The sequence below is a fragment of the Gordoniibacillus kamchatkensis genome, from assembly GCF_000829455.1.
Classification (GTDB): domain Bacteria; phylum Bacillota; class Bacilli; order Paenibacillales; family NBRC-103111; genus Gordoniibacillus; species Gordoniibacillus kamchatkensis.
The window spans coordinates 114,564-162,260 of record NZ_JXAK01000005.1; the positions used below are offsets into that span (position 1 = coordinate 114,564).

Here is a 47,697-nt window from a genome sequence, read left to right on the forward strand (position 1 = left end):
GTTCCGAAGTATGTATATTTCGTTTCCCTTTATTTTTGTCAATATTAAGCTCTCAGAAATATGATGGTCGCGGTCTCGTATGTATTCATAGTCTGAATCGGTTGCAAAAACAATCCTCATTTAAGACCCTCCCCCCTCGTATACTATAATTTGGGCTACATTTAAGTAAGCAATGCCATTGGGTTGTTTGAGTAATTACCCGGGAAGCGGGTTAGCGACGTATACCAACAACGAATCTATTCGCTATTTTAAGACTTCCACGACGCTAATTGATGCGAATTTTTACAAAAAATCCGTGTAGCGCCCAGGAATTCCATGTCCAGCGTCAAAATTTCGTTATTTGCGCCTCCCGATGCGTTACCGGCGATATGCGCCTTCTGGGACCAAATTAGCGTCTCCGCCGTCTCTACATAAAGAACTTGGTCTTTAAACAGCCGACTCGCAAAGAGGTGGCGAGTTTAGAAGACAGAAACGGCAAAACCATAAGGTTTTCACAGTCAATCGAGGGATTGGATATCGACAAATTATCCGCTAACTCCGAAAATCATTGCTAGAAGCCCCATTACTCTATCAACTAGCTCTTCTTCAGCTCAAACAAACAAAAACGCTTATCCATCCAAATCCCTTCCACGGATTCATGATAGATAAGCGTTATCGTTACACCTAATTCTGCATCACAAAATCTTTGTCCACCTTGGCGCTCTCGTCGTCGAACACGCGCAAAATCTCGTACCGCGTGTTGCGCTGCGCGGGGATTTTGCCCGCCGCGCGGATGATGTCCAGCGTCGAGCCGATGTTGACCTTGTGCGTCGTTCCCGCCGCGGAGACGACGTTCTCCTCGATCATCGTCGAGCCGAAATCGTTGCAGCCGAAATGCAGCGATTTTTTGCCAACTTCGGGTCCCATCGTCACCCACGACGACTGGAAGTTCGGAATGTTGTCGAGGAACAGACGGCTGATGGCGACGTTTTTCAAATATTCGTCGGGGCCGAGCTTCTCCGCCTTCATGTTCGTGTTGTCCGGCTGGAACGTCCACGAAATGAACGCCTTAAACCCGGAGGTCGGCAGTTTCTCGCTCAAAACGATGTCCTGCTCGTCGCGGACGCGGAGCAGGTGCAAAGCGCGCTCTTCCATCGATTCTCCGAAGCCGATGACCATTGTCGCTGTGGTGTTCATCCCGATGCGGTGGGCCGTGTTCATAACGTCCATCCAGTCGCGCCACGAACCTTTGAGACGGCTGATTTTGCGGCGCGTCCGGTCGTCGAGAATTTCCCCGCCGCCGCCCGGCAGCGAGTCGAGACCCGCTTCGTGCAGCTGGCGGACGACTTCCTCCAGGCTGAGGCCGTTCGAGACGTCTTTCATTTTGCGGATTTCCGCCGGCGAGAACGAGTGCATCGTAATGTTCGGGAACCGTTTCTTAATTTCTCGCAATAAATTCGTATAATAGCTGAAAGGCAAGTCCGGGTTCGTACCGCCCTGCATCAAAATCTCGGTGCCGCCGACATCGATCGTCTCCTGGATTTTCCGGAAAATGACCTCGTCCGGCAGGACGTAGCCCTCCGCCGAACCCGGCGACCGGTAAAATGCGCAAAACCGGCAATACACGTCACAAATATTCGTATAGTTGATGTTACGGCCAATGACGAACGTCGTAATCGGCTCCGGATGCCATTTGAGCATGACCTGGTTGGCGGCATGCCCCATTTTCTCGATCTGGTCGGATTCGTACAGCGTGATGCACTCCTCCACGTCGAGGCGGCCGCCGGCTACGGCTTTATTGAGTATTCGGTCGATAGGACTCGAAGTCATAGGTTTTACACGCTCCTTTGTCATTCTCCTCTATCGTACCATAACCGGGCTCAGTCGGCGAGCGCCTGCTCCAAATCGTCAATAATGTCGCCGATATCTTCCAGGCCGACGGAGTAGCGCAGCAAGCCGTCGGTAATGCCCCGTTCGGCACGTACTTCTTTCGGCATCGAGGCATGCGACATGAGCGGCGGATAAGAGAGAATGCTCTCCACCGCACCGAGCGATACGGCGACAAGCGGAATCGTCACTTTGTTCATCAGCCGCTTCGCCCGTTCGCCGGAACCGACGTCGAACGAGACGACGGCGCCGTAACCGGCGGACTGGCGCTCATGAATAGCTCGTCCGGGATGGTTCGGAAGCCCGGGGTAATAGACGGCGGCGATGTCGGAGCGGCTCGCCAGCCAGTCCGCCAGCTTGCGGGCGCTTTGCTCGTGCGCGTCCATCCGCGCCTTCAGCGTCTTCATGCCGCGCATAAGCAGCCACGAATCCTGAATGCCGAGCACGTTGCCCATGCTGTTCTGGATATGCCCCAGCCGGCGCGCCAGCGATTCGTTCGCAGCGACGGCAAGGCCGGCTAACACGTCGCTGTGGCCGCCGAGAAATTTGGTCGCGCTGTGCAGCACGATATCGACGCCGAGCTCGATCGGGCGCTGGTGGTACGGCGTCATGAACGTGTTGTCGAGCAGCGTGAGCAGGCCGTGCTCTTTGGCCCACGCGGTAACGGCGGAAATATCGGTAATTTTGAGCGTCGGGTTGGACGGAGTTTCCATATATATCGCCTTCGTGTTCGGCTTCAACGCTTGCCGAACCCGATCCAAGTCGGTCATGTCGACGAACGTCGTCTCGACGTTCATCCGGTTCATGACGGTCGTCAGCAGACGATACGTGCCGCCGTACACGTCTTCGGTGCAAATGACGTGATCGCCCGCCGACAGCAGCATGAAGGCGCTCGAAATCGCCGCCATGCCGGAGGCGAAAGCGAAGCCGCGGACGCCGCCCTCTAGGGCGGCGATGTAATCTTCAAGCGGCTGCCGCGTCGGGTTGCCGGAGCGGGAATAGTCATACGTTTGCGGCTGTTCGATGTCCGCGTGATGAAACGTGGAAGCTTGGTACAGCGGCACACTGGAGGCGCCGGTCGCTTCGTCGATAGCCCCTTCAAAATGAATGAGCTTGGTTGCGAAGCTGCGCGGGCGGTCGCTGTGACGTTTTTTACGGGAAATACCGTTCGATTGTGGGCTTTTGCTGCCGCTCATCGTGATGCCCCTCCGTTCAATTCCGCTGCGGCCGCCTCGAACGCCTGCATCAGATCGGCGATCAGGTCGTCCACGTGCTCGATGCCGACGGAAAAACGCAGCAGCCGGTCGTCAACGCCGACAGCGCGCCGGATTTCTTCCGGAATATCGGCGTGCGTCTGCACGGCCGGGTACGTCATAAGCGACTCGACGCCGCCGAGGCTTTCGGCGAACGCGATCAGCTTGATGTGGCGCAAGATCGGCTCGATCGTGCGGGCATCTTTCATTTTAAAGGAGAATATGCCGGTGTTGCCTTTGGACTGTTTGTTCTGAATCGCGAATTGCGGATGGTTCTCCAGCGCCGGATAAAACACTTCCGCGATCATCGGATGCTGCTGCAAATGGCGCGCAATGCGGGTCGCGTTGTACTCGTGCCGCTCCATTCGGAGCGCCAGCGTCTTCATGCCGCGCATGAGCAGCCAGCTATCCTGCGGGCCGAGCACGGCGCCGATAGAGTTATGAAGGAAGGCGAGCTGCTGCGACAGCTCCTGCCCTTTCGACACGATCAAACCTGCCAGCACGTCGTTGTGGCCGCCGAGATATTTGGTCGCGCTGTGGATGACGATATCCGCCCCGAGCTCGATCGGACGCTGCAGGAACGGCGTCAGCAGCGTGTTGTCGACGATCGTCAGCAGCCCTTTCTTCTTCGCCCAAGAGGCGACGAGCTCGATGTCGGTCACCATCATGAGCGGGTTCGTCGGCGTTTCAATCAGCACCGCTTTCGTGTTCGTGCGCACCGTCGTCTCCAGCGCGTCCAGGTCGTTCGTGTCCACGTACGACGCCGTGATGCCGAAACGGCTCATGACTTTTTCCAGCAGCCGGTACGTACCGCCGTACAAGTCGAGCGAAACGATGAGGTGATCGCCTTGGCTGAACAGGGCAAAAATGACTTGAAGCGCAGCCATGCCGGACGAGCAGGCAAAGCCGGCATCGCCGGCTTCCAGTTCGGCGATGGCCTCTTCCAGCACGGTGCGCGTCGGGCTCTTCGTGCGGGCGTAATCGAAGCCTGTGCTCTGGCCCAGCTTAGGATGGCGGAACGCTGTCGCTTGATAGACCGGGAAGCTGACCGCTCCCGTGACCGGCTCTTCTTGCGAGCCGATTTGGGCGAGACGAGTTTCAATATTGTGCAAGGTTGCTCCTCCTTATCTGGTGTGCAGAGAACAGGGCTTTACTGCGGATTGGGATATGGGGTTCCGGCTTCGCCCAAAATCGCGTTTCCTTGATTAGAATGTAAGGTGGGGAACGCGATGTCAAAGGCGCTCGCTTTCGCTCTCCACCCCATATCCCATCCTCCGTTACGCCAATCTCCACACAATCGGTATAACTACAAATGCGCGCTGGTCAAGCTGCGGCCGCTGTTCAAATCGTACGGCGTTTCCTGGTAGACGTAATAGTTGAGCCAGTTGGAGAACAGCAGGTTGGCGTGCGCCCTCCAGGTGATGCGCGGCTCGCGGGTCGGGTCGTCGTTCGGATAATAGTTTTTCGGAATGGCGATGTCCATCCCTTTGTTCACGTCGCGGTCGTATTCCCACTTGAGCGTGCACGCGTCGTACTCGGAGTGGCCGGTGACGAAAATTTGCCTGCCGTCCTCGGAAGCGACGATATAGACGCCGGCTTCGTCCGACTCGGACAAAATGTCCAGCCCCGCCACCCGCTCGATGTCGGAGCGGCGCACTTCCGTGTGGCGCGACTGCGGCACGTAAAACCATTCGTCGAACCCGCGCAGCAGCTTGACGTTCTGCTTCGTAACCGAGTGCGGGAAAACGCCGAATATTTTCGCCTCGAGCGGGTACTTCGGTATGCCGTAATGGTGATACAGTCCCGCTTGCGCCGCCCAACAAATATGCAGCGTGGACGTCACGTTTTCCTTGCTCCAGTCCATAATTTGCTGCAGCTCCTGCCAATACGTCACTTCCTCGAACTCGAGCGTTTCCACCGGCGCGCCGGTTATGATCATTCCGTCGAAGCGCTCGTCTTTCACATCCTCGAACGTCTGATAGAACGCGGCGAGATGCTCGGCGGACGTATTTTTGGACGTATGCGTTCCCGGATGCAGCAGGACAAGCTCGACCTGCAGCGGCGTATTGCCGATGAGACGTAAAATCTGGGTTTCCGTCGTCTCTTTGGTCGGCATCAGATTGAGCAATGCGATGCGCAGCGGGCGAATGTCCTGGTGGTACGCCACACTCTCGTCCATCACGAAAATATTTTCGCGGTTAAGAATTTCTTTTGCAGGCAAGTGATCCGGAATTTTGATCGGCACCTGGGAACCCTCCTGTCATGATTAAATACGAAAAGGCCTTTCTCAGCAACGAGAAAGGCCATCGATCACGCATCCATGTCCTCTCTCATCTGTCAGAAGCTTGCGCTTCTGCAAGATTTAGCACCGTGCCGCCGCCGCCGAAGCGATGGTTAAGCCGGTTGCCGGGTTTCATCGGGCTAGTCCCTCCACCTACTCTTGATAAGAGCGTTACAGGTATTCAGTTAACTAATAATGTACTGGAAAACATAGCCCCGGTCAAGTGGAACTTGCAGTGAAATAGCTTCGCTCTTGCCCGCCGTGCCGGAACCATCCGAACCGCCTCCCCATACGATGCAGGAGCAAGGAAACCGGCTTGCCCCGTCCTTCGGGACATGCGTATTTACCGTAGCGGAATCAGCTAAGTATAGGCTCCGCTTACACTTCCCGAGACATCGAAAAAAAACATGCTGAGCCCCGCTCCAGCCGCTTGCTGACGGGCATCCGAAGGGGTATACTAGACAAGTGTTCGACACGGTTATTTGACTTACAAAGGGGGGAGAACGATGGACGGAGACCCAAGGAGTAGACGCGGAGCGATGACAACTACATATCATCACGAACGAAGCCTGCCGGGGTCCGTCTGTCGTTAACCCTGCATTCGGATCTGCCGGCCGCTTCCTGACAAGGGGTGGATCCAATGAAAATTCGCTTGGTACAAGACGGCGTCTTTAAGCTGATCGAAGATGCCGCGCTGACGCTGACCCCGCCGGAATACGGCTTCTATTGGATCGATGCGACCGTGGAGGATCTGGCGGAGCTCCAGCCTTTGTTCGGCTTGCACGATTTGGCGGTGGAAGACTGTTTGAGCGAGGAAGAACAGCGTCCGAAGATCGAATTTTACGACACGCATTATTTCATTGTCATTAACAGCATCCGGTTTGACGACGAGGAAATTTTTCTGAGAGCGCTCAACATTTTCCTCGGCAAGCACTACATCATAACGCTCACTCGCCAAAAAATTCACGAGCTGCGCTCGATCAAGCCGTTCCTGTGGGAAGAAGAAGTGAACGCGCCCGACCATTTCCTGTATCAGCTTATCGACCTCGTCGTCGATAACTATACGGCCGTCGGCGACCGGATCGAGGCGAAGATCGAGAAGCTCGAAGAAGATATTTTGATGCATACGAAGAAATCGCACCTGAGCGAGATCGTCGGGCTGCGCGGCGAAATTTTGTGGCTGAAAAAGGTGCTCGTGCCGCAGCGCGACGTGATCGCCACGCTCAACAAAAAAGATCTGAAGCTCATATCGTCGCAGTGGCAAAAATATTTCGGCGACGTCTACGAGAACGCCGTCAAAATTGTCGATACGTTCGATACGCTGCGCGATCTGATGGGCAACTTGCGCGAAGCGTACCAATCGTCCGTCGCCAATCGCGCGAACGAAATCATGCGCATCTTTACGGCGCTGACGACGATCTTCATGCCGCTGACGTTCATTACCGGGGTGTACGGGATGAACGTCGAGAACGTCCCGTTCCTGCATGACAGGTACGGCGGCGAAATCGTTCTCGGCTTTATGACCGTTCTCGGCTGCGGCATGTTTTACCTGTTCCGCAAGAAGGATTGGCTATGAGCAGCACCGACTATAACATGCAGCTTATTTCCCGGGAGGAGATAAGCTGCATGTTTTTGCGGGGGATATTCCGGATCAGTACGCCGATGAGATGGTTGGCGTCCGTTTGGAACGGAAACGAGTGTTGGAGAAAGCCAATTAGCCCTTGGGGATCATCAAATAATAGGTTATAAGTACCGGCCCAAATATGTCCTTGCGTCCTTTTCGTACAAGCAGCGTTTGGTATAATGAAGTCCAACACGCTTGCAGGCATCGATTCGCGAACTTCGGAGATATGCTGCATGACGAGCGAACAAGGAGAGATGAGCCTGACATGTTGTGGAGAAGCTGCTTCGGGGACAAGAAATTCGTTATGGCGGTAGCGCGGTGATACTGATGTGCTTACTGGCAAGCTTGCTCCCTTCTGCCCGTTCCCTGGCGGATGCGTTGCCGTCCAACAAGCCGAAAGCAACCTGGCTCTGGCATACGTCGCTCATCGGTACGAGCACGGGACGGAACGAAATTTTGCAATTTGCAAAAAAAACAGCAGGTCGGACGCATCTTCTTGCATGTTAGCGCGGGTGTTGCCAAGAGCGCCTACCAGAGCTTTATCAAATCGGCTGCGGCCGGCGGCATTCAGGTGTTCGCGCTGGACGGCGCACCCGACTGGGCGCTTCCGGAAAACCGGCAAAAAATAACGGATATGGTCGATTGGGTGAAAGCCTATAATGCTTCCGTGCTTGAAAACGAACGGTTTACGGGTATTCAGGTCGATATCGAGCCCTACCTGCTGCCGGAATGGACATCGGACCCCAATACGGTTGCCGAATATTGGCGGCAAGCGATCGCCGGCTTTCATGAATCGGTGAAGAAGGATTCCGCTCTGACGACGGCCGCAGCCGTACCGTTCTGGCTCGACAGCGTCAAGCTTTCGGACGGCAGCGGAACGCTCAGCGAAGCCATCATGGCCGAGTTGGACGAAACCGCCGTAATGTCTTATCGCGATAAAGCGATGGATGTCGTCGATTTGGCGGCGGCAGAACTGGCTGCGGGCGACCGTCTCGGGAAGAAGGTTTGGATCGGCGTGGAAACGAATCCTGCGCCGGATACCCCGTTCGTCACCTTCTACGAAGAGGGCAGGAAAGAAATGGAGCGCCAGCTGGCGCTCATCGACGGAACGGTGCAAATTCACCCGTCTTATGCGGGCATTTCCGTCCACGATTACGCCGGCTGGCGCGCTTTAAAGAACTAAGGTTTTGCTGCAGGAGCACCCGAAGAAGCCGCTTTCGGCAACTGCTTTCCGAGTGCGCCGAAGGCATCTTTCAAGATCGGGTAGCTTTGCTTGAGCCGCTCGTGCGAGGCCGGCTTGTTCCAGTTGTCCCACTTGTAAACGACAGGCTCCGCCGGGGCCGTCTCGCCGGCAAGATGCGGCTCGACGCGGACCGCCTTGCTTTCTTGCGACTTAAACTCCCCCGCATCATAAGGGTAACGCCAAACCTTATGCGTACTGGGATCGGTAAATCCGAGCAGCATCCAAGGGATGCGCACCTCCATCACAGACCCGGAAGCGAACCAATCGGACAAATTGTCGAATTGGCCGCTCTTCGGGTCTGTCGTGCCTTGGTGCAGCAATCCGATCTCGACATCCTCGAACGTCACTTGCTTCTTGCTTTGCGGCAGCACCAGCGGCTTGCTGACCGGGAGCCTCCACGGCAGGAAAAGACCGTTCCCCGCCTGCGACCAGGCTTCCTGCCAAGGCATCATTTTGTTCACGAAGCCGTACTGCCACGTATGGTAGTCGTAGGCGCTTTGCACGTAGATCGCCGAATCTTTCTCCCTGCCCAGCTTCATGACAAATTCCTGCCCACCGCTAAAGCTGATTCCGGGAGCTTTGTCCGCTTTCGCGCTCCCGCCGTCGATCGTGTCAAAGCCGATATAAAGCGGCTGTTCTCCCGGCTTCCAATCCCCGGACTTCTTATGAAGAAGAAGGTATACATATGCTTCGTCATGCGAAACCGTGAGTGTATATTCCGGATAATCCCGGCTCACTGCGTTTTTGCGGCGCTCCCAGTCATCCGTCCTCCCGTCGAGCACGATCGTATCGTCCCCGGATTTGCCGGGTTCGACCGCAAGCACGCCGAAATGCTCCTCGTTCGTCAGCATGTTGCGCCACATCGGACGGCGCGCCGCCGGCGAATCGAGCTGCATCGTGTTCCAGGTGATTTTGAACCATTCATCCTGCCAGGAGAACAGGACCGCTCCGTCATAATTCTCGTTGTAAATGCTGCGGTACAAATCCGCGTCGATGTTGCCCTGTTCCTGCTCCGTATGCATCCCTTGATTGCGGTTCAGAGGACCATAGTGGGCCATGCCCCTGGAACTCGGCACGCCAAATTCGGCAACGATCAGGGGGATGCCTTGGGTATGCTCACGCAAATCGCGGAGGTATCCGGCGTACGGATTGACGTTTCCGCCGCTGTCTTTGTAGGTTTGATACTTATCCTCATACCGCAGCAGATCCGGATAATACGGATAAATGTGGTACGAGGCGAAATACCCTGCCTTCCAGCCCGCTTGCGGACTTACATGCATCGGATCTACCGAGACCATGTCCTCCCGCTCGGAGGGCTCGTTCGGGTGCGTCAGCGGGTCGGTCGTCACCCAGTTCGTGAACGAAACCGGATGCTGCCAGCCGAATTTCATGTCCTCCTCCGCCAGCGTCTCCAACATCCGGGCGAGCCAGCTTTCAAACGGGGAAGCGCCGGCAGCCGCTTGAAAATATGTGCCTTGAAAAGGCTTCATGCCGGGATGCGCGTCGTTCGTCGCTTTCACGGTTTCAGGCTCCCATTCGGTACCGACCACGAAGCCAAGCACGTAAGGCGCTACGTCCGCATCGAATTTGCCGGAAGCGTGGCCGGGAACCGCCCTTCTTTTCAGCTGCCCGTGGATGGCTAGCACCGCATCCCGGATTTCGTTCTCGAACATGCCGGTCGCATCCTCCTGCAGGGCATCGCCGCCTTGGCCGCTCTCTCCCACGAGCTCGTCTTCGGGCGCCCAGACGCCTTGCAGGATGTAAAGCGGGTCCTTACTGCCTGCATTGAATTCCGCAAGCGCCTCATAAAAATACGGAGGCAAAATCGTATAAATCCGGACGACATCCGCATGCATAGCCTTGATTTGGCCGAACCAGCGCAAATAATCGTCCTTGCTCGGACTGAGCTCCCCGGGCGCATGTCCCGGAGTCGTAGCTCCCAAGTTCACGCCGGACCAAAACCGCGGCCTCCAGCTCTTCCCGTCGTAGACGGTCAGATGGCCGTCCTTGGCGGCGGATGACATTTTCACGCCTCCCTCTTCAAGCACCGGCAACGTCGAGGCAGGAATGTTCTTGCCCCCGCCGGCAATCAACGTTCCGGCCGGTTCTCCCGCGAGCCATAGCGCGCCGGAAATCGCCAATAAGGCGAGCAGGACGAAGATGCCCCACCTAAGCAAAGCTTTTCTTTTTACCGAAATGACGCGCATGATGCCCTCCTTGATCGTTACTGCGCTTTTGCCTGCATGCTCCGATTGTCTACGCAGAGGGTCGTGCCCGATTTAATCAGCGTCATCGTCTTGCCGCTGCAGGAAAGCGGCTTCTCCTCCTTAAAAGCGATCCCGTACGCTTTGAGCCGTTCGCGGTTGGACCAGCTGTACGTAAAATCGGCTTTCACCGGCTGGGGCACCGATTGCAGCTGCGCCAGCTGGTTGCGGAGCTGCTCGCTCCAAGCCCACTGCTTGGTCACGAAAATGCCGCTGACGAGCAGCGCGTTCACGGCAATGACGGCGGCCAGCGCGAAGCCGGCAGCGTGCACAACCCGAGAGCCGTTCAGGCAAAAGGCAAGCCATACGCCGACAAGCGGGATAACCCAAAACTGGGGAACATAACGCGCCCACCAAGCCGCCGGGTTAAGGAAGGCGGATACGGCCAGCACCGCAACAACCCCGACCGCAGCCAAGGTGATGCCGGGGCGCTTGCGGAAGGCCAGCGCAAATACGATCAAGGCGAGAACCAAAGCGCCGCTGAACAAAGGCCCGAATCCCGCTACCGCCACATCCGTTTCGGCAAAGGTCGGCAGCTCTTTGGCGGTAAAGGTGAACGGCCATTGAAATTGCGTCGGTTTTTTATCCGTACTGTTGCCCATCGGCACGCCGAAGTAGGAGGCTGCAACTTGCTCGAAGCGGTTCATTCGCTCCAGATTGCGCGGCGTAAAGTTTTTGACGACATCGATGGCATTTTCCCCGGCAAGAGGATAAAAAGGATGCCCGTCACGCAGCGTATTGGTTACGTACGGATTGTATCCGACGATCAGCACGCCGATAATTGCTCCAATGGCGGCAACGCGAAACAGCCGCTTCAGCGCGGCGAATTGCTCGCTCATGTAAAGGGCGATCAGCAGTCCTGCAGTCAGCACTCCCGCGTATCCGATCGCGGTGAATTTGATGTTCATCACCATGATCATCGCCAGCGTATATGCCGCAAGAAGCAGCCACCCCGGACGCATCACGATCAAAGTGCCGAGCGCCAGCAGGCAGAGCAGCAGCGAACCGAGCAGACCGTCGACATAAAAGGTAAACGACTGGTACACGGCGACCGGGTTCAGCGCGAGCAGGAAAGCGACCGCCCAGGCGGCGACCCGGCGCTCGGGCCGCAAGCTGAGCAGAGCCGCCAAGCTGAGCAAACCGGAAGCCGCCATCGCAAGCAAATTCATGACTTTGCTGTGTTCGAGCAGGCCGGTTGCCTTGTAGACGGTTGCCGCCGCTATTTCGGACGCTTTCGCATAATGGTTGATCCATATGCTTTGCCCCGTCGGCAGAGCAAGCTCTTTGTCGTAAACAGGGTTCCACCCCTCGGCCAAATGAATGATCGCTTCTTGGTGATAGGATTGACCGTCGTAGGACAAATCGTAAAAGTGCCCGCTCACAAGGAAACCGCATAAGAACAGCACGGCGCTAAGTCCTGCGGAAACGGCGAATACGGTCGTATGCCCCTGCTCCGCCAGCTTCCTCGAAGCGATAAAGCAGAACGAGACGGCTAGCGCCGCTGCGAGCCAAAAGTCCGCCTTCCCTATCGGCAGCCCGGCAACAAACAACAGCGCCGGTACGATAAAGGCGCCGGCGATGAGCGCCAGGAGCGTCATCCCGGTGACCAAACTAATGGATACGACTCGGTTTTCATCGCGCAACTCCCTGTCCGAATAAAATGAATCTCGCTAGCCGATCAGCCTCGAGGCGATCCAACCGAGCAGCGTGCCGACCGCAAGGCCGCCCAGCACTTCCAGCCGGGTGTGCCCCTGCCTTTCTCGCAGCCGGACCCCGCTTGCGGCGGCGGCTTCGAGAGCCAGCGCGTTGATCCGTTTGGCGTTCTCCCCCACGGCGCGGCGGATGCCCACCGCATCGATCATGACGATGTAGGTTACGGCGGCGGCGAGGCCGAACAGCGGCGTTCTCCACCCCTGATCGAAGCCGATCAGCATCGCTACCGAAGACACGACCGATGTGTGCGTGCTCGGGAAACCGCCGTTGCCGATCAGCTTCCGGGCATCGCTCCCGTGGCGCACCCGGTTCACCGTATATTTCAGCGATCCGGAAACGAGCCAGGCGATGAAAGGCAGAGCGGGATACAACAAGCCGGCGCCCATGTGCACATCCACTCCCCCTTTCCGTCATGCGCGCGCAATGAGCAGCACGCCGAAGGAGATGAAGGCGGCGCCGAACCATTTTTGCGGCGACAACGATTCATGAAACAAATAATAGCCGAGCACCATGACCACGATATATCCCGCGCTGACCATCGGATAAGCGGTGCTGAGCGGGAATTTGCGGAGCGCGATCAGCCAGAACACCGAGCTTAACCCGTAGCTGGCAAGCCCTGCCGCAATGGGCCAGGCCGCCGCCACGCCGGACCAGGACAGCCATCCGGCTTCCTCCGGTTTGGGCGAGCCGACGCCCCACTTCATCAGCACTTGTCCCGCAGCTCCAAGCAGTACGGAAACGATCAGCCATAAATATTGGATCACCGCCTTTTCCCCCTTGCTTTTTATTTAAAAAACAGCAAAATGCAGACGACGGAAAATCCGTATAACACCACCGTCATCAAAATGTGCTTGTCCTCGAGCAGCAGCTTTTCCGGCCGGCGCCCTTGCCTTCCATATGAATCAAATACAAGTAGCGAAACACGCCGTACAGCACGAAAATGAGCGTCCACATCAATTGGATCGTATGCCCCGAAGTAAAGGTGAACAGCGCGTAGCTCATGATCGTCGCCGTCGTCACGATCCCCGACATCTGGTTCAGCATCTCCATCGAATACGATTCGAGCACTTTGCGGTGCGAGCCTGAACCGTTCTGCATGAGAGCCAGCTCGTGCCTTCGTTTGCCGATCGCCAGAAACAAAGCCAGCAGCATCGTGCATAGCAGGAACCATGGCGTCAGCGGCACGCCGATCACAAGACCGCCGCCTACCGCGCGAAGCACGAACCCGGAAGCCACGATGAGCAGATCGACGATAACGACATGCTTGAGCCGATAAGAATACAGCACATTCATGCCAAAATAAACGGACAGCACGATGCCGAAAGCGAGCTGAAAGCGAAACGCCAGCATCAGACAGGACGTCAGCAGAACGAGGCCGAATAGGAGCGCCGTCTGCGGATGAATGGCGCCGGAGGCAAGCGGCCGGTGCTTTTTCTCGGGATGCAGCCGGTCCCGTTCGCGGTCTGCGTAATCGTTAAGCACATACACGCAGCTGGAGACGAGACAGAACAGGACGAAGCCGGAGAGCGCTTGTCCGAGCATGCCCATATCCGCCTGCCGCACGGAAAAGATCAGGGCGGCGAATACGAGCAAATTTTTCGTCCATTGCCGGGGCCGCATCAAGGCTAAGTAGCGGATGGGCACCGGCCGGCTCTCCCAGCCTTCCAGCTTGGCGTGCGCTTTGGTTTGGGACATAGCCAAACCTCCTTTATCGTAGTTTCAGAAAGGGTGCAGCCGCATCATTGCTTGACTTCATTCGATCCGCATTTCATTATAACGAACAATTGGTTCTTTATAAAGAACGATAATTGGTTATATTTTGGAGTAATTACGAGGATAGGCGCGTTTTTTGTTCGTTAAAACGAAATATTCCGACTTGTCCAATTTTCAATACGACGATTTTTGCGGTATACTTCAATTGGTTGTTCGTTATAAAGAACATATTTTCAACAAAGGACCGATGGATCATGTTGGGAAAGCGAGTGAGGGAGCTTCGCATGGAAAGGGGGTTAACTCTCTCCGAATTGGCGGAAGCCGCTGGCGTTGCCAAGTCTTACTTGAGCACCATCGAACGGGACATTCATTCGAACCCGTCCGTCCATTTGTTGGACAAAATTGCGGCTGCGCTGGACGTCTCCCTGAATCAGCTGGTGCGGCCGGATACGCCGGAGCCGGAGTCCGGTCCCCCGCCCGCGCAGGAGTGGTATGACTTGTTTCGAGACGCTCTGAACTCCGGCATCAGCCGGAAGGAATTGAAGCGCATGATCGAGTTTCGCAAATGGCAAGTCAGCCGAAATGAAAATGAGGAGGAGTAAGCATGTGCGGCATAATAGGCTGCATCGGCAGCGAGATTCGCAGAACAAGGCCGGGGACGGAGCCGCTTGCCGGATTCGCCGGCATCGCCCATCCCCCGCCGGGTTCGGTAACCGTCGGGTAGTCTAACCCAGACAAAGATAGGAGCAAGCAAGGAGGAGAAACCGTATGTGGATAGAGCCTTTAGACCAGGCCGCTTCCGTGCTGAACGCCTTGGGCTTGACCGCCGCCGGCGGCTTTGCCGCCCTGTTCCTGCTTCGGGCCAGGCGCAGCGCCATCGCCGAGCGGATGAAAATGAGCCTCGAGAAGCATCAAGATTACTTTACTTACCTCAGCGCCAATATTGACGATACGGATGCGCTGCTTCCGCCGCCCGGCCAATTGAGCTCTATCGAGCTAAGGGCCATTCAGTCTAAGCTGCTGGAGTGGATCGAGACGATCGGCGGCGAGTATCGAGGCAAGCTGACCGCCCTCTGCCGGGAACTGGGACTCGTTGAGCTGGAGCGTAAACGGCTTAGCAGCCCGCGGCAAGGGGTGCGCCTCGAAGCCGCTTATCATTTGGGCGTTATGCGGGCAACCGAATGCACCGGGGAATTATTGCAGTTCCTGGCGAAGGAAGGCCGGGAATCGACCGCTTTCGTCGTCGGACGAGCGGCCGCCAAATGTGCCGGGACGCTTGAGGAGCTGCACAGCCTTTTGCTGCTGCTTACCGAATATCACCCCGCAGCTCATCAGCTCATTGCCGATACGGTCGCCTCTTCTTCGCTAGATCCGGCTCCGCTCTTTGCCGAGCTGCTGCACAATGAAAATAACGAAGCGCTGCTCGCCGTAGCGCTCACCGGCCTCTCCGGCCGAAATTGTCCGGAAACGCTCGGCGCGCTTGACCGCTTGCTCATGTCCGGACTTAAAGAAATCCGGATCAAAGCGGCGAAAGTTTTACTGCAGCATTCCCACCTGCTGCCGCGTGAGCGAATTAGCGAACTGATCCGCCATCCGGACTGGGAAATTCGCGCGGCGGCGGCCAAAGCCGTCGGTGAACAGCAGCTTGGCGTTTATATGGAAGAGCTCGTCCGATGCATGGCCGATGAAGAGTGGTGGGTCCGCCATTACAGCGCTAAAAGCTTATCGCAGCTCGGGCCTGCCGGGTTTGAGGCGCTGTGCGAAGCAGCCTGCGGCGCCGAGAACGGCGAATCCCGCGAGACGGCCCGGGAGGCTGTGCTTGAAGAGCTCGACCGGTCGGAGGCTTCCGCTTCCCGGGAAGCCCAGCATATCCCTACCTACAATCAGCTAAATTTCATTTACCGGCGAATATTGGGCGAAACCGGCTCGGAACGGCTCGCCAGTACAACCCGGATCGGCTGTTAGAAAGGGGATCCGATGAGAGCGTTTTTGCTGAACTATGGAATCGTTGCCGCTTATTTGATCGTCGGCTCGAGCTTATTGTATCTCGTCATTTTGGCGCTATCGCATCAGAAGATGCTGTCCATTGTGAAAAGCACCGTGAACTCGCGCTTCCGGGAGCTCGCGGGCTCGGAATACGTACCTCCCGTCTCGATTCTGGTGCCTTCCTATAACGAAGAGCTGACCATCATCGAGAGCGTGAATTCGTTAATGACGCTGGAGTTTCCCGTATATGAAGTCGTCGTCATTAACGACGGTTCGACCGACCGGACGCTGCAAGTGCTGCTGGAGACGTTCGGCCTTAAGCCGTGCCGTCCGGCCGGCTTCCGTCCTTTGCTGCCGTCCCGGGCGATCCGCAGCGTGTACCGCAGCCCGCTCTATCCCCGGCTGGTCGTTATCGATAAAATAAACGGCGGCAAAGCGGATGCTTTGAATGCCGGCATCAATGCGGCCGCATATCCGCTCGTGGCCACCATCGATGCCGACAGCTTGCTTGAGAAAGACGCCTTGATCCGGTTGGTCAAAGTCTATATGGAAAATCCCGAGCAGCATATTGCCGTCGGGGGCAACGTGCGCATCGCGAACGGAAGCTCCATCGAGGACGGGCGCGTGCTGTCAGTCCGTTTGTCCAACAAGTGGCTTCCAGCCATGCAGTATGTCGAGTACGTAAAAGCGTTCCTCGGCGGCCGAATCGGCTGGAGCGCCATGAACGGGCTGCTGATCGTGTCGGGGGCGTTCGGCCTGTTCCGCAAAGATTACTTGGTCAAGGTGGGCGGCTACGAAGAGGGATGTCCCGGAGAGGACATGAACATCGTGATGAAGCTTCACAAATATATGTTGGACCGCCATTTGCCCTATCGCATCGTGTTTTGTCCCGACGCCGTCTGCTGGACGCAGGCCCCCGATACGCTTCGCGTCCTGGGCGCGCAACGCCGGCGCTGGATTCGCGGCAGCCTGTGGAACGTCAGCAAGTTCCGCGCGATGCTGTTCATTCCGAAGTACAGGGTGATTGGCTGGCTCGCCCTTCCCTACACGATTATGTACGAAATTTTAAGCCCTTTTGTCCGGCTCTCCGGGTTTGCGGCACTAGCCGGATACGTGTTGCTGGACATGACGCAAATCCGGGTCCTGCTCATGTTTCTGCTCGTCAACCTGCTCATCGGCATGGTGTTTACGTGCGGGTCGCTGCTGATCGAAGAAATGGCTTTCCGCAGCCCGATTCGCACGTACGATCTGCTGCGCATTATCGGCTTATCGGCGTTGATGGCGGCCGGTTACGATCAAATCAATGCGCTCTGGAAGCTGCTCGGGCAGTGGGATTACGTCCGCCGTAACCACGCATGGGGCAACATGGTCCGCCGCAGCTGGCAGGACGAAGCGGCCGAAGCGGGACAAGCCCGTTCCCGCAAAACGAAGACTACGAAAGCGCAGGCCGTCTGAATGGCGGCTGCAGGCTGCCCGAGAAAGGCGGAGCGGAGGATGGGAGTGTGGGTCGGAGAGCGCCTTTGAAATCGTGTTCCAACCCTTTATTAGAATACAATGGAACACGATTTCAACGAAGCCGGAGACCCACATTCTTAGGTCCGCAGTGTAGCCCTACTTTCTAGGGCAGCTTGACGGCCGCATCCTTACACTAAACGGAAATGGAGCGAAAAGCGATGAACAATACGTTACTGGCCGAATCCGGCTTGGCGCAACGACTTTACGAGCATGTAAACAACATGCTGCAAACCGTCGTCCCGGGAACCGAGTGCGGGGTGATCGCGGCGGCAGTGCACGGCTTCAGCCCGGCACATCTGCAGGAATTGGAGAATCGTCTCGGCATGGAAGGCGGCAATCTTGCCACGATGGCCGCTTACGAAGCGAAGGAAGGGGCTTTAATCATCCTGCTGCCGGGGCAATCGCTGGCTTTCACCCATTTTATAGCTCTGTCCGCCAAAGATTTCCTCAAGGAGGCGGAACTGCTCGCCGGAGGCATGGCGGTTGCCGCCTTTTCCGAGAGCGCTCCAGCTGCGGAGGAGGACATAGCCGGCTTCGTTTCTTCGTTGAATGCCGGAGAACGGACGGAGATCGCCGTTTACTCCGGATACCGTCCTGCCCCGGAAGCGCCGACGGTGGTCATGATCGATCCGAACGCCGACCTGCTCGATTTCCTGAACGTCCGGCTCGGCCTTCAGGGCTATGACGTCCGGCCTGCGCACGACGGCAAAGAGGGGCTCCGGCTCGTCGAATCGGTTCAGCCGGACCTTGTCATCACCGAGCTGGCGCTGCCTGCGCTCGACGGCTACCAGGTCATTCAGCGCGTCCGGAACTCCCGGAGCCGGACATGCAAAGTCGTCGTCCTGACCGACCTTACGGTCGAGCAGGACATTTGCAAATGCTTTGAGCTGGGTGCCGCCGATGTAATCAGAAAGCCTTTCTCTCCCAAGGAGCTTGAAGCGCGTCTCAAGCGGCTGCTCGCCTAACCTGCCTCGAGCATTGAAGGAGCTCATGCCCATGAAGTGGAAGAAGTCACCGGTCGCCTGGATACTGCGCATTGCCTTGCTGGCCGCCGCCGTTTTCCTGGCATGGCATTACTGGCCCGCTAAAAAAGTCGAAAGCATCCAGAGTGCAGATGGATCACAGATCAAATTCCGTACGCATGGCGATCGCATCGAGATTTACGAGAACCGGCAATGGACTCCGTTCTTCGTCAAAGGGGTCAATGTAGGTGCCGCGCTTCCGGGGCATGACCCGGGAGAGCTTCCGATCGGCAAGGAAACATATTTGGAATGGTTCAAGCAAATTCAGGAGCTCGGCGCCAATACGATTCGGGTATATACGATTTTATCGCCGTTATTTTATCAAGCGCTTGTAGAGTACAATGAGCGCCATGCGGATGCGCCGCTCTATTTCATCCAGGGCGTATGGACGCCGGAAGACGAGCTGAACGATAAAAAGGATGCCTACGAGGGCGGCATCTACAGCGAGTTTCAGACCGAGATCGCTTATGCCGTCGGAGCGGTGTACGGCACAGCCGATATTCCGGAGCGGTTCGGCAAGGCGAGCGGCGCCTACCGATACAACGCCGGGCCCTATTTGCTGGCATGGCATATCGGGACGGAATGGGACCCGAAGATGGTTCAGAACACGAATGAACGGCACAATGACAAGACCGGCTTCCAAGGCACCTACGTATCCGTCAAAATGAACGCCTCCCCTTTTGAAAACTGGCTCGCGGAAATGCTCGATCATTTGGCGGTGCTGGAATCGCAGAACGGGTGGAAGCATCCGCTCACTTTTACCAATTGGGTCACCACCGATCCGCTGAAGCATCCCGGCGAGGTGCTGGTTCAAGAAGATATGGCCAGCGTCGACGCGACTCATCTGGAAACGCACGGCTGGCCTGCCGGCTATTTTGCTTCGTTTCACGCTATCCCTACTATCCCGATTTTTTCCGGTTGGACCACACGCTGATGGACATGAAGGATAAGGACGGAACGCCCAATACGTACCTCAGCTATTTGACCAAACTGAAGGCTTACCATCAAGACATGCCCGTCATGATTACGGAGTTCGGCGTTCCTTCCTCGCTCGGAATCGGACATCTGGCGAATAAGGGCCGGAATCAAGGCGGCCACAACGAAACGGAGCAAGGCCGAATCGACGCCTCGCTCCTGCAGGATATTGCAAACAGCGGCATGGCGGGAGCCATTCTGTTTTCCTGGCAGGATGAATGGTTTAAGCGCACCTGGAATACGATGCACTTCGAAATTCCGCAAAGCCGCCGCAAGCTGTGGACCAACGTTTTGACGAACGAACAGCACTTCGGGCTGCTCGCCGAGCTGTCCGGAAAGGATGGGCCGCTCAAAATCGACGGGGACGCGAGCGATTGGCAATCGCTCAAAGAAGGCGACAAGCAAAAGCTCGAAGGCAACTACCCGGGATGGAAGTCGCTCTGGATGACCCATGACGAGGCATACGTTTACATTATGGGCGAGCTGGAAGAGCCGTTCGATCCGGAACGCGAGCTGCTTTACTTCGGCGTCGACACAACTCCCGGCGGCAACCGGCACGCGAAAGAGCTGGGAACCGTTAAGCTCGACGAAGGGCTGGAGACGCTCATCGAGCTCGGGAGAGACGGGGAAAGCCAGGTGAAGATCGCTTCCAATTATGATTTTCACACCCGGTTATACGGCAGTCAGTACGGCATGCTGAAGGTGGATCCTGAGGACATGAAAGACGATTCCGGCATCTTCGATCCGTGGAAGCTGGCCGTCGGCCTGGAGCAAATGCCGCCGGATTCCACCGTCTACAGTCCGTTTCAGGACGTACCGGCCGGCATGCTGAAGCGCGGGTCGACGGATCCGGCGTCGAACGATTTCGATTCTTTGGCGATGTGGCAAGCCAAGGGCAACGTCGTGGAGATGCGAATCCCGTGGATGCTGCTGGGGTTCACAGACCCGAGCTCGCTGCAGGTGATGAGCTACTGCCAGAAGAACGGGCAGCTGGTCGCCACGACGTCCAAGGGGATTCGATTGCTTCCCTGGATCGTTCGGCGCTCGGACGGCGGTATCCTCGGTTTGAACGGAGCCGCGGGCGTCTATCCCGTCTCCAAGCTGCCCTTATACACATGGCCTGCCTGGAACAAGGTCCGGAACGTCGAGCGGCTTAAGAAGAGCTACGACCTGATGAAGGACGCTTTCCACAAGATCGGATGAGCCAAAAAATCCCCTGTAGCCGAGCGCAAGCCGCCGGCGATAGGGGATTTCCTTTTATTAGGATTCGGAGCGTTTTTGTTTGTTGCGCCACTTGTTATACTCCAAAAATTCCGCAAACTGCTCTTTGCTTATGCCGGATTCCATAGCCTCCCGCACCAAACTGAGCCACTCTTCGTCCAGCTGCTCCTTAGGCTGCGGATTTTGATTATGAATGATCGTCTCCAGCTGAACGCCCAACACTGCACTGATCTTTTCAAGAAAATGAATCGACGGATTCGATTGGACCTCTCGTTCGATGGAGCTCAAATAAGATTTGGCCACTCCCGCTTTCTCCGCCAACTCAGTAAGGCTTAGCCCTTGCTCCAAGCGCAGTTGCTTGACTTTCTTGCCAATCATGGCACGACCCCTTCTGGCTACCGACAGTTTTACAAATACTATATTAGCAAAAAATGCCCGCAATGTGGACGGTTATTTTCCATTATAGAAATTGGAAGCGCTAACATAAAAGCTGAAAAAAATTATTATCGTTGCGAGTCGTCTTCGTTCTCTTTACATTCGCGAAAAAATTCCCGTACTTCCTCCGTGGAAATTCCCGAATCGCGTGCTACGATCATCAGGTTCACCCAGTGCTCTTCCAGTTTCTTGTTGGGTACAAGCGTTTGTTTTACGGACATAGCCCGATCCCTCCAAAGGTCTGGTTTTTTGGCGCGCATGATAGTATTCGAGACAAACTTCTCGTTTAAGCGGGTATTTTATTATTTTTTTTACATATTAACCATTTTAAAGAAAAAAAGGCTGCTCGTCGGCAGCCTATCCTGTACAATCGATCGTTACGAAACCGAGGCAACGTCATCGTTCAACACACCCATTTCCGAACGAATGACGTCGGCAATTCGCTGTGCATACTTCTCCAGCAGTGCGGCATCGGGACCCTCGACCATAACGCGAATGAACGGCTCCGTACCGGAAGGACGCACAAGCACGCGCCCCTCGTCCCCGAGATTCGCCCGGACGTCCTCGATCGCCCGCCGGATGCCGATATTGCTGTCCCAGCCTTGCTTGCCGGCGACCGGCACGTTCACAAGCAGCTGCGGGTAAGAACGCATAATGCTGCGCAGCTCGCCGAGCGGCTGTCCCGTATTCGCCATCACGCTTGCCAATTGAACGGCAGTCAGAATGCCGTCTCCGGTCGTGTTGTGATGCAGCATGATCATATGGCCCGACTGTTCGCCGCCCAGCACATAGCCGCCTTGGCGCATGGCCTCCATCACATTGCGGTCTCCAACGGCCGTCTGAACGACATTGATATTTAGGAGCTTCATTGCTTTAACGAAGCCCATATTCGACATTACGGTCGTTACTACCGTTCGGTGGTCAAGCTTTCCGGCGGCAAGCAAGCTTCGCGCCAAAATGGCGGCAATATAGTCGCCGTCGACAAGCTCCCCCGTCTCGTCCACCGCTATCAAGCGGTCCGCGTCGCCGTCAAAGGCGAGGCCCAGCTGCGCTCCTTCCCGCACGACTGCGTCTTGCAATGCGCTCGGGTGCGTCGAGCCACAATTCACATTGATATTGACCCCGTTCGGCGCTGCGGCCAGCGGAATGACGTTCGCTCCGAGCGCCCGCAGCACTTCAGGCGCAATCGCGGCCGCAGCGCCGTTCGCGCAGTCCATAACGATCTTCATCCCGTCCAGACGCTCGCGGGTCGTCCCTGCCAAATAGTTGACATACATGCCGCACGCATCCTGGCGCTCCAACACACGCCCAACTTCCGCTCCTACAGGCCGAGGTATCGCATCGTCCGTGTGGTCCAGCAAAGCTTCAATCTGTTGTTCCATCTCGTCAACCAGTTTAAAACCGTCGCTGCCAAAAAACTTGATTCCATTATCCGCTGCAGGGTTATGGGAAGCGGAAATCATCACGCCGGCATCCGCCGCCAGCGTACGAGTCAAGTAGGCCACGCCAGGAGTCGGAATCACGCCGGCGCGAATGGCATCCGCTCCTACCGACAAGATACCCGCAATGAGGGCGGACTCGAGCAAATCGCCCGAAATGCGGGTATCTTTGCCGACAACGACCGACGCCCGCGCTTTCCCCGCAGTCAGCAAATAAGCGCCCGCACGCCCAAGTCGGTATGCCAATTCCGGAGTCAGCTCCTGATTGGCCACGCCTCTTACGCCATCCGTACCAAAATAACGTCCCATCGATACGTTCCCCTCTCCGCTTATTTCACTTGCTTGCCTGAAGCAGCCGGTCCCGCAGCCTGCTTGCATAATCCGCTTTGGTGACTTGACGTTCGCGGGCAATCGCAAACGCGCCGTCCGGAACATCATCCGTTATCGTAGACCCGGTAGCTATGTAAGCTTCATTTCCGATCGTTACGGGCGCGATCAAATTCGTGTTGCTCCCCACGAAGCAGCGGTCTCCGACGATCGTTCGGCGTTTGCTCACGCATCGTAATTCACGGTAATGGCGCCGCAGCCGATGTTCGTGTTTTGGCCGATATCCGAATCGCCGACATAAGCCAGGTGCGGAATCTTGGTGCCCGCTCCGATATTGGAATTTTTTACCTCGACGAAATCTCCCACTTTCGCCCCTTCTCCTATGACGGAGTTAGGCCTGATAAAGGCAAAAGGGCCAATCGATGCGTCATCCGCAATAATCGACTCCCTAACGACGGAATGGTGCACGGCGACTCGTTCTCCCAAGGTGCTCGATTCAATCTCGGTACCGGCGCCTATGCGGCAACCTTTACCGATCGACGTTAATCCCGAGATGGTCACGCCGGGTCCGATCACCGTATCTTCACCGATGCGAACCGTAATATCGAGATAAGTCGTGTTCGGGTCTATGAGGGTAACGCCGTTTTTCATATGCAGCTCGTTGATCTGATTGCGAAGCACCCGATTTAATTGCGCGAGCTGAACCCGGTCGTTGATTCCCAATACTTCATGCGCATCGGCAACAAGTAGCGATTGGACGGAGAGCCCCATCTCCTTCACGATCCGGATGCAATCCGTCAAATAGTACTCCCGTTGGGAGTTCTTATTTTGCACTCGATCCAGCGCTTGAAATAGCACGGAGTTGGAAAAACAGTAAAGTCCCGGGTTGATTTCCTTGATTCGCTTTTCTTCCGCCGACGCATCCTTCTCCTCGACAATGCGCGCCACTTCACCCGCCTCGTCGCGGACAATGCGCCCGAATCCGGACGGATTGTCGACGGCTGCGGTCAGCATCGTCACCGCCGCGCCGGATTCGCGGTGCGCGTTCAATAACGATCGATACGTATGTGAAGTGACGAGCGGCGTATCTCCGTAACAGACAAGGGTATGTCCCTCCAGGCCGCCGATCGCCTCGCGGGCTTGCAGAACGGCATGCCCTGTACCGAGCTGGCGAGCCTGCCTAACGTATTCCGCTTCGGCGCCAAGCTCTTGCTCGATTTGCTCGGCGTAAGCGCCGACGACCACAAGCAAGCGCCCTACTCCGGCACCTCGGAGGGAATCGGTTACGTGACGAATCATCGGCTTGCCGCAAAGCGGATGCAGGACTTTATGAATGCTGGACTTCATTCGAGTTCCTAAACCGGCCGCAAGCACGATTGCGAATGTCTCGTTCACTGTATGTCTCTCCTTCTGCATGCAATTTGGGCCTACTCCCGTAAACGGGCCCAGCTTTCATAATCATGAATGGCAATGCCGGCGTATGAACCGCTGCTTTCGAGCATTTCGCTGACCGTGCCGAGCTCGCGCATCATTTGCGATCTCCCTTTACCGTAGAAGGTAATGAAGCCTTCGGAGCTCGGTACCGTCTCCACCGCAATGATGACGGGCTTGCCGTTTCGCTCCGCTTCCCCCAGCTCGGTCTTGATGCTGCTGACGATGTCCGATGCATTGTCCCGATAGGCCATCAGGGTAGTTTGATCCAGCTGGCGTATCATCCATTCGGACAGCGTTGTCCGTCCGCCCCGCCCGTCCGGGACGCTAAATTGCTCCAGCCAGACCGGCAAATCCGCACCGGCAATCAAATGGGGGGTTTCCGCTCTCATCTCCTCGACGAAGCCGCTCACCGTATCCCGCCAAAGCCCCAGCATCGCATCCGTATCGGCATACCAGGCACGCATGACGAACGGCTCGACGTCCAGATGGATTCCTTTAAACTGCTCCGCGGCTGCCACCGTACCGTTGTAAGTTTTCACCCAATCGATCAGCTTGTACATTTTGATCTGATTGGCGGAAAGTATCCAATCGGGAGCTCCCCCTAAAGCGTGAACCTCGATACCGCGAGCGGATGCCTCGCCGATAAAGCTGCTGTAGTCACTCGCAGGAACATCGGGATCGACTTGCAAAAATACGAGATTGACGCCGTTTTGCCGAAGAAATTGGAGCGAGCCCTCCTTGTTCTTCAGCGCCATGCCCGTATTCCATATCCAAGTAGCCGTATACGACCGCCCGCCGGCCGCTAAGGCGTACGCCCGATCGACGGTGCCGGCGGGCGGCGGAAGCGAGACAAGGGGTTGAGTAAAGGCCAGACAAAGCAAGGCGACTTTCCCGACAAATCGGAACCTGAAAAGCAGATGGTTTCCTTTCACTTGCATACTCCTCCGATTCATAGTTTGGGAGGGCGGCTCGGCAAAACACATGATCGATTATACCAAATTGTTCGTTATTACGAATGGTTCCTGCGTCATTATTTTTGTAAACTTTTTGTTTGAGATGTTCGTTTTTTGTAGAAAAACCTCGATAAATCTATGATATGTTCGGTGAGGAATTAGGAGTTTTCGCATTGTGCTTGGTTGGGCGAGCAAAAATTGTTCTTTATACAGAACGACCGATTGTTCGCTCAAACAGCCGAAGGCAAGAAAGAGGGGACAAACCGAACTGAAAAATGCAGCTTATATCCCGGGAGGAGATAAGCTGCATTTTTTTACCCTTTCACCGAACCGATCATGGCGCCTTTCACGAAGTATTTCTGAATGAACGGGTACACCATCAGAATCGGCAAGGTCGATACCAAAATAGTGGCATATTTCAACGATTCTTCGACGATCATTTCATCCCCGGAAGCGGAGACGACTTGCGCATCGCTGTATTGCCCCGCCATGACGATATTTCGCAAAATCACTTGCAGCGGGTACATGCTTTCGTCCCGTAAATACAACAAGGCGAGAAAGAAGTTGTTCCACAATCCTACGGCGTAAAATAAGCCGATCGTCGAGAGCGCCGGCTTGGACAGCGGCAGAACGATCCACGTGAACACACCGATATCCGTTAACCCGTCCATTTTCCCGGATTCTTCGAGTTCTTTCGGAATACCTTGGAAAAAAGTGCGCATGACGATTAAATTCCAAGTGGAAATGAGGCCAGGAATCGTCATCGCCCATATCGTGTTCATCAGCCCCAAGCTTTTGACGACCAGAAACGTCGGGATCATGCCTCCGCTGAAAAGCATCGTAAACACAATCATGAGCATAAACGTTTTGCCGAAAACAAGGTTTTTTCTGGCCAACGCATAAGCTCCCATCGCAGTAAACGAGAGCGATAACAAAGTCCCCAGCGCCACATAGACGATCGTGTTTTTATAGCCGAGCAAAATCCGCGGATCGTTCAAAACCAAGTGGTACATGTTGAAATTGAGCCCTTTGGGCCAATGGTGACTTCGTTCCTTATGACATAGTCCGAAGCGCTTAAGGAGACCGCGGCCATATACACGAAAGGATACAGGGTGGCAACGACCACACCGGATAAGAGGAGCGCGTTAACCACATCAAATAAATGAACTTTGCGTTTCACTGCCGGCGCTCCCCCTTACCATAGGCTCGTTTCCCCTAATCTGCGGCTCGCATAATTGGCGGAAAAGACGAAGATAAAGCTGATCACTCCCATAAACAAGTCAACGGCGGTACCGTAGCTGAAGTTCCCTTTCACAATCCCGGTTCGGTACACATAAGTCGATATGACATCCGCGGTTTCATAGGTTGCGGGATTGTACAGAAGAAACACTTTTTCAAATCCTATTTCCAGTATTTGTCCCGCATTCAAAACGAGAAGAATGACCATCGCCGGCGCAATTCCAGGCAAAGTGACGTGAAGCATCCGCTTCCACCGCCCCGCTCCGTCGATTTCGGCCGCCTCATACAGCTGGGGGTCGACCGTTGTCAGTGCGGCGAGATAGATGATCGAACCCCATCCGGCCTCCTGCCATATGCCCGAGGCTACATAAATCGTGCGAAACCATCCGGCTTCCATTAAAAAATTAATGGGCTGAAAGCCGAAAGCTTTGATCACATCGTTGATAAATCCTATAGTCGGAGAAAGAAACAGGGTAAGCATCCCGGCGACAACGACGACGGAAATAAAATGCGGAAGATAGCTTACCGTCTGTACGAAACGTTTGTAGATGGACCATCTGACTTCGTTCAACAGCAGCGCTAAAATGATTGGTGCCGGAAAACCGAACAGCAGTTTATAGGCACCGAGAAGAAAAGTGTTTCTAATGAGCTCGAACGCATCGGGGTTAGTAAAAAATTGGATATAATATTTCAACCCGACCCATTCGCTATCCCAAATGCCCTTAAACAAATTGTAATTTTTGAAGGAAATGACGATTCCGAACATCGGTACATATTTGAAGATGACGTAATAAATCAGAACGGGCGCCAGCAGAAGCAAGAAGTACTTATCCCGCATTACTTGTTTGATCATGATGGCCCGTGTCCTTTCCGTTTGGATACGGCGCGCTCGCTGCCCGGCCAATCGGCCAGAGAGGATAGCCGCCAAATTCCTCCTGGTTCTCCCAATGTGCGGTACAACGTTTCCGTCCAGCGAAACGTATCCGGCCTATTCCCTATAAAGACGATGTCGATGGGCCACAGGAGGCCTGCTGCTTGAGGCAAATCGAGGTGGCGCAAGCAATTGATGATTTCAAGCATCCCTTCGCGACCGTCGGCATCGGCTGCAACCTGGTGAGTGCCCGGCGGGTCGCGAACAATGACGGCGGACACACGGCCGTCCAACAAAGCCGCGTACAGGGCAACGACGGCCATCTCTCCTTGACCCGCTATGACGATGCGCTCCTCATCCACTTCCGGCATCGTTCTAACCGCTTCAATCCCGCGCAGTGCATCCCATACTCTCATAGAGGCAACGGTTCGTCCCATCAACGCCAAGGCTCTCCGTATGTGCCAATTCAGTTCGGAACCCCACGCCGTATCGCCGGTACCGCGGGTATCGAGTCTGACTTTCAGCCATTCCGATGTCAGCCCTTGCAACAGCTCCATACTTCGGATCCCTCGAACGTCCCCCGGCGGCCTTAAAGAAATCGCAGCCGGAGCCGGGGCTAGCGGGGCACCTGTCTCTCCCTTTATTTCCCCCCACAATCTCCATCCCGGCTCGGATTCGAAAGAAAACTGCCTGAGCCAAAAGCGATTCGTTTCAAGCTCTTGTTCCCAGACAAGTTCCACCGGAAGTTTCTGTTTGGGGAAAGCGGCGAAGCTTTCCTCCGAAAGCAGCTTGACCGCTCTCCTCCTTTCTTCCGCCAACTCAGCTTTGGAATTGATCTCGTTCAGACGGGCATGGGGAATAAACCAGTCTTGAACCGACGTCGATTCATCGTTCGCGGGAACGTTCCCGCGGAACACGAGCAGGTTGTCGTCGCTTTCCTTTATCCCGTCCACATCGGACATCTCTTCAGGCACCGCGTGCTCTTCCGTCAGGTGCGTGACAAACCAGGAAAAGATGGCTTTCCGCGATTCCGCGCTGTAGGAATGGGGACCGTGAAACTCCATAAACCCGGCATTGCGTTCATACCCCAAATGGGTGTAAAAAGCTTTCAGCCGCTCATAAACTTGCCTGACCGCATCAATCTTAAAGTGCATATCGCTGTCCGGAGATACGATCAATACCGGCCTGGGTGCGGCTATGGCATATGCCTCGATCAAAGACCAACCGTACGGATTGTTCGGGAAATTGCAATCGCAATGCGTATCCAACGTCCTTTCCCTCACATGGGAGGCGATCGTACCCGTGCCGCTAGATGTTGCCATCGCTTTCACGCGGTCATCCGCGCAAATGGTCCACCAGCTGATCGAACCGCCCCCCGAATGGCCGGTTACCCCCAGTCTGTCCGGATCGACTTCTTCCAATTTACTCAGCAGATCCAAGCCGCGTATGGCGTTCCAAACTTCCGGCGCGGCTGGCGTATATCCTTTGCTGATCCAATGAAACATCCCGTACGAGAACGTTCCATGGTGGATGCCGTGCACCTCTCCCAACTGAATCGTATCGAGCGCCAACGTCACGAAGCCAAGCTGGGCAAATTTTCGCGGATGGTCCTGATAATGAATTTTTTGTTTCGGCGCGTGGCCGCAAAGATACAATATGCCTGGGGCCGGACGGGACAGATTGCTCGGGATGTATAAATTTGCCGCTACATAAAGGCCCGGAACACTTTCAAAGTACAGGGCATGGATTTTGTGCGTTCCGCATTCGACCGTCCCCGTTATTGTTACGTTCAGCGGCGTCCTCGGCCGGTTCAAATAAACGTCGATGCCGAGCATCTGATGAAATTGCGCTTGTCTTTGCCGGCGCCATCGTTGAAAATCCGCTTCGGAAGCAAAGGAAGGAAGCGGTTTTTCCGTCATTTGCCGGGCGATTTGATTCAAATAATGTTTCATATGCATCGGTTCTTACCCCCGCGCCATTGTTACTTCTTCGCTTTTTGCCGGTCCCATCCAGTTTGATGGATAGCGATGATCTTTTGCACACCGAGCTTGTTGATCTCCTCGACGAATTTATCCCACTCGCTAAGGGGCCTGTCGCCCAATATAAATTTCGAGACGTTTTCTTCGTAATGCTTACGGATGTTGGTTTCCACGGTTTGAAACAGATCCAATTCATCGGGAGTAAAATTAGGCGTCAAAATTTGTACCGGGAAGGCGTATTTAGGCGCCTCATAGTAGACATACCGCTCTTTCTCGGCAATCATGGACAAGAACGATTTCGTGTCGAAGACGCCATAAGTTCCGGTCGTCATAATCCCGAGATTTTTCCGCAAATCCGTAAATTCCTTATATTCCGGTTTGAACTTCCTTTGTCCGCTTTCTACCGTATAGGTAACGCCTTCTTTCCCCCAGCTCAACAAATCGATTCCCTCTTTAGAGTATTGGAAGTCGATAAACTTCAAAGCGGCATCGAGATTTTTCGTTTTCGAGGAGACGGCCAGACCTCCTGTTTCAAAGTTGCCGTTCGGCAAATACGCTTTGCCGCCCGTTCCGGCGGGAGGAGCCATAAACTGCATGTTCGCTCCCTTCAATTGATTGTTGATAATTTCCATTTGCGCGATATATTGTACGGTGATAAACGATTTGTTCGTCGTTATAGCGTGGGTCCATGCTTTATAGTCCCATGAAAGCCAGTCCGGAGCGATCAACCCTTCTTTGTAAAACTTGTTGAGATACGTGATGAGGTCTTTGAAACTGTTTTCTATCGGCCCGTATTTTGCTTTTCCGGTTGCAGGATCAGGATAATAAGAGGGGTACGTACCGAAAGAAGGCGCAAGTACTTCCAAAGTCGTGAGCCCGTGCCGGAATGCGATCGGAAAGCTGTCAGGGTACAGCTTCTTTAGCTCTGTGGCGACTTGGTACAGATCGTCCCAGGTTTTCGGCTGCTGCAAATTGTGCTTTTTAAAAATGTCTTCGCGGTTGAACCAAATTCTCCAATTCGTAACTCCGGCACCCTCGTTGGTGATATAGTAAAGTTCTCCTCCGGGAGCCGTTATTCTCGCTTTTGTAGCGGGATTATCGGCGAAAAACTTTTGCACGTTCGGCATTTTGGCCAAATGCGGGGCAAGATTCGTAAGCGCTCCCTGTTGTCCGTATTTTAAATCGTCACCCTGATAAATATAGAGCAAATCCGGCAGGTCGCCCGAAGCGATAGTTAACGCGAGCGAATCTGCGGCATTGCCAGCCGGGATCTCCCCTTTAACGGCAATGTTCGTCTTTTCCTTCATCCAATTCCAGATCGCCCAGTCCGCTTTATATGGCCACGTTTGTTGGCTGGGCGTAAACATTCGCAACGTGACCGGCTTCTCCAAATAATGCGACGCGCCGGATGGTTCCTTTACGTCCCCCGATTGGCTATTTGCCGGTGTTGCATTCGGTTGGACCGGTTCATTCTTACTGCCGCTGCATCCTGCAAACGTAAAGAACGCGAGCGTAACGATCAGCAGCATGAATGAGAATCGCTTCATTCTTTCCATACATGTGCCCCTTTCCTCATTTTGTTCGTCTTGCGGAACGAACGGATTGGAAACTGCTCCTTACCGTGAATCATAAGGAGGGGACGCCTGGCGGTAAATAACCTCTTTTACGGATGCTTCACTTTTTCACTTCACCTGAAAAAACTACCAACAATCAATAAAAATCCCATCGGAAGTCCGTGTGCATATGAAGAGAAATCCGGATAACGGTTTGGGTGACAAATAGATGAGGAAAGCAGACGTTGGGGGTATTTGTACTTGAGGATGCAATGCAGTCCGCGAAGCAAAGAGGCGGATGGCAATGTGGAACCTTCTGCGTAAATGCCCTCGTCGGGCTATTCCTTTCAACAGGGCTTACGGTCATCGTACGATGCCAGCAGCTGTTTTTTGCGGAATTCGCTCGGAGTCAGTCCGGAAAATTTCTTAAACATGCGATTGAACGAATTGATATTCTGATAACCGACTTTCTTGGCCACATCCTGAATTTTGAAGCCCGGTTCGGCAAGCATGCGCTGAGCCTTCCTGACTCTTACCTCATTCACATAATCGACGAAATTCATGCCCGTCTTCTCCTTGAAGGAAGTGGATAAATAGCCGCCGCTAATATTTAATTTCTCGGCCAGTACATCCAAATAAATTTCCTCCGCGTAGTGATTTTCCACATAGTCGAAAACATAGGAAGTGATCGCGTCCTTGCTTTCCTTTTTTCCCTTGATAAGTTCCGATGCCTGGGTAACAATGCGCTCCAGGTACGATTCCAGTTCCAAAAACGTATAGCACCGTTCGATTTGTTCCGCCGGAGGAACGGGAGCGGACAACTGGTCAGTATCCACTTTTAGCGAAGCCAACGTACGCATCGCCTTGTCCGTGACAAGTCCGGCAAACCGCAGCGCCTGCACTGCGGAAACTTCTTTTTTGGTCATCCTCGCAAGCGTGTGCCGCACCAATCGAATAACGGCCGCAGCGTTTCCTTCCCGCAAATGAACGTCGAATTCCCGTTCCTCATCCGGCGAAAATCCTGCTTCCGCTCCGCTTCCCCTGCGTTGGCCGATGATTTGCGTCTCGTCGGTTAAACAGCGCTCCTGCAGCAGGTGCAACGTTTCTTCGTAAGCTTTGGTCAGCTCGGACGAATGCTTATATTGGGAACTGACCGTTATCGTTATAAACCCGAAGTTTTTGTCGCGGTCGAATATCGTCTTTAGCTGGTACAATACCTCCATGAGCTCCTGAACTTGTACGCGATCCAGAAAAACATAGCTGAGAATTTGCTTTTTCTCGATTTGAAACGTCAGCGTATCGCGAAAATGTTGCGACAGGTTGAAGTCGACGAACTCCCTGATATAGTAAGCCCAGTTGCTCTCGGTCTCCTGAGTTCGATCCGAACGGTCCCTGTAGGTGAGATCGAACAAAATAAAAACAAACGGCCGATTGGAGAAGAAATATTCCTTTGAATCGTGCAGTTGGCTGCGGATTTTCTTTAATCTGTCAATATAAGCGTAATTTTTCAACGAGGAATTTTTTTGATGCAAATGAAGGCCGATCATATCGAACTCTTTAATTTGACTGCGGACAGGCCCCGGTGCATTCAAATGTTGAATCGATTCAACCACTTTTTTCAAAGGATTGTTGACTCTCATCACAAAAAATACCGCCGTCCCCATACTGATCGCAATCGAAACGACCAGTAACGAGATGAGCGCGACACCCATCTTCATTTGCGAGGAAATGCTCTCCACCGGCACGATGTTCACATAGGTGAAGCCGGTAGAAGGACCCTTCATATAAAAATAATAATAGCCGTTTTGTACGATCAGGCTCTTACGGGAATCGGCAAAAACCGGAAGTTGTCCGAATCGGGTTACACTCGCATTGGCGAACAAGCTTTGTCCGCGGCCGTCCATAATCAGCAAATTTTCGTTGATGGAATTGTGAAATGCGTGAAGCATCTTGGAGGCGTCGAGCAGCGCGACGGTATAGGAATCGTTCTGCATGCCGGTTTTCAAGATTACCGGAAAGAGCACTCCTTTGGGAGCCGGCGCATTGGGGAAAGTCAGGTCGACAAACGATGAGGCCGGGTTGATCTTGAACGTATAAGACTCGTTAAATTGCTGGGTCCAAAATTGTTGCGTGTAATCATCGCTTTTATAAAAAGTCGAAAACATAACCTCCGCTGCAGCGCTAGTGCTTTTATCGATAATTTGCGAATCGCTTTTCATATGCAAGACGATATTATCGAGAAACAGCAGTTCGTTGGAAACGATCTTCTGAATTTCTTTTTGTACAGCCGGAAACTTGATGTACTTCGGATTTTTCAAGAACTGCTCGATATCGCTATTGAAAGTAAAAGCAAGCATTACCTTTTTGATTAATTCAAAATGCTTTTCGTAGCTTTCCATCGTATTTTTGAGGTTCAGGTTATTATACTTTACGATCTCCTCCCGGACGTTGTCCCTGGATACGGACATGGAAAAGAAATTGAAGGATACAAGAAGCACGATGATGCACAGAAATCCGGATATCAAGCGAATAAAAAACGAATTCGTCTTGTTTTTAACAAAAACAAGAGGTTGGAGCGCTTTCATCGATAAGCCTCCTCGATGCGATGCAATGGGTAATTCTGTAAAGGGTTATCTTGATCGTAGCATGTTTTGGGTGAAAACAAAATATGAGCTCCAGGTAAAAAACTCAGCTAGAATGCAAGCCCGCTCCAAGCCAGCAGCGGTGAAGCAGGCTTGCAAAGGAATCTTTGCGCGGCGCTCCTCGCAGGGCAAAGAAACAGTGTCAGGCCGCGAGCTTCGCTTTGCGGTATTGGAGCCGCAGCAAGCGCAGCCACTCGTACACCCGATCAAGATCGAGCGCCCGCAGCTCCTGCTCGCTGTACATCCGGTGCAGCACCGGCTTCAAATAACGGACGCCCTCCAGCTCGAAAGCGCGCCACGCCTTCCTCCGCTCGTCCTCGGCGACGTGCTCGAGCTCGGCTTGCAGCAGCGGTTCTACGTCGTATCCTTCCTCGTCCAGCGTTTCGATCCGCTGCACGAGTTCCCGCCTCGTCAGCCCAAGCTCCTGCGCCAGCGCCTCCAGCCCGCAGCCGCGCGCCACGCCCTCCAGCACCTTCCGCTTCAGCTCCTCCTGCGACTGCTCGGCGCGCAGCCGCAGCTGCCGCTGTTCGCGCAGCCACGCGTCGAATGCCGCCTCGCCGAGCGCCTCCGGCACCCAGTCAAGCGGAAATGCCGTGACGCGCTCGAATGACGCGGCAATGCCAGTCAGTTCGTCCGCGTACTGCTTCACCTTCTGCTCCCCGAGCCACGGAATTTGCGCCAGCTCCTCCACCGTTTGCGGCAGAAAGGCGGCAAGCAGCCGTAGCACCCGATTCGTCGCGATCAAATACGCAGCCTTGCCCTCTTTGTTCGCCTGGTCCCGCCGCCATTCGCGCAGCTTCTGAAACGCATCGGCGTTCGCATGCTTGTCGCTGTAGCATTGCAGCATGGCGTTGAACCGGCTTTTGCCGGTAAGCTCCGTGCGCCCTTCGATGATGGCTTCGACAAGCGGCGCATAGCCTTGCAGCCATTTTTGCTGAAGCCCTTGCCGGAACGACTGCAGCATCGCCTCCCACGACGTCCCTTCGAACCACCGCTCCTGCGCCGTCTTGCCGCCCTCCAGCCGCTCGTTCCAAACGACGCTCCAGACGCCGTGCTGCTCCCCGATCGTCACCTGCGCGTCGAGCGAAGCCCCTTCCGCCGTCTCCTTCTCGAAACTGCTCAAAAACACCAAATTCATCGTTCTTCCTCCCTGTCTTCGAAATTGGCTTCAAAAAACAAAAGCACCTCTCCTACGGCCTAAGCTCGTAAGAGAGGTGCTTCCCCTCTGCTTTTTGAATTATCCAGATAATACCACAAGGCGCAGGCGGGCGCAAGAGCGCAATTGTTTTTGCTGCGGGATATTTTACGATATAATCGGACTATGCATTTATCAACGGGAGGTCCATACATGACTGAATTTGAATATTTGTACGACTCTACGGAGCAGACGTCGACGCGCTTCGTATGCTTTTTCGGCGAGTCGATGCGGCGCTTCGATTTGGCGATCATGACGACGAACCGCTACTACGGCAAAAAAATGGTCATCGACCTTCAGTCCGGGCGAAGCGCCATAATCGGTCCCGACGATTTGAAGGAAGAAGCTATCTCGAATACGCCTACAAGCTGACGGAGGAAGAAGCGGCCGAGCTGCACGCGTTCCTTGAGCAAATTGTTGGCTCGATCAATTTTACGGATATTTGACGAGCGGCCGGGCACCATAACGAGGAAACGCTATCCAGCAAAGGAGGAGCTTCCCCGTGCAGAACGGCTTCAAAAAAGAATACCGGGACGAAGGCACCGACCTCGCTACGGTCGAATCGCAGCGCAACGATCTGATCCCGGAGGAATTTCCGGAAGGCCCATACGGCACGCCGCTCGAGGTGGAGTCGCTCGGCAAAAGCTCGCCGTGGCGGCGGGACCAGCGTTCGCCGGATCCGTACGGCTACGAGAACCGCGAGCTGCACGAAGGCATGCAGCGCAATTATCCCGGCGACCACGAAACGCACGACGAATCCATATAAGTTCAAATAACGGACCGGCTTGCAAAGGTTAACCGGCTCAAGCCATCTTTACGAGACGTGCGCGTTTCCCGGCGTTAAGCTGACTGCTAGACGTTAGGCACGTTGCTCGTCATTACAACTCCAGCTTAACGACTAGTAGCGGAATTCGGTCCAATTGCAGGCGCAGCTTAATACTTTCCGATGTCGCGAAAAAGCAGTGCATCCGCACTGCTTTTTTCTGTACAATAGGCAGTAGTGCAAAATTGAACCGATATGGGAGGTAATGGAGTTATGTTAAAAGGCTTACACGAGCGGGGCTCGGCAACGCCGGGCCGCTGGCCGATTTCATCCGCCTCGCGGCCGAATACGGCTTCGACGCCGTCGACGCAGGCGGAGGCGAGCTGAAGGAACTGGTCTCCGCCCATGGCGAACAAGGCGCCCGCGCCTGGCTGCAGGAAACGGGCCAAGGCAAGGTGCGGATCGGCTCGATCGGCCTGTCCGTCGAATGGCGCGGCGACGAAGCCAAGTTCCGCCAAGGCCTCGCCGGCTTGGCGGCGGAAGCGCAGGCGGCCGCAGCTCTCGGCTGCACGGCTTCGTGCACGTACATACTGCCTTCGACCGACTTGCCGGCGGCGCATTTCGCCGTGCTGGCCACGCGCCGGCTGCGCACTTGCGCGCAGGTGCTCGGGGCTTACGGCATCCGGCTTGGCCTGGAATTCGTCGGCCCGCACCATTTGCGCACGAGGTGGGCCAATCCGTTCCTGTGGACGCCGCAGGAGACGCTCGACTGGATCGACGCGATCGGCGAGCCGAACGTCGGGCTGCTGTACGACGCGTACCACTGGTACACGAACGAGCTGACGGCAGACGATATCCGCAAGCTGCGGCCGGAGCAAATTGTCCACGTGCACATCAACGACGCTCCCGACGTGCCGGTGGCGGAAGCGCTCGACAACGGGCGGCTGTACCCCAGCGAAGGCGTCATCGACCTGGCCGGGTTCCTGCGCGCGCTGCACGACATCGGCTATCAAGGCGTCGTCGCTCAGGAAATTTTGACGCAAGCGCCGCCTCAGGAGTCGCCGGAAGCGTTGGCGCAGCGCTCGCAAGCGGCGTTCGAGCGGGTGTACGCAGCGGCGGGCCTGTAACAGGCGCGCTAATCGGCAAAGGGCGGTCCCGGCGAGCGCTGTTGCCGCTGCGCAGCCAACCGGGAATGAGTGCGGTGAAGCCTTCCCGGCGCAATAAGCACAAGCGCAGCCTTTCCTTACCGATGATCCGGGAGAAAACCGGAATGCCTTCCTTGCGGTGCATCCTCGCCGGGGGAGGCTGGTTCCGGTACTCGGGGCGGATGGATAGCTCTGAATGTGGATATATAGCCCTGATTTCGCTAATAGCGACTTGACGGACGCTGATCCTCAATCAAAATAAACAGAACCGGTTTTCAGCGCCTCGAAGGTCGCTCCATGCGAAATTTCGTCGCTATACATGGAACAATCGGTCCTTACACCATCATTTCGTCATATCGTCGCTAAATAACGCCCCGCAAGACGATGCAGAGCGAACCGGTTCTTTATTTCCTGCCTGAGCCTGACAATGATGGCATGTCTTTTCACGGTTTGCCCCATCATTTCGGGTCGTCAAAAATGGCTCCTTCCCCAAGCACACCGCCGGGGAGGGAGCCATTTTCGCTCAGCCTAAATATTTATGGTACAAGCTGCGCGCTTCGGCGACGTCCTTCGTGCCGTGCACGAGCGCGCGCCCGTCGGCGAAAACGACGAGCCGGTGCGAACCGGCCGTGAACGAGACGAGGAACTCGTTCGCCTGCACGTCGGCGCCAAGGCGGCGCAAAGCGCGCGCCAGCTCCGCCAAGTCCCGCCGCACCGCACCGGCCGGAGGCCGCAGCTGCACCGTATCGCGGCCGCACAGCACCGCGGTCCTCGTTTGCTGCTCCGGCTGCAGATGCGGGTAGGTCGGGTGCTCGCCGCATGTCGGACAGCCGGGCCTTTTCATGCGCGAGACGTCGATAGCCGTATGCTGGTTCGACCACAAATCGAAGGAGATCAGCTTGCGGTTCAACGCCTCGCTGTCGCCGACGAGAAGCTTGAGCGCTGCGGCGCCTTGATAGGCGACAACCATCTGCACGACGGGCGCGATGACGCCGACGGTGTCGCAAGTCGCTCCGCCGAGCGGCACCGACTCCAACAGGCAGCTGAGGCAAGGCGTCTCGCCGGGAATGATCGTAAGCGTCGTGCCGTAGCTGCCGACACAGGCGCCGTACACCCACGGCAGGCGCTGCCGCACGGCAAAGTCGTTGAGCAGCAGCCGGGCGTCGAAATTGTCTGTGGCGTCAATCAGCACGTCGGCGCCCGAGGCAAGCTCTTCCAGCTCCGCAGGACCGACGTCGGCGACGACGCCACGCACGTCGACGTCCCCGTTCAAGCGCTGAAGCCGGCGTTGCGCGGCCGCCGCTTTCGGCAGCCTGTCCCGGGCATCGGCTTCCTCATACAGCTGCTGCCGCTGCAAGTTGCTCCACTCCACGTAATCCCTGTCGACGATCGTGAGCCGCCCTACCCCGGCGCGGACAAGCAGTTCCGCATTGCCGGTGCCGAGCGCTCCGGCGCCGAGCACGAACGCGTGCTTCCCGCGCAGCCGGCGCTGGCCCTCCGGCCCGATGCGCGCAAACAGCTCCTGTCTCGAATAGCGGTCGCTGCCTACGGCACTTCCGCCCGTCTGATCTTTCCCCGGCTCTCCCATTCCCAGCCCTCCCCTTCCTCTTGCGTCAAAAAAATGAACCAGCAGCCTTCTTCACTGCTTATCATGTTACAGGCGCAATGCGCCGATTGCAACCGGCCGCGAAACTTCGCAATATGGCTACACATCTGCGCAATTCACAGCAATCCGCCGGTGCTATACTTGGGACGAATGGAGCACATCTCGACCTAGGAGGAGGAGCATACAAATGAACTGGGAACAAGTATGGGAACGCGCCGTAGCGAAAGTGGCGCTCATGGCGGGCCGCATCGGCGAACGCTCGCCGCATGCGGCGAAGGACGGGCGGTACGACGACCGGGAGCACGACTGGTGGACGTCCGGCTTCTGGCCGGGCATGCTGTGGCTTATGTACGACCGCACGGGGGACGATAAATTCCACGCCGCCGCATGGAGCTGGGACGAGAAGCTGGAGCGATGCTTTCTCCGCGAAAACCGCCTGCACCATGACGTCGGCTTTCAATTTCTGCCTGCCGCAGTCGCCAAATATTTGTTGACCGGCGATGCCGACGGCAAGCGGCGCGGCCTCGCCGCAGCGAATTTTCTCGCCGGCCGCTACAATCCGGCGGGCCGCTTCATTCGCGCCTGGAACGGCGACATGATCGGCTGGGCGATCGTCGACTGCACGATGAATTTGTCCTTGCTGCTATGGGCCGCGGAGCAGTCCGGCGACCCGCGCTTCCGCCATGTCGCTCTAGCGCATGCGGATACCGTGCTGGAGCATTTCCTCCGCGCCGACGGCTCGGCCCGCCACATCGTCTGCTTCGATCCGGAAACCGGCGCTTACTCCGAAACGAGAGGCGGACAAGGCTACAGCCCGGATTCGGCCTGGAGCCGGGGGCAAGCGTGGGCGCTGCACGGCCTTGCGGTCGTCTACCGCTACAGCCGTCAAGACCGCTATTTGCAAGGAGCGAAACGGGTCGCCCACTATTTTCTTGCGGCCCTCGGGGGCGATGCCGTTCCGGCCTGGGACTTCCGCGCACCGAACCAAGGCCTTTCCGGCGAGCCGAAAGATACGTCCGCAGGTTCGATCGCCGCATCCGGATTGCTGGAGCTCGCGCAGCTCGTCGGTCCGGCGGAAGCAGGGCTGTACCGCGAAAGCGCGGAGCGCATCATGACAGCGCTCACCGAGCGCTACGCCTCTTTCGGGGACGACCGCGACAATATCCTCAGCGAAGGCACAGGCAACAAACCGAAGAATGAGAACGTGAACGTCGGGCTCATATACGGCGACTATTACTACGTCGAAGCGCTGGCCAAACTGTGCGGCTGGCAGAAGCGCTTTTTCTAACGGCGGCAAACGAAAATCAGGCGTTCCGGTCGACTCGGAACGCTGATTTTATTGCGGGAGAAAGCTATTTCATCTCGGCAATCGATACGTCAAAAAGCAGCAGCAGCCCGATAGTGATCAAGGCGGAGAGGACATAGGTCAACAGCGGCTTCACGAAATGAAGGCGAAGCATCGCAAAGAGAACAAAATCGAAAACTATCGACCATGTCAGGTTCCATCCGTTATGATACGAAAATTGCCCGACCTTGAACGATACCCATTCGAGGAACGTCCACAGGAGCGCCCAGAAGCATATCCATAGAATCCGCTTGATTCGCCCGGCCGGGTATTTGCCCAAAAAAACGAGCGTTACGCTTGGATAAGCGACAAACATGGCAATCAGGCTCATCATCGTATGATTCGGATAAACGAGCGTCGGTTCGTATTCCCACAAAGGATGGTTGTAGGTCAAAAAATTGTACAGCAAATCGCATGAAATAAAATATAAAATGGTCGATTGATACTTCGTCCAGTTGCGCCAATCGCCCCAGCGCCACGCCAAAAATATGTCCATCAAACACATCGCAACGTTGAACATCGCATCATCCGCCGTCAGGTCCAAAATTTTCTTGTATATTGTGACCTCCGGCCAAAAATATATGCGGGATGTCCGTACCGATTTTGCAGTGCGCCCGCTTTTGCGCGCCGGCTAGCCGATACGCGCCAGCAGCCCGCTCGCTTCCTTCATCAGGGACTCGAACTCGAGCTCCAAAAATTTGCTGCGCAGCACTGCCTCATCCGGCTCCCAGCGGCACCCGTCGAGCTCGCAGTCGAGAGGCACGTCGCAGCGGATCGTCGCCAGGTCGCGGCACAGGTGCAGCATATCGAGATCGGCTTCGATTTTTTTGCGGACGGAACCGCTCAGGCTGTCCAGATTGCCGATGATGCCGTCGATCGAATCGTGCTCGAGGAGCAGCTTCACTGCCGTTTTCTCGCCGATCCCCTTAACGCCCGGATAATTGTCGCTCGCATCGCCCGTCAGTCCTTTTAAATCGACGATTTGCTCCGGGCGAAGCTGTTTTTCCTCAAGCAAAGTCTCGGGATCGTACACAGCGTATTGGCCGAAGCCTTTCTTCAGCAGCACAACCCGCGTCCGCGGGCCGACAAGCTGCAGCAAGTCGTGGTCGCCGCTGACGATATACACTTCCCTGTCGTCTGCGAACCGCTTCGCCAGCGTGCCGATGCAGTCGTCGGCCTCGTAGCCGCGCAGCTCGACGTTCGGGATGCCCAGCCCGTCGGTTACGTGCCGAACGAGTCCGAACTGCGGCAGCAAGTCGTCCGGAGCCTCGGGACGGTTGCCCTTGTAAGCCGGGTAAAGTTCGGTCCGAAACGGCTTGACCGGCGTGTCCCAGCAACAGACGACGTAGCCCGGCTTGAATTTGCGGATCGCGTCAAGCAAATAGCGGGTAAAGCCGTATACGGCGTTAGTCGGCACGCCTGCGCTCGTTCTTCTTATGTACCCTCCGTAGGCGCTGGCAAAATATCCCCGGAACAGCAGCGCCATTCCGTCCACAATCAAAACCGATTCGGTCATCTTCTTCTCTCCTAAACACATGTAATGCCTCGAACGGACGAATCCTCGCAGCTCCTATATCATTTAGACGCCGCACCGCGAAAATCCTGCCGCCGCCGGACGAATGGCTCCAAGTGGGATGAATTCCCACCGGGCAGGGCATGCTACCGGAATGAATTCGCAAGGAGGGCAGCACGCAACCATGACAAGCTTGTTTCGTTCCGGCGCAGCCATTGCGACTGTTTTTACGGCAGTTTTGGCATTGGCCTTGCCCGCAGCCAGTCCGCACGCCTCCGCCGCCGCGGAGGGCATCGCCCCAGGCAAAAAAGGCCGCGCCTATTTCGAGAACCGCGGCGACATCGTCTGGGAAGTGGCGTCGACGCGCGAGAAGCTCATTTGCCTTACGTTCGACGACGGTCCTGATCCCGAGCAGACGCCGGCCATCCTCGATCTATTGAAGCGCTACGGCGCCAAAGGCACGTTTTTCGTCACGGGGGTGCAGGCGTTGCGCCATCCCGAGCTGATCCGCCGCGAGGTGCAGGAAGGCCACGAGCTCGGCAATCATACGTACCATCACCGCATGTTCCGGCATCCTACCGCCGAGTCGGTGCGCGGCGAGCTGGAAGATGCCGAACGCGCCATCGCTCAGGCCGGCGGCGTCCGCAGCCGGCTGTTTCGGCCGCCGGGCGGCTATTACGACCAGACGATCGTAGACGCCGCGCGGGAAGCGGGCTACCAGGTCGTCATGTGGTCGTGGCATCAGGATACGCGCGACTGGTCGCGGCCCGGCGTGGAGCGCATCGCCCGCAAAGTGCTGGACAACGCCAGGCCCGGCGACATCGTGCTGTTCCACGACCGCGTGGAACATACCCAGACGATCGCCGCGCTTGAGCGCATACTGCCCGAGCTGCGGCAGCGCGACTTCCAGTTCGTGACCGTATCCGAGCTGCTGCGCTCCGCACCGACCGGTGGCCCCGCCGAGCAATAGCGGCAATCCCGAAAACGCCCCGAGCGATAGTCCGATTCGGATTGTCCGCCGGGGTCGTTTTGCATGTTTACAAAAATTTATGTTGCCATATACTCAAATTTGAGTACAATCAGAAGTGCATCATTTTTTTCCATTTCCACATAGAGAAGGAGAGAAACCAGAAGTGGATCATCGCAAATCAAACACGCGCTGGACGGTGCTGGCGCTGCTGCTCAGCATTTTCATGGCTTCACTCGACCAGACGATCGTCTCCACGGCGATGCCGACTATCGTCAAGGAGCTGGGCGGACTCGACAAGTTCGTCTGGGTATTTTCCGCTTACATGATCGCAACCGTCGTGTTCACGCCGATATTCGGCAAGCTGTCCGACATGTTCGGGCGCAAACTGTTTTTCGCGTTAGGGCTCATCCTGTTCATGGTCGGCTCGGCGCTGTGCGCCACCGCCGGCACCATGACGCAGCTGATCGTGTACCGCGCCCTGCAAGGCATCGGCGGCGGCGCCCTGATGCCGATCGCCTTCACGATCATTTTCGACATTTTCCCGCCGGAGCAGCGCGGCAAAATGAACGGCCTGTTCGGCGCGGTATTCGGCTTGTCCAGCGTATTCGGCCCGAGCATCGGCGGATACTTCACCGATTATCTGAACTGGAAGTGGGTATTCCTGATCAATTTGCCGATCGGGGTCGTCGCTACGGCGCTGCTGCTGGCGTTTTACCACGAGGCGAAGCAGCACCGCAAGCAGAAGGTTGACTACGCCGGTGCCGTAACGCTGGCCGCCGCCGTCCTGAGCCTTATGTTCGCGCTCGAGCTCGGAGGTAAAAATTACGCCTGGGGCTCCTGGCAGATTTTGTCGCTGTTCGCCGCCGCCGTCGTCACGATGGCGCTGTTCCTGTTCATAGAAGCGAAGGTCGCCTCCGATCCGATCGTGAAGCTGTCGCTGTTCCGGGGCCGGCTGTTCACCACGAGCCAGACCATCAGCTTCCTGTACGGCGCCGTCATGATCGCCGGGGCGTCGTACATTCCGCTCTTTATTCAGGGCGTGAAAAGCGGCTCCGCCAGCACGGCCGGAACGATCATGACGCCGATGATGCTCGGCGTCGTGTTCAGCTCCGTCTTCGGCGGCCGCTTCGTAGCCAAGTTCAATTACCGCACGATTATGCTCGCCTCCTGCATTATTTCGATTGCAGGGGTGTACCTGCTCGGCACGATGAGCGCGGACACGCCGAGCCTCGCCATCACCGCCTATATGGTCGTCGTCGGCCTCGGCCTGGGCGTCTCGTTCCCGGTGCTCAACATGTCCGCGCTGCACGGCGTGCAGCCGCAATATAAAGGGGCGGTCACGTCGCTTGTCGTATTTTTCCGGACGATCGGCTCGGCGCTCGGCGTCACCGTCTTCGGCGTGCTGCAAACGAGCGGCTTCCACAGCCGCATTCCGGCGCAATTCGCAGAGCGCATCGGCGATGGCCGGGGCTTGCTGCAGCCCGAGGTGCAGGCGCAAATTCCGGCCCCGGCGCTCAAGCAGATGCTCGCCGCGCTCGGCGATTCGATCATCGTCGTCTTCCGGTGGGAGCTGCTGCTGCCGGTGGCCGCCCTTCTCGTCGCCCTGCTGATGGGCAAAGCCGGTCTGCGCGAAACGCGTCAAGATCAGCCCGGCGCCGCCGGACCCGGACAAAAGCAAGGCGAACGGCCTGCGTTCCAACCGGAGTAGGTGGCCGGCATGTCGCTCAAGCTGCTCATCCTCGGCCTGCTCATGGAGCGGGAGATGCATCCTTACGAAATTAGACAACTGGTGAAAGAGCGGCGTCTGCTCGATTTTATCAAGGTGCGGGACGGCTCGCTGTACTATGCGGTCGATCAGTTGAAAAAAGACGGCTGCATCGACGTCGTCGGCGTCGTCAAGGAATCGAACCGGCCGGACCGGACGATCTACCGCATTACGGAGCAAGGCCGCAAGCTGTTCCAAGAGCTGCTTATGCAGCAATTCGCCCAAAACAAAGTGATCGAACACCCGTTGTACAGCGCCCTGCCGTTCGCTCGCTACGGCGACCAGGCCCGGCTCGCCGAGCTGATCGAGCGCAAGCTGGAGCGGGCCGAAGAGCAGACCGCGCGGATGCGTACCGTCTATGATGAGCACGTCGGCACCGTGCCAAAATCGGTGCTCCATTTGATGGCCGGCTGCTACATGCACGCCAAGACCGAAGCCCGCTGGCTGCGCCGCCTACTGCGCGACGCGAAGGAAGGCCGGCTCGGCGTCAAAGGGGAATCGTGGGATTTGGATGCGGACGATGAATAACGCTTAAGCAAAATGCCTCTGTCACAGCGGTCGCCGCAGTGACAGAGGCATTTTGCATAGGCATTCGGTTAGGCGGTCGGTGCAATCTCTTCGGCTGCGTCCGTGCCTTCCATGAAAAATTGCACGAGCTTGGCGTGCTTGCGCAGCGATTTCTCGTGAATGAGGTTCAGCTTGCCGTTGTCGAGCTTGCCGAAAATGTAGACGAGCTCCTCGTTATCGTGCGACCAATCGAAGCCGTCAAGAATGCGCAGGCATTCCGTCCAGCCTTCGTTGTACTCGCCGTCCTTGAACAGAAACCGGCTGGCGTACAGCGCGATGCTCTCCTGCATAACCCGGCTCGACGACGAAAATTGCGGCAGCCCCGGCTGCTCCGGCATCATCGGCAGCAGCGTATTGAAGAACTGGTGCAAAATTTCCACGTACATCGGAATGTCCTGGCGCATTTTGCGCTGCAGCTCGTAAGACATTTGCAGACGGCCGGAGAACAGCATAACGGCAGTGGAATATAGCCAGCTGAGGCAGGTGAAATTTTTGTTGAACGCCGTTAACGTATTGCGCCGTTCCACGCCTACCCCGCGCAGCAGCACGTTGTGATCGACGACTTGCTGAATGACGAGGTTGAGCGGGTCGACGGAATCGAACGAGTGGCCGAGCTCCTTGGACACAAGCTGTACCTTCGAATTGATGTCGCCGAACAGCTGGCGCTCTTCCTCCTCGGTAAGGCCGATGTAAATTTGCACGGCCAGCTGCGTTTCCATCAAGTCGAGGCGGCGCGACTCGAGCTGGCGCACCGTTCCTTCGACTTGCTCCAGCTCTTCGCGCAGCTCCGGAGTGTCGCCCTCCTTGCGCAGCCGCAGCTTCAGCATGACGGCTTGGCGTTCGTGGCGGCGCACTTCCTTGACGAGCTGCTCGCCGACGTAGCCGAGAGCGAGAATGCGGTGCTGGCCGTCCAGTATGCTCAGCTTCGAGCCATGCCTGAGGTAAAGGTCGCCCTCTGACTTGGCTAGCGCGCTCACATCGCGCAGCGACAACGTGACCGGACCGAAAAATACTTGGTCGAGCTCGCGCTCCTGCAAGTAGTTGGCGATTTTACGGCGCTGCATCGGACTGAGCTTGCGCTGCACCATCGGATCGATGGCCGTATAGTTGAGCAGATCCTGTACCCGCATAGCGATAGTCGCTAGGCCGAACTTGTCACAAAACGGTTGAATCGACATTCGTAACCGCAAGCCCTCCATCTAGCCCACCTCCTCGTTCAAGCCGCCGCCGAAGGACGGTTTTTCCGCCTGAAGGAACAGGTCGGTGTCGCGAATGAGCAGCGCGTGCTTCTCGTCGTAGAAGCTTTTGACAAACTGAAACGCCTTCATAATGCGCGAGCGGCGCGGCAGCCGGTCTTTTTCTTCGCCCTGGTAAATGTCGTTCCAAGGAATATGCGGCAAAATGCGCATCGAATAATCGAGCGCGTACTTGTTGAACGTGCCCGTCTTGACCGCCTCGCCGTGGAAAAACAGCGCGAGCGCGATCTGCACGTTCTCCGACCAGCACAGCTCGCCTTTCGCCGGTGCCGGCAACTGGTCGAGCAGGCGCGAAACGTACAGCTCGGCGAGCCCGACGTGCTCGGCGACCTCTCTCTCGGCAAATTGGTAGCCGTTGTTGCGGGCGCCCGCTTTCAGCCGGCCTTCGAACAGCGAGATCAAAATTTCCACCAGCAGGTGGTACGTGAACAGGCAGTCCGGCGCCTTGCCGCGCTCCGAGAACATGTCGACCGAGATGCGGCTCATGATCGGCGATTCGGCCAGCTTGGAAGCCATCACGTGATAGAACCGGCGCTGGTCGCGCAGCACGGCCAGGTTGCCGCCGATTTTGCGCGGCAGCTTGTTGATGTCGGAAAACAGCTGGCGCTCTTGCCGGGCGTTAATATCGAGATAAATCATCACCGAGATCGGGAACGAGTAGAGCCGGCTCATCTTCTCGGCGATTTCTTCCATTTTGTCGTATTCGCGCCGGTCTTTGGCGCGCGCCATCTGGCTTTGCAGCGTTTCCATAATGCGCTGGAAAGCGGCCAGTCGATGCTGTCCGTCGACGACGTACAGCTTCTCGATCGGCTTCAGCCGCAGCGCCTGCGAGCGCTCGTCGTACATGCCCGCGCCCCGCGCCGAGAAAATGATCCCGGGGAAGTAAATCGGCTGCCGGTTGTCCAAGTACAGGTTGATGTAATCGATCAACTTGGACAAATTGCGGGGAATGATGTTGCGCTGCACTTCGAGGTCGACCTCGTACACCGAGAACAGCTTGCTCATCGGCAGTGTCGCGGCCAGTGTCGCTTGGCCGAACGTAGAGCCCAGCGCTCCGGGAATTTCCACGTAGGACGAGGGCCTTTGATCGGACAGCAACTCGGATAAGGATGTAATCGAATCCATAACAAGCTCCTTTCTTGACTGTCGCATTATCGGTTGTTGAACGGCTATTTTGAAGCAGCTATTGCCATCTTTTTCCGGGCGCGCCGCATTATGTGCTAGTATGGACAAAACCGCGCCGTTTGAAACGTGCGGATGCAGGATCTGGGAAGCGGCCGGCCAGAAAAAAAGCCATCCTTACTTTAGGATGGCGGAAACTTGAAAAGCTGTCAAGGATAAACGCTTACATCGCCCTTTTGGACGAGAGCATTTATCGATGCAGCGAAACTGCTTATTCGTTTGCGCCTAAAAACAAGTTTTCCACTTCTTCCGCGGTCTCTTTCGGCATCCTCGTCTTCAAATAACCGATCACGGCTTCTACGGCCAATTCGGCTTGAGGCTCGGTAATGCCGGCTTCCTCGGCCACCTGCTTCGCCACGATATGCTTCATCGTTCTTCCCTCCGTCTGTCGCTGGTTGTACTTCCCCGCTGTAGTATGGAATAAAGGCACATTCGTTATTCCGGAAAGGCGGAGGGAGAGCCGAGTTGTTAACGTGAAGGAGAAAGTGGCCGCAAAGGGGATACTGCGCCGGCATTAGCGGCAGATTGGCGGCCATTGCTGTTGCCGCTGCTGCTATTGCTGTTAGCGTTGCTGTTGGCAGTTGCTGTTGCTGCTGTTGCTGCTGTTGCTGCTGTTGCGTTGCTGTTGGCAGTTGCTGTTGGCAGTTGCTGTTGGCAGTTGCTGTTGGCAGTTGCAGTTGGCAGCTATTGCTATTGCTGTTGCTGTTGCTGTTGCTGTTGCTGTTGGCGTTGCTGTTGGCGTTGCGCAAGTCCTTGGAGGAAGTGCAGGAGAAGCTCGAAGAGCTCGGCCTCGGCCTTCGTACGGAAGACTAACGCTAAACAGAAGGAGGTTTGTAGCGACA

General features: G+C 56.0%; 38 protein-coding genes, 4 pseudogenes and 1 riboswitch (1 of these 43 cut by a window edge). Of the genes and pseudogenes, 15 read left to right on the top strand and 27 right to left on the bottom strand.

Annotated elements, in window-relative coordinates:
• The 5 genes from SD70_RS04575 to metA form a co-directional block, all read right to left on the bottom strand.
• Positions 1-120, bottom strand: the 5' end (the start) of a protein-coding gene (locus tag SD70_RS04575) for a GNAT family N-acetyltransferase (protein WP_041046082.1). The gene continues 291 nt to the left of window position 1, outside the view; the window shows 120 of its 411 coding nt (coding positions 1-120); it begins with the start codon at positions 118-120; its stop codon lies beyond the left edge, outside the window.
• 543 nt (positions 121-663) lie between these two features.
• Entirely contained in the window at positions 664-1,809 is a 1,146-nt protein-coding gene (mqnC, locus tag SD70_RS04580) for a cyclic dehypoxanthinyl futalosine synthase (RefSeq protein WP_041046084.1), read from the bottom strand.
• A 50-nt stretch (positions 1,810-1,859) separates the two neighbouring features.
• Positions 1,860-3,062, bottom strand: a complete 1,203-nt coding sequence (locus SD70_RS04585) for a trans-sulfuration enzyme family protein (RefSeq protein WP_082053133.1) — start codon at positions 3,060-3,062, stop codon at positions 1,860-1,862.
• Positions 3,059-4,231 (bottom strand): aminotransferase class I/II-fold pyridoxal phosphate-dependent enzyme, encoded by a 1,173-nt coding sequence (locus SD70_RS04590; protein WP_041046086.1) that lies wholly within the window; start codon positions 4,229-4,231, stop codon positions 3,059-3,061. The genes SD70_RS04585 and SD70_RS04590 overlap by 4 nt, the downstream gene beginning before the upstream one ends.
• Before the next feature lie 194 nt (positions 4,232-4,425).
• Positions 4,426-5,364: a homoserine O-acetyltransferase MetA gene (gene metA, locus SD70_RS04595; protein ID WP_041046088.1), complete on the bottom strand. Its 939-nt coding sequence runs from the start codon at positions 5,362-5,364 to the stop codon at positions 4,426-4,428.
• 82 nt (positions 5,365-5,446) lie between these two features.
• Positions 5,447-5,569: riboswitch (SAM riboswitch) on the bottom strand.
• A gap of 471 nt (positions 5,570-6,040) precedes the next feature.
• On the opposite strand from metA, the gene corA reads away from it, so the two are divergent.
• Together corA and SD70_RS04605 are read left to right on the top strand one after the other, a co-directional pair.
• Positions 6,041-6,976 (top strand): magnesium/cobalt transporter CorA, encoded by a 936-nt coding sequence (gene corA / locus SD70_RS04600; RefSeq protein ID WP_041046090.1) that lies wholly within the window; start codon positions 6,041-6,043, stop codon positions 6,974-6,976.
• 544 nt (positions 6,977-7,520) lie between these two features.
• Positions 7,521-8,207 carry a hypothetical protein gene (locus SD70_RS04605; protein ID WP_156157886.1) on the top strand — a complete coding sequence of 229 codons (687 nt, stop codon included), beginning with the start codon at positions 7,521-7,523 and terminating at the stop codon, positions 8,205-8,207.
• On the opposite strand, the gene SD70_RS04610 is transcribed toward SD70_RS04605, so the two are convergent.
• The 5 genes and pseudogenes from SD70_RS04610 to SD70_RS04630 form a co-directional block, all read right to left on the bottom strand.
• On the bottom strand, positions 8,204-10,474 hold the full coding sequence (locus tag SD70_RS04610; RefSeq protein WP_052487045.1) for a hypothetical protein: 2,271 nt from the start codon (positions 10,472-10,474) through the stop codon (positions 8,204-8,206). The genes SD70_RS04605 and SD70_RS04610 overlap by 4 nt on opposite strands.
• A 17-nt stretch (positions 10,475-10,491) precedes the next feature.
• Entirely contained in the window at positions 10,492-12,174 is a 1,683-nt protein-coding gene (locus SD70_RS04615; RefSeq protein ID WP_156157887.1) for a hypothetical protein, read from the bottom strand.
• A gap of 27 nt (positions 12,175-12,201) precedes the next feature.
• Positions 12,202-12,630 (bottom strand): divergent PAP2 family protein, encoded by a 429-nt coding sequence (locus tag SD70_RS04620; RefSeq protein ID WP_041046094.1) that lies wholly within the window; start codon positions 12,628-12,630, stop codon positions 12,202-12,204.
• A 24-nt stretch (positions 12,631-12,654) separates the two neighbouring features.
• Positions 12,655-13,008, bottom strand: a complete 354-nt coding sequence (locus SD70_RS04625) for an SMR family transporter (protein ID WP_052487046.1) — start codon at positions 13,006-13,008, stop codon at positions 12,655-12,657.
• 20 nt (positions 13,009-13,028) lie between these two features.
• Positions 13,029-13,939: pseudogene (locus SD70_RS04630) on the bottom strand (decaprenyl-phosphate phosphoribosyltransferase).
• Between the two features lie 272 nt (positions 13,940-14,211).
• On the opposite strand from SD70_RS04630, the gene SD70_RS04635 reads away from it, so the two are divergent.
• The 6 genes from SD70_RS04635 (at position 14,212) to SD70_RS37645 (ending at position 20,658) form a co-directional block, all read left to right on the top strand.
• Positions 14,212-14,559, top strand: a complete 348-nt coding sequence (locus SD70_RS04635; RefSeq protein ID WP_041046095.1) for a helix-turn-helix domain-containing protein — start codon at positions 14,212-14,214, stop codon at positions 14,557-14,559.
• Between the two features lie 166 nt (positions 14,560-14,725).
• A complete protein-coding gene (locus tag SD70_RS04640; RefSeq protein WP_052487047.1) occupies positions 14,726-15,922 on the top strand; it encodes a HEAT repeat domain-containing protein in 1,197 nt (398 codons plus the stop codon).
• A gap of 12 nt (positions 15,923-15,934) precedes the next feature.
• A complete protein-coding gene (locus SD70_RS04645; RefSeq protein ID WP_041046097.1) occupies positions 15,935-17,398 on the top strand; it encodes a glycosyltransferase family 2 protein in 1,464 nt (487 codons plus the stop codon).
• 218 nt (positions 17,399-17,616) lie between these two features.
• On the top strand, positions 17,617-18,423 hold the full coding sequence (locus SD70_RS32845; protein ID WP_052487048.1) for a response regulator transcription factor: 807 nt from the start codon (positions 17,617-17,619) through the stop codon (positions 18,421-18,423).
• Positions 18,424-18,454: 31 nt separating this feature from the next.
• Positions 18,455-19,414: a hypothetical protein gene (locus SD70_RS37640; protein ID WP_231571046.1), complete on the top strand. Its 960-nt coding sequence runs from the start codon at positions 18,455-18,457 to the stop codon at positions 19,412-19,414.
• Positions 19,414-20,658, top strand: a complete 1,245-nt coding sequence (locus SD70_RS37645) for a hypothetical protein (protein WP_231571047.1) — start codon at positions 19,414-19,416, stop codon at positions 20,656-20,658. The genes SD70_RS37640 and SD70_RS37645 overlap by 1 nt, the downstream gene beginning before the upstream one ends.
• Before the next feature lie 57 nt (positions 20,659-20,715).
• Here the strand turns inward: SD70_RS37645 and SD70_RS04660 are convergent, their stop codons facing one another.
• The 11 genes and pseudogenes from SD70_RS04660 to SD70_RS04705 all read right to left on the bottom strand — a co-directional run bounded on the left by SD70_RS04660 (position 20,716) and on the right by SD70_RS04705 (position 34,686).
• Positions 20,716-21,054 carry a helix-turn-helix domain-containing protein gene (locus tag SD70_RS04660; RefSeq protein WP_041046099.1) on the bottom strand — a complete coding sequence of 113 codons (339 nt, stop codon included), beginning with the start codon at positions 21,052-21,054 and terminating at the stop codon, positions 20,716-20,718.
• A gap of 125 nt (positions 21,055-21,179) precedes the next feature.
• Positions 21,180-21,332, bottom strand: a complete 153-nt coding sequence (locus tag SD70_RS35785; RefSeq protein ID WP_156157888.1) for an anti-repressor SinI family protein — start codon at positions 21,330-21,332, stop codon at positions 21,180-21,182.
• 156 nt (positions 21,333-21,488) lie between these two features.
• On the bottom strand, positions 21,489-22,859 hold the full coding sequence (glmM, locus tag SD70_RS04665) for a phosphoglucosamine mutase (protein ID WP_041046101.1): 1,371 nt from the start codon (positions 22,857-22,859) through the stop codon (positions 21,489-21,491).
• Positions 22,860-22,884: 25 nt separating this feature from the next.
• A pseudogene (glmU, locus tag SD70_RS04670) lies at positions 22,885-24,272 on the bottom strand (bifunctional UDP-N-acetylglucosamine diphosphorylase/glucosamine-1-phosphate N-acetyltransferase GlmU).
• A 32-nt stretch (positions 24,273-24,304) separates the two neighbouring features.
• Positions 24,305-25,243 carry a hypothetical protein gene (locus tag SD70_RS04675; protein WP_052487049.1) on the bottom strand — a complete coding sequence of 313 codons (939 nt, stop codon included), beginning with the start codon at positions 25,241-25,243 and terminating at the stop codon, positions 24,305-24,307.
• A gap of 335 nt (positions 25,244-25,578) precedes the next feature.
• A pseudogene (locus tag SD70_RS04680) lies at positions 25,579-26,444 on the bottom strand (carbohydrate ABC transporter permease).
• A 15-nt stretch (positions 26,445-26,459) separates the two neighbouring features.
• Positions 26,460-27,356: an ABC transporter permease gene (locus tag SD70_RS04685; protein WP_041046103.1), complete on the bottom strand. Its 897-nt coding sequence runs from the start codon at positions 27,354-27,356 to the stop codon at positions 26,460-26,462.
• The gene (locus tag SD70_RS04690) at positions 27,353-29,332 is read right to left on the bottom strand and encodes an acetylxylan esterase (protein WP_041046105.1); all 1,980 of its coding nucleotides are present in this window, start codon (positions 29,330-29,332) and stop codon (positions 27,353-27,355) included. The genes SD70_RS04685 and SD70_RS04690 overlap by 4 nt, the downstream gene beginning before the upstream one ends.
• A 23-nt stretch (positions 29,333-29,355) precedes the next feature.
• Positions 29,356-30,909, bottom strand: a complete 1,554-nt coding sequence (locus SD70_RS04695) for an extracellular solute-binding protein (protein ID WP_052487050.1) — start codon at positions 30,907-30,909, stop codon at positions 29,356-29,358.
• Between the two features lie 344 nt (positions 30,910-31,253).
• On the bottom strand, positions 31,254-33,491 hold the full coding sequence (locus SD70_RS04700; protein WP_041046107.1) for a helix-turn-helix domain-containing protein: 2,238 nt from the start codon (positions 33,489-33,491) through the stop codon (positions 31,254-31,256).
• 199 nt (positions 33,492-33,690) lie between these two features.
• Positions 33,691-34,686 carry an HRDC domain-containing protein gene (locus tag SD70_RS04705; RefSeq protein WP_041046109.1) on the bottom strand — a complete coding sequence of 332 codons (996 nt, stop codon included), beginning with the start codon at positions 34,684-34,686 and terminating at the stop codon, positions 33,691-33,693.
• Between the two features lie 210 nt (positions 34,687-34,896).
• On the opposite strand from SD70_RS04705, the pseudogene SD70_RS04710 reads away from it, so the two are divergent.
• The 3 genes and pseudogenes from SD70_RS04710 to SD70_RS04720 all read left to right on the top strand — a co-directional run bounded on the left by SD70_RS04710 (position 34,897) and on the right by SD70_RS04720 (position 36,633).
• Positions 34,897-35,189 (top strand): annotated as a pseudogene (locus SD70_RS04710) (DUF3055 domain-containing protein).
• A gap of 56 nt (positions 35,190-35,245) precedes the next feature.
• On the top strand, positions 35,246-35,509 hold the full coding sequence (locus SD70_RS04715; RefSeq protein ID WP_052487051.1) for a hypothetical protein: 264 nt from the start codon (positions 35,246-35,248) through the stop codon (positions 35,507-35,509).
• 314 nt (positions 35,510-35,823) lie between these two features.
• Positions 35,824-36,633: a sugar phosphate isomerase/epimerase family protein gene (locus tag SD70_RS04720; protein WP_052487052.1), complete on the top strand. Its 810-nt coding sequence runs from the start codon at positions 35,824-35,826 to the stop codon at positions 36,631-36,633.
• Between the two features lie 541 nt (positions 36,634-37,174).
• Here SD70_RS04720 and SD70_RS04725 read toward each other — a convergent pair.
• The gene (locus SD70_RS04725; RefSeq protein ID WP_052487053.1) at positions 37,175-38,239 is read right to left on the bottom strand and encodes a ThiF family adenylyltransferase; all 1,065 of its coding nucleotides are present in this window, start codon (positions 38,237-38,239) and stop codon (positions 37,175-37,177) included.
• Positions 38,240-38,444: 205 nt separating this feature from the next.
• On the opposite strand from SD70_RS04725, the gene SD70_RS04730 reads away from it, so the two are divergent.
• Positions 38,445-39,545, top strand: a complete 1,101-nt coding sequence (locus SD70_RS04730) for a glycoside hydrolase family 88 protein (RefSeq protein WP_052487054.1) — start codon at positions 38,445-38,447, stop codon at positions 39,543-39,545.
• Between the two features lie 64 nt (positions 39,546-39,609).
• Here the strand turns inward: SD70_RS04730 and SD70_RS04735 are convergent, their stop codons facing one another.
• Together SD70_RS04735 and SD70_RS04740 are read right to left on the bottom strand one after the other, a co-directional pair.
• Positions 39,610-40,122, bottom strand: a complete 513-nt coding sequence (locus SD70_RS04735) for a CBO0543 family protein (protein WP_041046154.1) — start codon at positions 40,120-40,122, stop codon at positions 39,610-39,612.
• Between the two features lie 111 nt (positions 40,123-40,233).
• Positions 40,234-41,118, bottom strand: a complete 885-nt coding sequence (locus SD70_RS04740; protein ID WP_041046115.1) for a 5'-3' exonuclease — start codon at positions 41,116-41,118, stop codon at positions 40,234-40,236.
• Between the two features lie 181 nt (positions 41,119-41,299).
• On the opposite strand from SD70_RS04740, the gene SD70_RS04745 reads away from it, so the two are divergent.
• From SD70_RS04745 to SD70_RS04755, 3 genes are all read left to right on the top strand, one after another.
• On the top strand, positions 41,300-42,085 hold the full coding sequence (locus SD70_RS04745) for a polysaccharide deacetylase family protein (RefSeq protein ID WP_052487056.1): 786 nt from the start codon (positions 41,300-41,302) through the stop codon (positions 42,083-42,085).
• Between the two features lie 163 nt (positions 42,086-42,248).
• A complete protein-coding gene (locus tag SD70_RS04750) occupies positions 42,249-43,793 on the top strand; it encodes an MDR family MFS transporter (RefSeq protein WP_041046116.1) in 1,545 nt (514 codons plus the stop codon).
• Between the two features lie 9 nt (positions 43,794-43,802).
• Complete coding sequence (locus SD70_RS04755; RefSeq protein WP_041046158.1) at positions 43,803-44,378, top strand: PadR family transcriptional regulator; 576 nt, start codon at positions 43,803-43,805, stop codon at positions 44,376-44,378.
• A 68-nt stretch (positions 44,379-44,446) separates the two neighbouring features.
• On the opposite strand, the gene SD70_RS04760 is transcribed toward SD70_RS04755, so the two are convergent.
• From SD70_RS04760 to SD70_RS36780, 3 genes are all read right to left on the bottom strand, one after another.
• Positions 44,447-45,616 (bottom strand): DNA sulfur modification protein DndB, encoded by a 1,170-nt coding sequence (locus tag SD70_RS04760; protein WP_041046118.1) that lies wholly within the window; start codon positions 45,614-45,616, stop codon positions 44,447-44,449.
• Positions 45,617-46,798, bottom strand: coding sequence for a DNA sulfur modification protein DndB (locus tag SD70_RS04765; protein WP_052487057.1), 1,182 nt, complete (start codon positions 46,796-46,798; stop codon positions 45,617-45,619).
• A gap of 268 nt (positions 46,799-47,066) precedes the next feature.
• Positions 47,067-47,225 (bottom strand): hypothetical protein, encoded by a 159-nt coding sequence (locus SD70_RS36780; protein ID WP_197080942.1) that lies wholly within the window; start codon positions 47,223-47,225, stop codon positions 47,067-47,069.
• Positions 47,226-47,697 lie beyond the last annotated feature (472 nt).

Bases quoted from the DNA above. Each gene is read 5' to 3' on its own strand.
- mqnC (WP_041046084.1), bottom strand. From the start codon at position 1,809: ATGACTTCGAGTCCTATCGACCGAATACTCAATAAAGCCGTAGCCGGC.
- SD70_RS04585 (WP_082053133.1), bottom strand. From the start codon at position 3,062: ATGAGCGGCAGCAAAAGCCCACAATCGAACGGTATTTCCCGTAAAAAA.
- corA (WP_041046090.1), top strand. From the start codon at position 6,041: ATGAAAATTCGCTTGGTACAAGACGGCGTCTTTAAGCTGATCGAAGAT.
- SD70_RS04610 (WP_052487045.1), bottom strand. From the start codon at position 10,474: ATGCGCGTCATTTCGGTAAAAAGAAAAGCTTTGCTTAGGTGGGGCATC.
- SD70_RS04620 (WP_041046094.1), bottom strand. From the start codon at position 12,630: ATGGGCGCCGGCTTGTTGTATCCCGCTCTGCCTTTCATCGCCTGGCTC.
- SD70_RS04635 (WP_041046095.1), top strand. From the start codon at position 14,212: ATGTTGGGAAAGCGAGTGAGGGAGCTTCGCATGGAAAGGGGGTTAACT.
- SD70_RS04640 (WP_052487047.1), top strand. From the start codon at position 14,726: ATGTGGATAGAGCCTTTAGACCAGGCCGCTTCCGTGCTGAACGCCTTG.
- SD70_RS04645 (WP_041046097.1), top strand. From the start codon at position 15,935: ATGAGAGCGTTTTTGCTGAACTATGGAATCGTTGCCGCTTATTTGATC.
- SD70_RS32845 (WP_052487048.1), top strand. From the start codon at position 17,617: ATGAACAATACGTTACTGGCCGAATCCGGCTTGGCGCAACGACTTTAC.
- SD70_RS37640 (WP_231571046.1), top strand. From the start codon at position 18,455: ATGAAGTGGAAGAAGTCACCGGTCGCCTGGATACTGCGCATTGCCTTG.
- SD70_RS37645 (WP_231571047.1), top strand. From the start codon at position 19,414: ATGGACATGAAGGATAAGGACGGAACGCCCAATACGTACCTCAGCTAT.
- SD70_RS04660 (WP_041046099.1), bottom strand. From the start codon at position 21,054: ATGATTGGCAAGAAAGTCAAGCAACTGCGCTTGGAGCAAGGGCTAAGC.
- SD70_RS35785 (WP_156157888.1), bottom strand. From the start codon at position 21,332: ATGTCCGTAAAACAAACGCTTGTACCCAACAAGAAACTGGAAGAGCAC.
- glmM (WP_041046101.1), bottom strand. From the start codon at position 22,859: ATGGGACGTTATTTTGGTACGGATGGCGTAAGAGGCGTGGCCAATCAG.
- SD70_RS04685 (WP_041046103.1), bottom strand. From the start codon at position 27,356: ATGATCAAACAAGTAATGCGGGATAAGTACTTCTTGCTTCTGCTGGCG.
- SD70_RS04690 (WP_041046105.1), bottom strand. From the start codon at position 29,332: ATGCATATGAAACATTATTTGAATCAAATCGCCCGGCAAATGACGGAA.
- SD70_RS04695 (WP_052487050.1), bottom strand. From the start codon at position 30,909: ATGGAAAGAATGAAGCGATTCTCATTCATGCTGCTGATCGTTACGCTC.
- SD70_RS04700 (WP_041046107.1), bottom strand. From the start codon at position 33,491: ATGAAAGCGCTCCAACCTCTTGTTTTTGTTAAAAACAAGACGAATTCG.
- SD70_RS04705 (WP_041046109.1), bottom strand. From the start codon at position 34,686: ATGAATTTGGTGTTTTTGAGCAGTTTCGAGAAGGAGACGGCGGAAGGG.
- SD70_RS04725 (WP_052487053.1), bottom strand. From the start codon at position 38,239: ATGGGAGAGCCGGGGAAAGATCAGACGGGCGGAAGTGCCGTAGGCAGC.
- SD70_RS04730 (WP_052487054.1), top strand. From the start codon at position 38,445: ATGAACTGGGAACAAGTATGGGAACGCGCCGTAGCGAAAGTGGCGCTC.
- SD70_RS04735 (WP_041046154.1), bottom strand. From the start codon at position 40,122: ATGTTCAACGTTGCGATGTGTTTGATGGACATATTTTTGGCGTGGCGC.
- SD70_RS04740 (WP_041046115.1), bottom strand. From the start codon at position 41,118: ATGACCGAATCGGTTTTGATTGTGGACGGAATGGCGCTGCTGTTCCGG.
- SD70_RS04745 (WP_052487056.1), top strand. From the start codon at position 41,300: ATGACAAGCTTGTTTCGTTCCGGCGCAGCCATTGCGACTGTTTTTACG.
- SD70_RS04755 (WP_041046158.1), top strand. From the start codon at position 43,803: ATGTCGCTCAAGCTGCTCATCCTCGGCCTGCTCATGGAGCGGGAGATG.
- SD70_RS04760 (WP_041046118.1), bottom strand. From the start codon at position 45,616: ATGGAGGGCTTGCGGTTACGAATGTCGATTCAACCGTTTTGTGACAAG.
- SD70_RS04765 (WP_052487057.1), bottom strand. From the start codon at position 46,798: ATGGATTCGATTACATCCTTATCCGAGTTGCTGTCCGATCAAAGGCCC.
- SD70_RS36780 (WP_197080942.1), bottom strand. From the start codon at position 47,225: ATGAAGCATATCGTGGCGAAGCAGGTGGCCGAGGAAGCCGGCATTACC.